We start from the raw sequence: 55265 nt of genomic DNA on the forward strand, positions 1-55265 counted from the left end.
CCGCACTCCGCTAATCTACGCCGCGAGGTGTGCCAAATGTTCTGACGACGGACAGAGTATGCCCAAAGGAGCCCGCAAGTATGCGCAGGACGAAGCCAGTAGCCGCGCCGATGGTGGCGCGGGTCTATCTGCGCGTCAGCACCGACGCGCAGGACTTGGAACGCCAAGAGGCGATCACTACGGCCGCGAAGGCCGCCGGCTACTACGTCGCCGGCATCTACCGTGAGAAGGCATCCGGCGCACGCGCCGACCGGCCTGAGCTGCTGCGCATGATCGGCGACCTACAGCCCGGCGAGGTGGTCATTGCCGAGAAGATCGACCGCATCAGCCGCCTACCTTTGCCCGAGGCCGAGCGCCTGGTGGCCTCGATACAGGCCAAAGGCGCACGCCTGGCCGTCCCTGGCGTGGTCGATCTATCCGACCTGGCGGCCGAGGCCCAGGGCGTCGCCAAGATCGTGCTGGAAGCCGTGCAGATCATGCTTTTTCGCCTGGCCTTGCAGATGGCCCGCGACGACTACGAGGACAGGCGCGAACGCCAGCGCCAAGGCATTGAGTTGGCCCGCCAGGCCGGGCGGTACAAGGGCCGCCGTGCTGATCCGAAGCGCCGCGCCCAAGTTGTCGCGCTGCGCAAGTCCGGCTACAGCATCAACAAGACCGCCGAGCTGGCCGGGTACAGTGCGGCCCAGGTGAAACGGATATGGGCCGAGGTCAGCCAGGCCGAAGCGAAGCAGCACGGCGCGTTCGTGGAGGACGCATTGACGGAAGCCGATGCCCTGGCCGCTGTCGGCCAGGATGAGCGCCAGGAGGAAAGGGCATGAAGAAGCCGAACCAAGACGACGAGCCGTTTTTCATCACCGAGGAGATTGCGGCCGAAATGATCGCCGGCGGCTATGAGTTCGAGCTGCCGCCCATTCCTTGCACCATCCGCCTACGCGACGTGCTGGAGCGCATGACCGATGCTGAGCTAGCATTGCAGCCGGGCGAGATCGCCGACCAGGAGCGTGAACGCTGCCGGCGCAAGCCGTGTTCAACCTCATGATCTGGTCATGGTATTTTTCATGGCACTGAGCCTGATAGTTCTTGCAAATTGTTGTCACTAAAGGGTTTTGTGTGCTTGTTTACAATCGAGTGGGAGTGACGGGCACTGGCTGGCAATGTCTAGCAACGGCAGGCATTTCGGCTGAGGGTAAAAGAACTTTCCGCTAAGCGATAGACTGTATGTAAACACAGTATTGCAAGGACGCGGAACATGCCTCATGTGGCGGCCAGGACGGCCAGCCGGGATCGGGATACTGGTCGTTACCAGAGCCACCGACCCGAGCAAACCCTTCTCTATCAGATCGTTGACGAGTATTACCCGGCATTCGCTGCGCTTATGGCAGAGCAGGGAAAGGAATTGCCGGGCTATGTGCAACGGGAATTTGAAGAATTTCTCCAATGCGGGCGGCTGGAGCATGGCTTTCTACGGGTTCGCTGCGAGTCTTGCCACGCCGAGCACCTGGTCGCTTTCAGCTGTAAGCGTCGCGGTTTCTGCCCGAGCTGTGGGGCGCGGCGGATGGCCGAAAGTGCCGCCTTGCTGGTTGATGAAGTACTGCCTGAACAACCCATGCGTCAGTGGGTGTTGAGCTTCCCGTTTCAGCTGCGTTTCCTGTTTGCCAGCCGGCCCGAGATCATGGGGTGGGTGCTGGGCATCGTTTACCGCGTCATTGCCACGCACCTGGTCAAGAAAGCGGGCCATACCCACCAAGTGGCCAAGACGGGCGCGGTCACCCTGATCCAGCGTTTTGGATCGGCGCTCAATCTGAATGTTCACTTCCACATGCTGTTTCTCGACGGTGTGTATGTCGAGCAATCCCACGGCTCAGCGCGTTTCCGCTGGGTCAAGGCGCCGACCAGCCCAGAGCTCACCCAGCTGACGCACACCATCGCCCACCGGGTGGGTCGCTATCTGGAACGGCAAGGCCTGCTGGAACGGGATGTCGAAAACAGCTATCTGGCCTCGGATGCGGTGGATGACGACCCGATGACACCCCTGCTGGGGCACTCGATCACTTACCGTATCGCTGTCGGTTCACAGGCGGGGCGAAAGGTGTTCACTTTGCAAACTCTGCCGACCAGTGGTGATCCGTTCGGTGACGGGATTGGCAAGGTAGCCGGGTCCAGCCTGCACGCCGGCGTGGCGGCCAGGGCCGATGAACGCAAGAAGCTCGAACGGCTGTGCCGGTACATCAGCCGCCCGGCGGTATCCGAGAAGCGGCTGTCGTTAACACGAGGCGGCAACGTGCGCTACCAGCTCAAGACGCCGTACCGGGACGGCACCACGCACGTCATTTTCGAACCATTGGATTTCATTGCAAGGCTGGCCGCCCTGGTACCGAAGCCCAGAGTCAACCTAACCCGCTTCCACGGGGTGTTCGCACCCAACAGTCGGCACCGGGCGTTGGTCACGCCGGCAAAACGGGGCAGGGGCAACAAGGTCAGGGTGGCTGATGAACCGGCAACACCAGCACAACGGCGAGCGTCGATGACATGGGCGCAACGGCTCAAGCGTGTTTTCAATATCGACATCGAGACCTGCAGCGGCTGCGGCGGCGCCATGAAAGTCATCGCCTGCATTGAAGACCCTATAGTGATCAAGCAGATCCTTGATCACCTGAAGCACAAAGCCGAAACCAGCGGGACCAGGGCGTTACCCGAAAGCCGGGCGCCACCGGCTGAGCTGCTCCTGGGTCTGTTTGACTGACGAGCCTGAAGGCCAACGATACCAATCAAAATGCTGCGTTCACAGCGCCGCGGCAGGGATCCGCCGTGCTGGTTGTCGGAAAAGGAGCCGCTAGTGGGAAAGAGGAGGGTAAATTTTCAGCGTTGCTGGCTCCCCGTCAGCCGGATTGGGTTGCATCGCAGGGGTGTCGAAAGAGTCAACTGCGGTCCAAAGCTGTTGGACTTGGGTGAAAAGGGCGTTTATTCTTCCTATACGTTGTCGGCAGCGGGCCAAAAAGGAATACGTCCATGCCCATCGAGGTGAAACCGGCTGTGAGCGCGGGTTCAAGCATATAGCCCGACAGGCGCGTATCCTTGCCGATCACGACACGATGGCGGTGGTCACCGCGACGAAAGACACGGCCAGCCGCCATGCCGACGCGCAAGGCGGTTTCCGCCGTCATCGCGCCTTCGTTGGCTTTGCCACGAATACCGTCTGTGCCGAAATATTTGCGCACCATAAGGTCGATTATCCTGTCGTCGGGTCGCCCTCAAAGGGGACATGCCTGCTGAACCGCGAATATAGAGAAATATCCCGAATGTGCAGTTAACGAATTCTTGCGGTTTCTTTCAGCGCCGCCAATACCGCCAGCCCGTCGCGCAAGGGGCGCGGCTCGTGTGTGCGGATGAAGTCAGCTCCACCTGCGGCGGCGGCAAGCTCTGCAGCGAGTGTCGCGGCCCCGACATCCCCCGGACCACGGCCTGTGAGCGCGCGCAGAAAGGATTTGCGCGAAACAGACAGAAGCACCGGCAAATCGAAGCGCAGCCGCAATTCATCGAACCGCGCCAGCACCGAGAGCGAGGTTTCGGGAGCAGCCCCCAGAAAAAACCCCATGCCGGGATCAAGGACAAGGCGGTTGCGTTTGATACCGGCACCCGTCAGCGCCGCGATGCGCGCGTCAAAGAACGCCGCAATGTGATCCATGATGTCGCCAGCGGGTGCCTCGCGCCGATCTGCCTGCCCGTCTTGCACCGAATGCATAACGACGAGTTTGGCAGATGATTTCGCCAATTGCGGATAGAACGCAGCGTCTGGAAAACCGCGAATATCATTGAGATAGGCCACACCACGCGACAAGGCATAGGCTTGCGTCGCGGGTTGATAACTGTCGAGCGAGACGGGAATGCCATCTGCCTTGAGCGCGTCCAGCACCGGCGCGATACGCGCGATTTCTGTGTCGGACGAAACAGGCGCGGCGTCGGGATTGCTGGATGCCGGACCGAGGTCGATCACATCTGCCCCCTCGGCCATCAGCTTACGCGCCTGCGCAATGGCTGCGTCTGGCGCCAGATACCGGCCTCCATCGGAGAAACTGTCCGAGGTTATGTTGACGATGCCGAAAATGATGAGCGATTTATTCATGGGGGCTTCTATAATAATAATAATCGAGCATGAGTCTCATACGGATGCTCGGGTCGAAAGGGAATCCCCAGGCGAGTAACCTGTTTGCGGTGATCCATTAGCTGCAGGAGCAGAAGAGCATACATCTGGAAGCAAAGCCAGGAAAGCGGCCTATGGAGCTGTGCGGCAGCGCTCAGTAGGCAATTTTTCAAAATATTGTTAAGCCTTTTCTGAGCATGGTATTTTTCATGGTATTACCAATTAGCAGGAAAATAAGCCATTGAATATAAAAGATAAAAATGTCTTGTTTACAATAGAGTGGGAATGATCCCGCGATAGTTCGCGACGAGAAGCAACTGGCGCCGCGTTCGGGCGCCAGTTTGAGATTAGGCCGCTGAAAAGGCCATCTTTGCGACCGGCGTTTCGGCTTTCAGCCGCTTTCCGCTCTGGGCATCGAACAGATGAAACGCCGTGCTCGGAATATCGAGACTGGCGGTATCACCTTCGACAAGCTCCAATGCCGGCGGCACGACGACGGCGAACTCGTTGGAGCCGGCCGTGCAATAGGCCACACGGCTACCGCCCAGTTCCTCGATCAGCTCGACCTGCGTTTTCAGCCCCTTGCCACCCTTCGAGATCAGGATTTCTTCGGGCCTGAAACCGATCGTGACGCGGGTGTCGGTGCTTTGGATGGAGTGGGGCAGGCGGAAATGCTCGTATGGGGCAAAATCGAGGGCGAGCGTGCTGGCATCCAGCAGCTCGCCGTCAGTAAGGTTCATGGCCGGCGCGCCCATGAACCCGGCGACGAAGGTCGACGCGGGCGTCTTGTAAACGCTGCTGGGTGAACCGATCTGCTCGATATGCCCTTTGTTCATCACCACCAGCTTGTCGGCCAGCGTCATCGCCTCGACCTGATCGTGGGTCACGAAGATTGACGTCGCCCCGAGCCGTTTATGAAGTTTCTTGATTTCGATGCGCATCTGCACGCGGAGCTTGGCGTCGAGATTGGACAGCGGCTCATCGAACAGGAACACCGCCGGCTCGCGGACGATGGCGCGCCCCATGGCCACGCGCTGACGCTGGCCGCCCGAAAGCTGGCCCGGACGGCGGTCGAGATAGTCGGAAAGATCGAGAATGGCCGCGGCCTCGCGGATTCGGCGTTCGCGCTCGGCTTTCTCCAGCCGCGCGATCTTGAGCGGGTAGCCGATGTTCTCGGCCACGGTCATATGAGGGTAGAGCGCGTAGTTCTGGAACACCATGGCGCAGCCGCGATCGGCGGGATCGATATCGTTGACGACTTCACCCGCTATGGAAATTTCGCCGGCCGTGATGGTTTCTAGGCCCGCGATCATGCGCAGAAGCGTCGATTTTCCGCAGCCCGAGGGGCCGACGATCACCACGAACTGCCCCGCTTCGATCTCGACGTCGACGCCATGGAGGACCTGCTTGCCCTCGTACGATTTCTTGACGTCCGAAATGGAAAGTTCAGCCATCATTCTTCTCCCGACAGGCGATTTCTGAGTTTCGCGACAGTTGCCCGGTCCAGACCGATCCCGTCCAGATAGTCCTCGACCGATCCGTGGGCCGTCTCGATATGGGCGATCGTGCGTTCCATGGTGAGCGGTTCGGCAGCCAGCATGGGCCGGAAACTTTCGGTGTCGATGCCGCGCTCGCGTGCTCCGGCCATGAGCTCTTCGACCATGGGTTCGATCATCTTGGCGGTGAGCGCATAATCTTCGAGGATCAGTGTGGTCTCGACACCTGCCAGCGCGAGCAGGAGAGCGGCGATGATCCCGGTGCGGTCCTTGCCGGCCGTGCAGTGGAAAAGCACGGCGCCTTCGTCCGCCTCCGCAATGAGCGTCAGCACCTGGGCGATCACCGCCCCGCGTTCATCGAGAGCCTTGATGTAGAGATCGAGCAGAACATCGCCTGAAGACGGACCGGTCGGCGCAAGGTCGGCGAACAGCGAAACGTTGTGGTAACGCACGCTTTCGTGGCGAGCCAGCGGATTGGGCTGCTCGGCGCATTCGTTGTCGTGCCGCAGGTCGACCACGGTGACGACGCCGGTCTCGACCAGAAGCGCCATGCCCTCCGCATCGATCCTGTGAAGTCCGTCAGCCCGCAGCAGGCGCCGCCAGGCGGTTTCGCCGGTCGGCGTGCGATACCCGCCCAGGTCGCGGATATTGTAGGCGCCCGCCACGGCGATGTGGCGATTGAGGTGAGTGTTCATCAGCGAATTCCGGATTTCATGAAGGATTGAATGACCTGGCGTTGCAGGACGATGTAGATGACGAGGATCGGCAGGCTGGCCATGGTCGATGCAGCCATCAGCGGACCCCATTGGGTGCCCTCCGATGTCATGAACATCTGGATGCCGATCTGGATCACGCTGTTCTCGGCCGAGCGGGTCAGAAGCAATGGCCAGAAATATTCGTTCCAGGTGGAAATGAAGATCAGAATGGCCAGCGAAGCCAGGATGCCGCGCAAATTGGGCGTGAGCACATCCCACAGTATCCGCCAGCTCCGCGCGCCATCCATGCGCGCCGCCTCGATCACCTCACGGGGGAAAGAGCGCATCGTCTGGTAGAGCAGCATGATGGCAAGGGCGGAAGCGAAATTGGGCAGGATCAGCGCGACGATGGAATCGAGCAACCCCAGCCGGGCGACGATCAGGTAATTGGGGATCATCACCACCTGAAATGGCACGAGCCAGGTGAGGGCAACCAGCGCATAGATCACCTTGTCGAACGGAAACCGCCAGCGGGAAAAGGCATAGGCCGCCAGAAGGCCGGTTGCGAGCTGAATTATGGTGACCACCACCGACACCAGCAGCGTGTTCCCCAGCATCTGCGCGATGGGAATCGCGTTGAGCGCGTAGATATAATTCTCGAGCGAACCCGAAGTCGGCAGCAGCGAGGTTTCAAATATCGCATTGGCCGGGCGGAAGGACGTGACGATCATCCAATAGACCGGGAACAGGCAGAAGATCGAAAGAACCGCCATCAGCATATGCCCGACGGCATTGCTGGCTCGATTGTTTCCCAGCCGGCGGACACGACGGCGCGGACGTGCGGCGAGACCTGCGACGGGGGCGGAAAGGGCATCAGTTGTCATAGAAGGAATACCTCTCGATGAGGCGGAACAGCACGAAGGCCAATGCGCCGAAGGCGAGGAACAGGATGACCGCGGCAGCCGAGCTCCAGCCCACCGACATGGACGAAAAGCCGAATTCCCAGAGCACGTAGAAGATATTGGTGGTCGACCCGAGCGGGCCGCCGCCTGTGAGCACGTTGATGTAGGAAAAGCTCCACTGCGCGCCGAGCAGGATGGTCATCATCACCAGAAAGAGCACGGTGTTCATCAGCAGCGGCAGGCGGATATCGCGGATGATTTCCCACTTGCTCGCCCCATCCATACGCGCCGCCTCGACCAGCGACGGGTTGATGTTGGCATTGGCGGCCGAGAGGATAAGCGTCGAAAATCCGATAAGCTTCCAGCCGGTCAGGACGATGATAGTCCAGATGACGATGGAGGGATCGGCAAGGAACCGCACGGGTTCGCCGCCCAGTCCGGTGATCGCCTGATTGACCATCCCATGGCCGGGATCGAGCAGCCACCGCCACACGGCGGCCGCCACCACAGGGGCGATTATCATGGGCACGAAGATGATCGCGCGGTAGATGTTGCGCGCCCGTGACGGCAGGTCATGAGTGTAGATGGCGAGGGCCAGCGGGATGATGACGGCGAGCGGAAGCAATCCCACGACATAGAGGCCCGTGTTGCGCACGGCCTGCCAGAATTTCGGCAGCGAGAAAATGTTGGCGAAGTTCGTCCAGCCCACGAATTTAGGCTCGGTGTTGGGCAGCATGTTCCACTGAAACAGGCTGAGCCGGAAGGCATCGATCAGGGGCCAATAAACCCAGATGGCCAATGCGGCGATGGCCGGCGCGAGATAGAGCCAGGGTGCGATCTGGTAGCGGTCGTCAGCGACCAGACGCCGTTTTTTGCGTGGCTTGGCCAACGGAGTGGAAATGGAAAGGTCGGCCATTTGGGCATCCTCTGGTGAGACGGCGTTGCCGTGGGCAATGCCCACGGCATATTCGGTCAGGGCATCAGCGCTTGAGCATTGGCCTGAGCGTCGGTAAGCGTTGCCTGGACATCGACGCCGCCATAGACAGCCATCTCAGCCGCATCCATCATGATCGAGCCGATCTGCGCGTAGTTGGGGCCGGGCATGGACTCCCACGGCTCGAGAATTTCGAGCTGTTCGAGATTGGGTAGGATCAGGGGATTTTCGACCACCCAGTCGGCCAGATAGCGCGGGTCCTCGACGACGGAGGGACGCAGCGGCAGATAGCCGATCTCCGAGGTGATGACCGTGTAGCCATGCTCGGAGGTCAGGAACTTCATCAGCTCCCAGGCCGCGCGCTGCTTGGCCGGATCTTGGGAGAGAATGACCAGGGCGCTGCCCGAATTGTTGGGCCGTGCGGGCTTCTCGCCGAACGTCGGCATGGTGGTGGCGCGCAGGTCGAAATTACCCTCCGCGCCTGCGATCAGCGATGCCTGGAGGGCGCTGGTCTGCAGATACATGCCGATATTGCCCGCCGCCATGCCCTCGACGGCTCCAGTGATATCGAGCGGTTCGAACGCGCCGGCCTCATACATGTCGCGCATCATCTGCACGGCTTCGACCGCTTCGGGTTCCGCGAAGGTGAGTTGGGTGCGGTCCTCGGACAAAACACTGCCGCCATTGGAGCGGATCACGCCCTGGAACAGCCAGTCCCCGGCGCTGGGGCCGAAGATGCCCGCGGCAAAACCGTTGCTCCCGGTTGCTTCGCGGATGGCGATCGCGGCATCGCGCACTTCGTCCCAGGTCTGGGGCGGATTGTCCGGATCGAGCCCGGCCTCGAGGAAAAGGTCCGCGTTATAGAACAGCACCGGCGTCGAGAACGTATAGGCCAGCCCATAGGTCTCGCCGTCGATGCGCCCGAGTTCGAGCCCGTTCGGCACCATGCCCTCGAAATGAGCATCGAGCTCTTCGGGCGGAATGATATCTTCAAGTGCCACCAGACCATAATTGTTCTGGGCGTAGTCGAGGATCGAAAAGACCATCTGCACCAGGTCGACCGGCTGCTGCGCGGCGAGATCGGCCTGGATACGCGAGGTCGACTCGGACGAGCCATACGGCACGCCCACGACGGTAACGTTGGGGTTGGCCTCCATGAACTCGTCGATCAGCCGCTGGGTGGCCACTGCGCCATTGTTGGCTGCGGCGAGATTGTAATTGTAGAAGGTGATGGTCACCGGCTCGTCGATGGTGGCCGGAATCGTCTGGCCGGAAGCGGGCGCCAGACCCGCTGCAAGCAGGGCAGCCGCCGAAGCGGCAGCAAGAAGCGTTCTGCGGTTCATTTTTCCAGTTCCCTTATTCGGCGGCGGTGGCTTCGTAGGTCTTGAGCATCTCGGCCATGGCCCCGAAGGTGAAGCTGTGAAGCTCACGGCGGTCGGACGGCTGAGGCACGAACGAGATCGTGAGACCCGACGGTCGCACCTGACCGACGGCAAGCGAAGCGCCGGCCAGCATGCGCATGCCCTCGTGGAGATAGGTGACATCGGTCGCCGCGTGCGTGCCGATACCGACCACGACGGGAATGCCGTACCAGTTGGAGACCCGGTCGAAATGGATGTGGCCGGACAGGATGCCGAGGACGTTCTTGCCCTTGAGAAGATCGCGAAGCTTCAGCGAGTCGGCGATCGTGAGGCTTTCCCATTCCATATCGGCCCGGTCTTCATCGAGTGCCGGAGCGTGATGGACGGCGATCAGCTTGGGCGATTCGGGGTGCACGTCCAACTCGGCGGCGAGCCAGTCGAATTGCTCGGGCTCGATGGAGCCGCCGACCTTGCCCGGAGCGCTGGAATCGAGCGCGATGACATGGACGCCATCGATCACCTGCGCGTGGAAATAGGGAGCATCGAGATTTTCGGTCCGGCCCAGCATGCCAGTGTAGAACTCGTCGCGCTTGTCGTGATTGCCAAGCGTGAAGATGACCGGAATGTCGAGGCCGGCTTTGGTCAGGATAGCCTTGAGGTTGCGGTAGCTGCCGGCATCGCCCTGATTGGTCAGATCGCCGGTGGCGACGATGAATTTGGGCTGGGGAACCAGTGCTTTGATATCCGCGATAAGCGCCCGAAGATTTGCGCTCGTATCGGAAAACAGATGATCGTCGACGATATCGGGGTTGCCGATGTGCAAATCGGTGAGGTGAACGAATGTGTAATGTTCGGTCATGACGCTTGTCCTGCTGTTGATGCTGCGCCCTCGGCGCCCTGGACCAGTCGATCGCTTGCATCCCGCCGCGTTCGAGACGGCTTGTGCCCGGTCGAGAAGACAGCTACCTTGGCAACATGACGGATGAATGAAGGTTCATTCACTATGCATATGCCTGTGAATAAACGGGATCGAATCCTCGATGCCGCCGCCCAGTTGATTGTGGAAAACGGATTGCAGTGCTCGATGGCCGCGATCGCGGTGCGCGCGGGCGTGGCCACCGGCTCGCTCTACAATTACTTTCCGTCAAAGAAAGCGCTGGTGCTTGGCGTTTACGCACGCGTGGGCGAAGAAATGGCGGCCACCATGATGGTCGAGCACGCCGAAAACGTCGATCATGGTGCGCGCATCCGCCGATACATTTCCGACTACATCGCCTTCATCCTCGAAGGTCCCGAGCGGGCGCGGATATTCGAATATCTCGACAATTCGCCCGAACTCAGTCGTGCCGATATCGCGGCGACATTCTCCGGCTTCCTCGACTATACCCGGCGGTTGTTCGAGGACGGCCAGAAGTCCGGGCAGGTGCGCGAAGGGCAATCCTTTCTTCTGGCGAGTTTCGTGCGCGGCGCCATCCGCCACGCGATCAAGCGCCGTCGCCTAGATCCCCGACCGATTGCGACCGAAGAGGTCGATCAGATCGCGGACATGTGCTGGCAGGCCATCGCGCGTCGGTAGACTCCTCGGCGGTGGACAAAGCCAACGAGAAATGAGAACATAATAGGAACATTTGATGTGGAGGCGTCAGAATGTTCTCATTGGATTTATTCGCGGACCAACCCGCACCATTCGCAAATCGCTGCTATTTTGCCCTGCGCCCGACCGAAGAGATAGCTGGACCCATCGAGGATTTCGCGCGAGCGATGAAATATCGTCTAGGGCTCGAAGGAAGCGTCTATCGGGCCGACCGGCTCCATGTTTCGCTTTGCCCGGTGGGAGGGCGCGGGGTCCGCAAGGGCGATATCGATGCGGCAATGGATGCCGCGGCCTCTATCAGATGCGGCGCGTTTCCAGCCTGGTTCGATACGGTTTCGCTCTTTGGAGGGCCGGGAAACAGATGCATCGTGCTTCACGGCAATCAGGCCTCGGGCGCTTTGCTCGCATTTCACCGGCAGTTGCAATCGGCTTTGATCAAGTCCGCCCTGCCTCCGGGGAAATGGAACTTCCATCCCCACATCACTCTGCTGCGGCCTACTCCGGCGATAAACGAAATCAGGCTCACCCGGCCGATCGAGTGGACGGTGCGCGAATTCGTGTTGGCTCAGAAAGGCAAGGGCAGGGCGCTCGACATCGGGCGGTGGCCGTTGGGCTAGAGCCCGCCGGCGGCGCGGTCCTCCAGACCGAGCAGATAACGCTTTGCATCCAGTCCCCCGGCAAACCCGGTAAGGCTGCCGTCAGCTCCGATCAGGCGATGGCATGGCACGATGATCGAAAGCGGGTTGCGCCCATTGGCAGCGCCGACAGCGCGAGCGGCTGACGGTTTTCCCAAGTCCACAGCCAAGTCGCCATAGCTGCGCCTCACGCCATAGGGAATATCGAGAAGCGCCGCCCAGACGATTTTCTGAAACGGCGTGCCGGGGAAAGACAGCGGCAATTCGAAACGAGTGCGCTGCCCGGCAAAATACTCGCCCAATTGGCGTTCGGTCAAACCCAGTACGGGATGGCCGGAATCAACCGTAAGAGGACCCAACGGAACTCGGCGCGGATCGTCGTTCTCCCAAAGCACAGCCACCAATGCGTCTGGGGCGGCCACCAGCGTCAGTGTGCCCACGGGCGAGGGTATCGTCTTGCCAAAAAGGGTCAGGGCAAAGGCTCCTTGCAATAGGGGCCATTGTGACGCTGCAAGGAAAATCCGCCACCCGAATTTGACTGGAGTTTTGAGTGCGTCCGTTAGCGGCAAAAACAGGCCCCGCCACCAAGGGCAGGGCCTGCCAAAATATCACCGAGCGGTGGTGGAACCGTCATTGTCGCGCGCCTGCGCGACCCGAAGGTTGTTCTGGACATGACTCACGCCGGAGACGTCGTCGACGATATCTTCAGCGCGGCGCTTGTCCTGCCTGTTGGTGACATTGCCGCTCAGGGTCACCTCACCGCCCGAAACCGACACTTCGATATTGGAAGCATCGAGCATCCAGTCATCGGTCAGCCGATCATGGACGTCCTCGCTGATCCTGTCGTCAGAGCGGGTATATCCGCGCGGCCCACGGCCACGATGGTGATTTTCGCGATCCATGCGCCGCCGCCGCTCGGCATCGTCGTCGCCCATCCACGATTGAACCTCGTCGCTGGCCTTGTCCCAAAACCCGCGCTCCTCGTCCCGATAACGGTCGCTGCGGAAGCGGTCGGCATATCCCCTGTTGCCGCGATAGTTGGGGTCGGTTCCCTGCCTGCCGCGCGAACCGAAAAACCCCCCGCCGGTATAGTATCGTCCACCCATGCCCAAAGCGCCGGGAACCCCGATATTGGGCAGATGGTCGGGATAGGCCGCACCGGGATAACGGCCGGGATAGCCGCCTTCCCGATACTCGTCGTCGGCATAGGGATCATAACCCTGGCTTTCGAAATCCGGATCGTTTCGCTCACGCCAATCGCGCCGTTCCGCACGTTGGCGACGCTCGTATTCGCGTTCGGGATTCCAGCGATCCTGTGCCATTTTCTCTCTCCGTTTTGAGTTGCGACTCGACCGGTGAGCCGTTGAGAGAAGAACCGGCGGGACAGGTGCCCGTTCCGTGATTTTGCCTAAGGTTAAATCAACGATAGTTTAGTGCCCGGCCCGCTCCGCCTGCCACTGGACATACCAGTCGTCGGCGAGCGCCGCGCGGCGGCGGCCATACCGGATTTCGGTGATTTCCGCCGACGCGATCCGCTCGGTGCGAAAATGCCGGAACGCCTCGCGCAGTGTGCACCAGGCGGCGATGATCTGCTTGTTTTCGTAAAACGCGATCTGCACGGGCCAGATGTCGCGCTCGGTGCAATTTCCTTTTTCATCCTCATAGGCGATGCGAAGGGCGCGTTCGGCGCGCATGGCCCGGCGCACCAGAGCAAGAAGGGGCAGGGGTTCGCTGTCGCTCTGCACGCGAACCGGCCAGAGCCCGGTGTCCGATATCTTGTCGCGCAGATCCTCGGGCGAGGCGGTGGCGATCTTGGCGAGCGCATTGCGCGCCGCGCTCGAAAGCTCGACATCGGGCTGCACCTCGACCCAGCGCGCGCCGAGAACCAGCGCTTCGAGCTCGTCCGCTGAAAACATAAGCGGCGGCAGAAAGAATCCCGGGCGCAACATATAGCCGATACCGGCCTCTCCGTCGATGGGGGCACCGAGCCCCACAAGGGTCTGAATATCGCGATAAAGCGTCCGCACGGAGACGTTCTGTTCTTCGGCCAATTGCGCCGCGGTTATGGGGCGGCGATGGCGCCGAAGTGCATCCATGATGGCGAATAGGCGCTCGGTCTTGTCCATAGTCTCAAATCACTCGCGAATCCCAGTCTGCGTGCGATTGCATTATAGGGAAGGGACCACTATTGTCCGGCCACTTTTTAAGACAGTCCGGATGCCGTAATGAGCGAAGATTCCTTCCTGCGCGAAGTCGAAGAAGAACTGCGCAGCGACAAGCTGAAAGCCTTCTGGAGGCGTTTTGCGCCCTTCATTATCGGCGTGGCGGTGCTGATCGTGCTGCTGGTGGCGGCAAATGAAATCTGGAAATGGTGGAGTTCGAACGCCGCCGCGACCGCGTCCGACCAATATTATGCCGCCGCTTCGCTGGCCGAAAACGGCGATGTCGATGGCGCCCGCGCCGCTTTCGCCGAACTCGAATCGAGCGGGCCGTCGGGTTACGCGACGCTGGCCCGCTTCCAGGAAGCCGCGCTTCTGACCGGCCAGGGCGATATCGACGGCGCAATCGCGGCCTATGACGAACTGGCGGCCAGCCTCGATCAGCGCCGGCTGCGCGAACTCGCCTATGTCTTTGCCGGATATCTTGCCGTCGATCACCTCGACACCGCCGCCGTCGAACAGCGAGTCGGCGGGCTGACGGGTGAAGATAACCCGATGCGCAACAACGCGCGCGAAGCGCTGGGCCTAGCCTACTACAAGGCCGGCAACATCGAGCAGGCGCGCGCCAATTTCGAGGCCATCGCCGCCGATCCCGCCGCCGGGCAGGATATGCAATTGCGCGCTTTCGTGTACCTCGAGCAGCTTGCCTCGACGGGTGTCGCGGTCAGCGAGGGGCTTGTCGACTCGACAGCCCCCGAAGATGCCGGGGAGATCGTCCTGCCCAGCGAGGTTCCAAGCCTTGAAACGCTCGGCCAGCCTCTCGAAGCCGAGCCCGAGCAGACAGACGCAGGGCAGGCCGAAACGGAATGACCGTAACCGTCGCCATCGTCGGCCGGCCGAATGTGGGAAAATCCACGCTGTTCAACCGGCTGGTGGGCAAAAAGCTTGCTATCGTCGACGATACGCCGGGCGTAACGCGCGACCGGCGTGAAGGGGTAGGCCGTATCGGCGACCTCACCTTCACGCTCGTCGATACCGCCGGCTATGAAGATGCCAATGACGACAGTCTCGAAGCCCGCATGCGGCGCCAGACCGAGATGGCCATCGCCGAGGCCGATGTCATCCTGTTCATGATCGACGCGCGCGCGGGACTCACCCCGACCGACGAGCATTTTGCCCGTTTGCTGCGCAAGGCGGACAAGGAAATCCACGTCATCGGCAACAAGGCCGAAGGCCGGGCAGCCGAGCCGGGGTTGATGGAAGCCTTCTCGCTCGGCTTCGGCGAGCCAGTGCCGCTCTCGGCCGAGCACGGTCTCGGACTGGCCGATCTCTATTCCATCGTCTCCCAGGCCGTGGATCGTGCCGAAGAGGCCAAGACCGTAGCCGCGCAGGACGAATTCGACTTCGAGATGGTCCGCAGGCCCGAAGTCGATGTCGACGTCGATGAGGACGAGGGCGAGGATCAGGCGGGCGATACGGCGCCCATGCGCTGGGACCCCAATCGATATCTCAACATCGCGATCGTTGGTCGTCCCAATGCCGGCAAATCGACGCTCATCAACCGTATGGTGGGCGAAGAGCGCTTGCTGACCGGGCCGGAAGCGGGGATCACCCGCGATTCCATCATGGTGCCCTGGGAGTGGGAAGGGCGCGTCATCAACCTCGTCGATACCGCCGGCATCCGGCGCAAGGCCAGGGTGCAGGCCAAGCTCGAAAAGCTTTCGGTGGCCGATAGCCTGCGCTCGATCCAGTATGCCGAAGTCGTGGTCCTGCTGCTCGATGCGACGATCCCCTTTGAAAAGCAGGATCTGGCGCTGGCCGACCTCGTGGAGCGCGAGGGACGGGCGATGTTGATTGCCGTCAACAAATGGGATTTGATCGAGGACAAGAACGCCAAGATCCTCGAATTGCGCGAACAGTGCGAGCGATTGCTGCCGCAGCTACGCGGTATCCCGCTGGTCACCCTTTCGGGCCTGCAGGGACGCAATATCGACAAGCTGATGAAGGCGATCTTCGATATCGAGCGCGTCTGGAACGTCAAGATCCGCACCGCCAAGCTCAACCGCTGGCTGTCGGCCATGACCGAACACCATCCACCCCCGGCGGTTTCCGGGCGGCGGCTGAAGCTGCGCTACATGACCCAGGCCAAGACGCGTCCGCCAAGCTTCATCATCTTCGCCTCGCGCCCCGACGCGTTGCCCAAAGCCTATCAGCGCTATGTCGTCAACGGACTGCGGCAGGACTTCAACCTGCCGGGCACGCCGATCCGGTTGTGGGTGCGCGGGGGCAAAAATCCCTATGTGGATGAGGATAAGAAATAAGCCGTTCGGGCTCTCTCAGCCAACGCTTCAGCTTTTGCCGACACGCTGCCACGAACTACCCTTCTCCCCTTGAGGGAGAAGGTGTGCTTTCGCTTGCAAAGCGAAAGGTCGGATGAGGGGTGCGCTGAGCTTGCGGCTACGCACAAGCTGGTAGTTGACAGCTAAAGCGGCTCTTCCCCGCTGAGCACGTCCACCCGCATCCCGGTCTTGCCATAGGTGGGCGAAACCAGATCGACGATTTTCGGCGCAACTTCGTCGGGAGACGGCAGGGTCATGGGGTCTTCGCCGGGCATGGCTTTCGCCCGCATCGCAGTGCGGACCTGGCCGGGATAGAAGACGTTGGCCTTGACCTCGGTTATGGCCATCTCGCCGGCATAGGATTTGACCATCGCGTCGAGCGCTGCCTTGGAGGCGGCATAGAGCCCCCAATAAGGCTTGGCCGAAAGCGCTGCGCCCGAGGAAATGAACACCGCGCGTCCCGCATCGGACTGGCGCAGCAGGAGATCGAGCGAGCGGATCAGCCGGTAGTTGGCGCCGACGTTGACGGCGAAGACGTTGGCGAAATCCTTGGGCTGGATGTGGGGCAGGGGGCTGAGCACGCCCAATGCGCCCGCATTGCCGATCAAGCCGTCAAGCTGCCCCCAGCGCTCGAAAATCGCGGCGCCCAGCCGGTCGATGGCTTCTCCATCCGTAAGGTCCATGGGCACGAGGGTCGTCGCCGAACCCAGCGACTGGATCTCGTCGTCCAGATCCTCCAGCCCGCCCACCGTCCGCGCCACGGCAACGATATGCGCTCCACGGGCGGCCGCGTTCTTGGCGGCGGCATAGCCAAGCCCGCGCGAGGCACCGGTCACCAGCACGACGCGGCCGGTAAGGTCCTTGTTGTCCATCATTTAAACGGCTTCCCTCAGCATCGAGACCTGCTTTGGGTCGTTCTTGTCGCGACCCTCCAGATCGGTGAGCGGCGTGGGGTAGTCCCCCGTGAAGTAATGGTCGGTAAATTGAGGCGCATGGGCGTTGCGCTTTTCCCCGCCAACGGCAAGATAAAGCCCGTCGATGGACAGGAACTCAAGCGAATCCGCGCCGATATAGCGGCACATATCTTCCAGCGAGGCATATTGATTGGCCAGAAGCTTCTCGGGATCCGGAGTGTCTATGCCGTAATAATCCGAGTGATAGATCATCGGGCTCGCGACGCGAATATGGACTTCTTTGGCGCCGGCATCGCGGATCATCTGCACGATCTTGAGCGAGGTCGTGCCGCGCACGATGGAATCGTCGACCAGCACCACCCGCTTACCTTCGATCACCGCCCGGTTGGCCGAATGCTTGAGCTTGACGCCCAGCGCCCGGATTGACTGGGTCGGTTCGATGAAGGTGCGGCCCACATAATGGTTGCGGATGATGCCATATTCGAACGGAATGCCCGATTGCTGGGCGTAACCCAGTGCGGCAGGGGTGCCGCCATCGGGGACGGGCACGATGACATCGGCCTCGACCGGGGCTTCCTTGGCGAGATTGACGCCCATCGCCTTGCGCGCCGCATAGACCGAGCGGCCCGAAACCACGGAGTCGGGGCGGGCGAAATAGACATACTCGAAAAGGCAGACCCGTTCGTGACGCGGCTTGAAGGGCTTGAAGCTGTCGATGGTGATCGAGCCGTCCTTCTGGATTTCACAAACGATCACTTCGCCGTTCTCGACGTCGCGCACGAATTTCGCGCCGATGATATCGAGAGCGCAGGTCTCGGACGCAAAGATCGGCTTGCCGTCGAGTTCGCCGAGCACCAGGGGCCGGATGCCGTTGGGGTCGCGCGCGCCTATCAGTTTGGTGCGCGTCATCGCGACCATGGCGTAAGCGCCTTCGATGGCGCCCAGCGCGTCGATGAAACGGTCGGCCGAGCCGGAGCGCTGCGAACGGGCGATCAGATGCAGCACGACTTCTGTGTCGGAGGTCGACTGACAGATGGCGCCCTGGGCGATCAGCCGCTTGCGCAGCGACAGCCCATTGGTGAGATTGCCATTGTGTGCAATCGCGATGCCGCCGACCTCGAGTTCGGCAAACAGCGGCTGCACGTTACGCAGCACGGTTTCGCCGGTCGTCGAATAGCGCACATGGCCCATGGCGATGTTGCCGGGGAGGCGCCCGAGCGTGGCGGCGTCGGTGAAGTGATCGCCGACAAGGCCCAGATGGCGCTCGGAGTTGAAGCGCGTGCCGTCGAAGGTGACGATGCCGGCGGCTTCCTGCCCGCGATGCTGGAGCGCATGCAGGCCCAGCGCGGTCAGCGCGGCTGAATCGTCATGGCCCAAAATGCCGAACACGCCGCACTCTTCGCGCAGCGTGTCCCCATCCATTTCGAGCGCCAAACCGGAAAGATGATCGCCTGTCGTCGCGTGAAGCGTGCTCAAATTATCCACCATGATTGCGGGGACATAAAAGGAGCGGCTCGAAACTGCGGATCGGTCCGGTTCGGAAAAACCGCTCGCTCACCGGGGGCTTACGCTCCCGGCCTGATCAAGTCAACACGGCGGCTGGCCGCGTGCGGCGATATCACACTCCGTTGATCGCCGAAGGAGGTGCGGGCGTCGCCTCGGGCGCCGGCTGCGGCTCGGTAGTTCCCTGTTCGTCGATGACCGGATCTTCGATGGGACCACCACCCTGGAGCAGGTCGTTGACCTGTTCCTCGAGATTTTCCGGCAGCAGGGAGATAAGGCCGTCGCCCAGCGAGCGCAAGGTCGGCAGCGACTGGGCCTCGCCATACCACGGCAGATTGGGCGGGTTGGTCCCGATCAGCCAATCGGCGAAGATCACAACGACCACCGCGATCAGAACGCCGCGCAGGGCGCCGAAGACGAAACCCAGCGTGCGATCGAGCGGGCCGAGCTTGCTGTCGGTGATCCAGTCCCCGATTTTCATCGTCAGCAGGTGCAGCAGGATCAGCGCGACGATGAAGCTGACGACCACCGTGGCGATATTGGCCCAGAGCGGATCGGCGACGAATTCCTGCGCGATCTGCGGCTGGTAGAAGAACATATAGGCGGCAAAGGCGGCCGCACCGGCCCATGTGACGAGGGAAAGCACTTCCCGGGTCAACCCGCGCGCCGTCGCCAGCAGTGCGGAAATCAGAACGAGAATTCCGACGGCGATGTCGAAAGCGGTCAGCATGAGGACGGTTCTCCAGCAAGCCCTGTTAGAGTGCGGTCGGGAAAAGCTGCGTACTTTTCCGGTTCGACCGCACGACCAAACAACTACTTAGAGCCCCAGGTCAATTCAATCGGGCTCTAGGCTCGTTTAGCGGCTAAATGTGGCAAAGCCAAGCGATTGCTTGGGATTACGCCGTTTCGCCCACAGGTTGCGCAGTGCCGCCCGCAGCGATCCGTCCCACCAGTTCGGCGAGTCCCGCGAACTCATTGAGTGCCACGCCATCGGTCCGGTCTGCTGCATTGAGCTTGGCCGTGTGGATCGAACCGAACCCCAGCTTGGCCGCCTCGCGCACGCGCAGATTGGCATGCACGACCGGCCTCACGCTGCCCGAAAGGCTGACCTCGCCGAAATAAACGGCGTCGGCGGGCAGGGGGGAGTTGGTGAGCGAGGAGATGAGCGCGGCGGCCACGGCCAGATCGGCGGCGGGCTCATTGACCTTGAGGCCGCCGGCGACGTTGAGATAGATGTCGTTGGCCCCGATCCGAACCCCGCACCGGGTTTCGAGCACCGCAAGCACCATCGACAAACGCGAGGAGTCCCAGCCCACGACGGCTCTGCGCGGTGTTCCCAGCGGAGAGGGCGCGACGAGAGCCTGGATTTCCACCAGCACCGGCCTCGTACCCTCGACGCCCGCGAACACTGCCGACCCCGCCGCACCGGAATCGCGCTGGTCGAGGAAGAGGGCTGAGGGGTTGGGCACTTCGCGCAGCCCCGAGCCGACCATCTCGAACACTCCGATTTCGTCGGTGGCCCCATAGCGATTCTTGACGCCACGCAGGATGCGATAGGTCAGCGAGGTATCGCCCTCGAAATAGAGCACGGCGTCGACCATGTGCTCGACAACACGGGGCCCGGCGATCTGCCCGTCCTTGGTGACGTGCCCGACCAGCACGACGGCGGCGCCGGACTTCTTGGCAAAACGCGTTAGGGCCTGCGCGCTGGTGCGCACCTGCGTCACCGTGCCGGGCGCGCTGTCGATGCGTTCGGTCCAGCAGGTCTGGATGGAATCGATGATCACCAGATCGGGCGCCTTGCCCTTTTCGATGGTGGCGAGAATGGTTTCCACATGGGTTTCGCTCGCCAGCTCCACCGGCGCATCCGCGACGCCGAGCCGGGTGGCGCGCAGCCGAACCTGGGCGATGGCCTCTTCGCCCGAGATATAGACCACCCGCTTGCCTTGCCGCGCCAGCGCGGCCGCCGCCTGCAGCAGCAGGGTGGATTTACCGATCCCCGGATCGCCACCCACCAGAATCGCCGAACCCATGACGAAACCGCCGCCCAGAACGCGGTCGAGTTCGCTGTTCTTCGTCACGATGCGGATGGCGTCTTCGCTTTCGCCGGACAAAGGCACGAGCTCAACAGGACGGCCCGACGAAACGGCTGCCTTGGGGCCGGCGCCCACCCCGGAGGATGAGACCTCCTCGACGATCGAATTCCATTCCCCGCAGGCTTCGCAGCGGCCCGCCCAGCGCGGAGTAACATTGCCGCACGATTGGCAGATGAAGGTGGATTTGAGTTTGGCCAAGCCCCGTTATTCCCTGCTTTTGCGCTCGCGCTCGGTGGCGCGCTGCGCCAGCCCCTTGAGCGTGTTCCAGTTGCGCGCGGTGGCCGCGCCCGAGCGCTTTTCGATGAGGCCGGACAGCCGCAACGACTGACCTTCCGCATCGCCATAATCGACGATCACATGATTGCCCTCGATGTGGATCGGCTCCTCGCCCGAATAACCCTTCATCCATCCAAAATCCGGCCGAGCCGCCGCCATGAAATGGATGCCGATCTGGCTTGGCCGTTGCACTGCCGCATCGGGAAAGGGGTTGGCCTTGACCAGCCGTCGCAACGCAGCAGGCTTGCGCACGAAGGCCTTGTTGCCCACCCCAAGTCCGCAGCGTTGAACCACGCCATCCATGCGTTTTGCGACCTCCGATACCGTGCCCGTCGCCTCGACGATCATATTGCCCGTTGCAAGATAGGTCTCGGGCCCTTCAAAGCCCTCGGCCTCCGCCGCCGCGCGCCAATCGGCCATGCCCATGATTTTATGGGTGGCCGGCCCGATCGCGCGCAACAGGAAGACAAATACCGCCAAGGCTTCTTTCCCACCGATTCATTAAGGAACGAATAGAGAACAAAAACTGTTCTCCGTCAATGGCCATCCCAATGTTCGATAATGGCATCGACCGTCTCTTGAGCGCTCATATGTGATGTATCGAGCTTGAGACCGAGATCGTCCGGCGTTGCATCGATGGCAGTCGCCAGCACCTCGGGCGAAAAGCCGGGGCCATATCCCTGCTTGTGTCGCGCGGCGTCGCGCTCGGCGAGGATCGCGGGCGAGGGGGCCAGCATCACGACACGCGGCGCCAACTCCCGCAGGGAAGCGGCCACACGCTCGAGGTCGTCACCGACAAGGATGTCCTGATAAACGACGGTAAATCCGGCTTGCGCGTAGAGGCGTACGGCGGCAACCGCGATATCCTGACGAAGACTGAGCTGCGCTCTGGCATCCGCGTCAAGGTCGGGACCCATTTGCGCAGCCCCGTGAACGATCATCTTGCGAAAGATATCGCCCCGCAAATGGACCGACCGCTCGAACCGTTCGGACAGCGCTTGCGCTACCGTCGATTTTCCCGATGCCATCGCGCCGGTGACGATATAGACCGCACTCATGTTTCCACCCCATCGGGCACGTTGGCGTATGTTCGCGCAAAGCGGCCGTTGAGGGTCGTGAGGACTTCATATCCTATGGTGCGCGACGCATCGGCCACATCGTCGATGCTGATATTGGGCCCGAGGATTTCAACAAGGTCGCCCGGCTGCACCAGTCCTTGAACATCGGTGATGTCGATGGCGGTCATGTCCATCGAAACGCGGCCGAGGATCGGCACGATGGTCCCGTTTACGGCAACCCGCCCGCCGACTTGTCCGCCGATCCCGGAAAGGGAACGGAAATACCCATCTGCATAGCCCAGCGCCATCACGGCGATGCGGGTATCGCGGCGCAGGCGATAGGCCGCGCCATAGCCCACGGTTTCCCCGATGCGGGCGTCCTTGATCTGGAGGATTGGCACGTTCATTGAAATCACCGGCGCCATCGGGTTGGGACGGCCGTTTATGGCGCGTCCGCCATACATGGCGATACCGGGGCGAACCAGGTGATAATGATAGTCCTTGGAGGTCATAACGGCCGCCGAATTGGCGATCGAAGCCGGAATGTCGGGAAACATGTTGATCAGGCCCTGAAACAGGCCGTTCTGCTTGCGGGTCATCTCATGGCTGGGCTGGTCGGCGCAGGCGAAGTGACTCATGATCATCTGCGGCTCGAAGCCCGATTGATCGAGCTCGCGCTTGACCAACTCGGCCTCCTTCATGCGAAAGCCGACCCGATTAAAACCCGTATCGAAATGGAGGGCCGCCGGCGCGGCCTTGCTGCGGTTCAGGCAGAAATCGAGCCATTCGGTCAACTGGCTCATCGAAGCGAGCACCGGCATCAGGCCGTGGGCGGCGTAGTCCGCCGCCGCGCGGGGCACGAGGCCGTCGAGCACGAAGATGAAGGCATCGGGCACGGCTTTGCGCAGGATGACGCCCTCGTCGGGCGTCGCGACAAAAAAGAAGCGGGCCCCTGCCTTATAGAGTGCGCGGCCGACCGCCGGCGCACCGGTGCCATAGGCATCGGCCTTGAGAACCGCGCCGGTCAACGATTTGCCTGAAACTGTATCGAGCGCCTTCCAATTGCGGACGATCGCTTCGAGGTCGATGGTGATCCCGCCACCGAGGATGGTCGTTGAGCTGGTCATGTCCGTCCGCCGATTCCCCTTCGCACCCTTGCGCTAGAGTGCGGTCGGGAAAAGCTGCGTACTTTTCCGGTTCGACCGCGCGACAAAACAAGGACTTAGAGCGACCGTCCCGATTGAATCGGAACGGATCAAGCTCTAGCGCAAATCCGTGCGCCGCCGCAAGCGCAGGACTTTTCTACTCCGAACGTGTCGGCAGATAATCCTCGCGGGCGAGATCGGAGAACCGGGTTAGGTTGGCCTGGAACTGGAGCTGCACTGTGCCCGTGGGGCCGTGACGCTGCTTGGCGATGATCACTTCGGCCCGCCCATGCACCTTTTCCATCTCGGCCTGCCATTCGAGGTGTTCCTGCGTGCCTTCCTTGGGCTCCTTGTTGCCCAGGTAATATTCCTCGCGATAGACGAACAGCACCACGTCGGCATCCTGCTCGATGGAGCCCGATTCGCGAAGGTCGGCGAGTTGGGGGTGCTTGTCTTCGCGGTTTTCCACCTGACGCGAGAGCTGGGACAAGGCGATGATGGGAACTTCGAGTTCCTTGGCCAGCGCCTTGAGCCCGGTGGTGATTTCCGTGAGCTCCTGCACACGGTTTTCGCCGGCTTTTTTCGAGCCGGAAAGAAGCTGGAGATAGTCCACGATCAGCAGATCGAGTCCCTTCTGTCGCTTCAATCGCCGCGCGCGAGCCGAAAGCTGGGCGATGGAAATGCCACCCGTATCGTCGATATAGAGCGGCACCTGCGCCATCAGATTCGATGTGTCCACCAGCTTGGTGTACTGGCTTTCGTGGATGTTGCCGCGCCGGATGTCGGACGATGAGATTTCCGATTGCTCGGCGAGAACGCGGGTGGCGAGCTGTTCGGCGCTCATTTCCAGCGAGAAGAAGCCGACCACCCCGCCATTGACGGTCTTCATATGCCCGTCCGGCGTCGGTTCGGCCTTGTATGCCTTGGCGACCGAAAACGCGACGTTTGTCGCCAGCGAGGTCTTGCCCATGGCAGGGCGGGCGGCGAGGATGATCAGGTCCGAGCGCTGCAAGCCGCCCATCAACCGGTCGAGATCGGACAATCCGGTGGCGGTGCCCGACAGCGATCCGTCGCGGCTATAGGCTTCGCCCGCCATGTTGATGGCTTCGGCCAGCGCCTGGTTGAACCCCTGGAAGCCGCCGTCGTAACGGCCCTTCTCGGCAAGATCGAACAGCGATTTCTCAGCTTCCTCGATCTGGATTTGTGATGATGTGTCCACGTCCGAATTGTAGGCGCGTTCGTTCATCTCCTCGGAGATGAGGATGATGTTGCGCCTTATCGCCAGGTCGTAGACCGCCTGGCCGTAATCGCCGGCGTTGAGCACCGTGGTTGCTTCGGCGGCGAGCCGGGCCAGGTACTGGGCCATCGTGACGCCTTCGAGCAGGTCGTCGGGCAGATATGTCTTTGCGGTGACCGGGGTCGCCGTCTTGCCGGCGCGGATGATCTTGCCGCAGACTTCGTAGATCTCGCGGTGGATCGGCTCGTAGAAATGGATGGGCTCGAGAAAATCCGAGACGCGATAGAACGCTTCGTTGTTGACCAGAATCGCGCCCAGCAGAGCCTGTTCGGCCTCGATATTGTGCGGGGCCGTTTTGTATTGGGATTCGGTTTCTGACGTGACGGGCGTCAGCCGTCTCACAGCTTCCATGACGATCTCGTGATGTTTCCTAACATGGTCTTAATAGACTCGGTCCGCAACGCAAGGCGTGAGCATGAAATTCGCTGATTCGAAGGGATTTATGTGCGATCAGCCGGGCAATTTGGTGGCTGTGAAAAGCCATGGACAACTCTGGGGAAAACCGGGCGAAGAAAAGGGCCGGATGCGGACATCCGGCCCTCTCGAAAATACCAGTGAGGAGAAAGCCGATTAGGCGTTCTGCTCTTCGGTTTCGCCTTCGGCAGCTTCGGCGGCTTCGCCTTGCTCGGCCTCGGCGTATTCCTCATCGTCCATGTCGGCGAGGGAGACGAACTCTTCTTCCTCGTCGTTGTAGTCCTTGCGCGCAAGGTCTTCGCCATTAGCCTGGCGCTCGGCTTCGTCCGCCGAACGGGCCACATTGACGGTGATGGTCACCGCAACTTCGGCGTGCAGGTTGAGGGGGATGGCGTGCAGGCCGACGGTCTTGATCGGCGCCCCCAGATCGACCTGGCTGCGCTCGACCTTCTCGCCATCGGCAACCAGCGCATCGGCGATATCGCGGGCCGAGACCGAACCGTAAAGCTGACCGGTTTCACCAGCCTGACGGACCATGACGATGGTCTTGCCGTCGAGATCGGAAGCGATCTTTTCAGCGTCCGAGCGGCGCTCGGCGTTGCGGGCTTCGATCACCTGACGCTCGGATTCGAACTTGGCGCGGTTGGCGTCCGACGCACGGAGCGCCTTGCCCTGCGGCAGCAGGAAGTTACGGCCGAACCCGTCCTTGACGTTGACTTCGTCGCCGATGGTGCCCAGACGGCCCACGCGCTCGAGAAGAATGACTTTCATTGATTTTCTCCAATGCTGTCCCACTCAGGGGAGTGGTTAGAGCGCCCGACCATTCGGGCGCCCAGCCAAAGCCCGAAAGGGCTCTTATTTCACCGCGTAGGGCAGCAGGCCCAGGAAGCGGGAGCGCTTGATGGCGCGAGCGAGTTCGCGCTGCTTCTTGGCCGAAACGGCCGTGATGCGCGAGGGAACGATCTTGCCGCGTTCGGAAACGTAACGCTGCAGCAGGCGGACATCCTTGTAGTCGATGACCGGTGCGTTGGCGCCCGAGAACGGGCAGGTCTTGCGGCGACGCTGGAAGGGGCGACGAGCCTGCGAAGTGGTAAGGTCACGAATTGCCATTATCCATCACTCCTTAAAAACGGCGCGGGCCACGGGGACGGTCGCCACCGGGGCGGTCGTCGCGGTCGCGCTTCTGCATCATCACCGACGGGCCTTCTTCATGCTTGTCCACGCGAATGGTCATGAAGCGCAGCACGTCTTCGTTGATGCGCATCTGGCGCTCCATCTCGGCCACGGCGTTGGCCGGAGCGTCGATGTTGAGGAGCGTGTAGTGCGCCTTGCGGTTCTTGTTGATGCGATAGGAGAGCGACTTGACGCCCCAATATTCGCTGTTGGCAACCTTGCCGCCGTTTTCGGCAAGCAGGTCGGTATAGGTCTTGGTCAGGTCTTCGACCTGCTGCGCGGAGACGTCCTGCCGCGACAGAAAGATATGTTCGTAAAGGGGCATAGAGTGCCTTTCTTGAGAACTTGCTTCAATAAACATCGCCGGCGCGGAGCCTCTTTGCAGCCGATGGAAAGGCGACAAAGGTTCTACTAAAGAGCGGGAACACGGGAGGCCGGACCGGTTTGAACCATCGATCCATTGTCCCTTGCGTTTGTGACACAACGAACAACCCTCCGTTCAGCCCCCGGCCAAACGAATGCTGCGCGTCTCTATAGCGGATGGGGAAGGATTGCAAGGTTTATCCTTGTAGGAGAGTCCAAGGCGCGCTACCTTGCATCGCAAATGCAACGCAAGGATTGCCGCCATGAAAACCGCGACCCTTCCCTCGCTCCGTGTCGAGCCCGAACTGCGCCAAGCCGCCGAGGAGGTGCTCAGGGAAGGCGAGTCCCTTTCCGCTTTCGTAGAAGACGCAGTGCGGCGTGATATCCGTCGGCGCAAGATCAACCAGGAGTTTCTGGCAAGGGCGCTTGCGGCCGAGGCCGAAGCGGAAGAAACCGGTGTGTACTATTCAGCCGAAGAAGTCTTGCAGGAAATCGATGAGATCATTGCGAACGCCGAAGCGAAATCCGCTTCGTGAGCTATCGGATCAAGCTCACACCGCAGGCTCGCCACGACATTCGGCGACTTTATGACTTTCTGGCCGAAAAGGACGTCAAAAGTGCCACGCGTAGCCGGGCGATACTTCAATCAGCCTTCGAAACCTTGAAGCTTTTTCCCTATAGCTGCCGCAAGGTCGATTATAGCGACCCTACCTTGCGCGAACTGCTCATTCCGTTCGGGAGAGGCGGCTACGCCGCGATTTTCCGTATTCGCGATCGCGAAATTCGTATCCTCGCCATCCGCCACCAACTCGAAGACGACTATCTGTAACGATCGTAGCCCCCGCTTCGCACAGAATAACAGGCCCCGCACGGCGCTTCGCCTTGACTTGGCCCGGTTTTGGGGGCACCTCGCCGGCCAATTACCTGGATGTGTACGAGACGATTCATGACCAAACCGGCATTCACCTTCCCCGGACAAGGCAGCCAGGCCGTCGGCATGGGGCGCGATCTCGCCGAGGCCTATCCCGAAGCCCGCGCGGTCTTTGAGGAGGTCGACGATGCTCTGGGCGTCGCGCTTTCGACAATCATGTTCGAAGGCCCGGACGATACGCTTCGCCTCACGGAAAACGCCCAGCCCGCGCTGATGGCGGCGTCCCTCGCCGTGGTCCGCGTGCTCGAAGCCAGGGGCATTTCCGTCGCCGAAAATGCCAGTTTCGTCGCCGGCCACTCGCTGGGCGAATATTCGGCGCTTTGCGCTGCAGGAACCTTCTCGCTGGCCGATACGGCACGCCTTCTCCAGATTCGCGGCCGTGCCATGCAGCAGGCTGTGCCGGTGGGGCAGGGCGCCATGGCGGCCATTCTCGGCCTCGATATGGATACCGTGCGTGAAATCGCCGCCGCCGCTGCCCAGGGCGCGGTCTGCGACGTGGCCAATGACAATTCCCCCGGACAGGTGGTGATCTCGGGCGATGCCGCCGCTATCGAGCGGGCCATGGACATGGCCAAGGAACGCGGCGCCAAGCGCGCTCTGCCGCTTCCCGTCAGCGCCCCGTTCCACTGCGCGCTGATGGCCCCAGCAGCCGAGGCGATGCAGGCCGCGCTGGCCGAAGTCGATATGAAGGCACCCGTGGTTCCGGTTGTTTCCAACGTTCTCGCCACCCCGATCACCGATGTCGCCGAGATTCGCCGCCGGCTCGTCGAGCAGGTGACCGGCATGGTCCGCTGGACGGAATCGGTCGGCTGGCTCGCTTCCACCGGCGGGGTGACCGAACTCTATGAACTGGGAACCGGCAAGGTTCTCACCGGGCTTGCCAAGCGCATTTCCGGCGATGTTTCCGCCCGCGCCATAGGAACGCAGGCCGACATTGAAGCATTCATCGCTGAACGCGCATAAGCGGCGCCAGGAACGATAAAGAGAGGCAAATCGCTATGTTCGATCTTTCGGGTAAACGCGCACTGGTCACCGGCGCCAGTGGGGGCATCGGCTCCGCCATTGCCAAGGCTCTGGCCTCGCAGGGCGCCGAAGTGGCCTTGAGCGGAACGCGCGTGGGCGCGCTCGAGGACGTGGCCAAGGACATCATCGGCAAGAATCACATCCTGCCGTGCAACCTCTCGGACCCCGACTCGGTCGAACGCCTCGTGCCGCAGGCCGAAGAGGCGATGGGCGGCATCGATATCCTGGTCAACAATGCCGGCATGACCCGGGACAATCTCTTCATGCGTATGAAGGACGAGGAGTGGGACGATGTTCTCGCCATCAACCTGTCAGCGCCATTTCGTCTCACCCGTGCCGCCATCAAGGGCATGATGAAGCGCCGTTTCGGCCGCATCATCTCGATTTCCTCGGTCGTGGGGGTCGTGGGCAACCCCGGCCAGGGCAATTACGCCGCCTCCAAGGCCGGGCTGGCGGGCATGTCCAAGGCGCTGGCCTATGAGGTCGCCAGCCGCGGCATCACGGTGAACATGATCGCTCCCGGCTTCATCGCTTCGGCAATGACCGACGAGCTCAACGAAAAGCAGCAGGAAGCCATTCTCGGCAAGGTTCCCGCCAGCCGGCTGGGCACTGCCGACGAAGTGGCGGCCTGCGCGGTATTCCTCGCCAGCGAGGGGGCTGCCTATATCACTGGTCATACGCTGAACGTCAACGGCGGAATGGTGATGATCTGACCGTCAAGGGGGCTTGCGTCCGATTGCTTTGACGATATGGTCATCCTCCAGAAAGTGTGATAGTTGCGCCGGCACGTTGTGGCCGGGAGGTCGACACTAAAGGCGATTGAAGCCCCGGAAAGTCCCGCCGCTGCGCAATAAGGGAGCCATTAGGCAATCCATCCTGCCCAGGGGCAGAGCGTTAAACAACGAACTCTTAGTCTGCAAAAAAGGAAGACACTATGAGCGACATCGAAGATCGCGTCCGTAAGATCGTCGTGGAGCACCTGAACGTCGAAGCCGACAAGGTCACCGAAAAGGCCAGCTTCATGGATGATCTGGGAGCGGATTCGCTCGATCAGGTCGAACTCGTGATGGCCTTCGAAGAAGAATTCGGCGTGGAAATCCCCGACGACGCAGCCGAGTCGATCCAGACCTTCGGTGATGCCGTCGCCTTCCTCACCAAGGCAACCGCGTAACCATCGATCCGGTTCGCAAAGTCATGGAAATGCGTCGCGTCGTCGTTACCGGTCTCGGGATCGTCAGCCCTCTGGGTGTCGGTCACGAAACCGTCTGGTCCAATATTCTTGCGTCCAAAAGCGGCGCGCAACGCGTTACCGACTTTGAAGTCGGCGATCTGGCGTGTCAGATCGCCTGCCGCATCCCGCTGGGCGATACCGCCGAGGGCAAGTTCAATCCCGACGATTGGATGGAGCCCAAGGAACAGCGCAAGGTAGATCCGTTCATCGTCTTTGCGATGGCGGCTTCCACGCAAGCCCTTCAGGATGCCGGCTACAAGGCCGAAACGCTCGAACAGCAGGAGCGCACTGGCGTTCTCATCGGTTCGGGCATCGGCGGCATCGGCGGCATCTACGATGCCTCGATCACGCTGGCCGAAAAAGGCCCGCGCCGGATCAGCCCCTTCTTCATTCCCGGGCGCCTCATCAATCTGGCATCGGGCTATGTTTCGATCGAGCACGGGCTCAAGGGCCCCAACCACTCGGTCGTAACGGCCTGCTCCACCGGGGCGCACGCCATCGGCGACGCAGCGCGGCTCATCATGCTCGGCGATGCCGACGTGATGGTGGCGGGCGGCGCCGAATCGCCGGTCAATCGTCTGTCCCTGGCAGGCTTTGCCGCCTGCCGGGCGCTTTCGACCGGGTTCAACGATACCCCGGAAAAGGGCTCTCGCCCGTATGACAAGGACCGTGATGGTTTCGTCATGGGCGAGGGCGCGGGCATCGTCGTTCTGGAAGAATACGAACACGCCAAGGCCCGTGGCGCCAAAATCTATGGCGAAGTCATCGGCTACGGCCTCTCCGGCGACGCCCATCACATCACGGCGCCCGCCGAAGATGGCAATGGCGGTTTCCGCTCCATGTCCGCCGCCATCAAGCGGGCCGGCATCCAGCCCTCCGATATCGATTATATCAACGCCCACGGCACATCGACCCCGCTTGGCGACGAAATCGAACTGGGCGCCGTCACCCGGCTTCTGGGCGATTCTGCCGCCAATGTGGTGATGAGCTCCACGAAATCGGCGGTCGGCCACCTTCTCGGTGCCGCCGGCGCGGTGGAAGCGATCTTTTCGCTGCTCGCCATGCGTGACAGCGTCGCCCCGCCGACCATCAATCTCGACAATCCGTCGGTGGAAACGGCGATCAACCTTGCACCCCACAAGCCGGTGCAAAAGGAGATCAACGTGGCGTTGTCCAATTCCTTCGGCTTTGGCGGCACGAACGCGTCGCTTATCTTCCGCAAGGCGTCATAGGGCCGGGTTTGGCCCTTTTGGCACTTGTTTTTGCCGGATTTCTTGCTCCATATGGCCGTGTGACACATCAGGGATTCCCTGAAAAATCCACAAGATGACGGGCGCCTGAGCCCGCGACCTACGGGACGGAAATCGACCGCATGGCCGACCGCAAGAAAAAGACACGCCGCCGTTCACAGAATGGGTTCTTCGACGCCCTGAATGGCCTGCTCACCCTTGTTCTTCTCGCGCTGCTCGGCGTCGGTGGCCTGTTCGTCTACGGCGTCACCGTGTTCAACGCCGATGGCCCGGTTGCCGAGGACCGCAGCTTCGTGGTCGAGCCCGGCAATGTGCTGTCCACGGTTTCCCGGCGCCTCGAAGAGCAGGGCTTCATTTCCAACGCCGATGTCTTCAATTACGGCTCGCGCCTGCTGCGCCGTGGCGACAATCTGCGGGCCGGCGAATTCAATATCGCCGCCAATTCCTCGATGTTCGATATCATTCGCGAACTCAGCGAGGGCACCCCGATCCAGCATCAGGTGGTGGTCCCCGAAGGGTTCACGTCCTGGCAGGTTGTCGAGCGCGTCAATGCCGATGCCGACCTGACGGGCAATATCGAAATCCTGCCTGCCGAAGGCAGCCTGTTGCCGGGCGCCTATTCCTACCAGCGCGGCGACACCCGCCAGTCGATCATCGATACCATGACCACGGCCATGGACGCGGCGCTGGAGGAGATCTGGGACGCCCGCGATCCGGAGCTGCCGCTCGAAACGCCCGCCCAGCTCGTCACCCTCGCCTCCATCGTGGAGCGGGAAACCGGGCTTGCGGAAGAGCGGCCGCGTGTCGCCGGCGTGTTCGTCAACCGGCTCAATGTCGGCATGCGCCTGCAATCGGACCCGACGATCATCTACGGCATTACGCTCGGACAGGGTTCGCTGGGCCGCGGCCTGCGCCGCTCCGAGATCGAACAGGTAACGCCCTACAATACCTATCAGATCGACGGCCTTCCTCCCGGACCGATCGCCAATCCGGGTATCGATTCCCTGCGGGCGGTCGCCAATCCCGAGGGGCACGAATACTATTACTTCGTTGCCGCCGGCGCCGTGCCGACCGACGGACACGTCTTCGCCGAGAACTATTCCGATCATCAGGCCAACGTCGCTGCCTACCGGCAGATCGAACGCGCTGCCGCCGAGGCGGCGGCCGAAGCCGAGGCTCAGGCCGCAATGGACGAGATTGCAGCCGAAGAGGCCGCCGAAGCCGGTGACGAAACCGCCGAGAACGAACCGGCCCCCGATGCGGACGGTGAAGCTCCAGCCGAGGAGCAGTAGCGGTTATGGGTGAGCCGTTGGCCAGCATGACCGGTTTTGGGCGCGCCAGCGCCCAGATCGATAACTACGCCATTCTCGTCGAAATCAAATCGGTCAACGGGCGTGGCCTCGATATCCGCTCCCGTCTCTCGGCGGGCTTCGATGTGCTCGAAGCAGACATCAGGCGGATGATTTCCGGCCATCTCGCGCGTGGCTCGCTTTCCGTTTTTCTCAACGTCCAGCGCCGCGCCGCCGAGGATGAGCTGGTGGTCAACCAGCAAGCGCTCGATCGCGTCCTCGCGATAGTCGAGACCGTCGGCAAGCGCCTTGATGCGCGCAAACCGTCGATCGAGGCCATTCTGGCGCTCAAGGGCGTCATGGAGGCCAAGGAGCCCGAGCTCGGTCCCGATGAAGAGAAGCGGCTGCATGCGGCCATTTTCGATTGCGTGAAGGTCGCCCTTGGCGCGCTCGTTGAAACCCGTCGAGCCGAGGGCGAGCGCATCGGCGCCATCCTTGCCCAGCGCGTCGAGGAAATCGCCTTCCTCGCCGACACCGCCCGCGCCCACCCGGCGCGCTCGCGCGATGCCATTCTCGCGCGGTTGCGCGAGCAGGTCTCGGCCTTGACTGAGGCCGACAACAGCTTGAGCGAGGACCGGCTGCATCAGGAGGCCGCCTTGCTCGCGACCAAGGCCGATATCGCCGAAGAACTCGATCGGTTTTCCGCCCATGTCACCGCTGCGCGCGACCTTTTGGGCAAGGGCGGTCCGGTCGGACGCAAGCTCGATTTTTTGAGTCAGGAATTCAACCGCGAAGCCAACACCCTTTGCTCCAAGAGCAATGATGTGAGCCTGACCGCCATCGGCCTTGACCTAAAGGCGACGATCGATCAGTTACGTGAGCAGGTTCAGAATCTAGAGTAATTTTCGGCGGGGCAGGGGACACGACCATGATGAATTTCGCACGCCGTGGCGTCATGCTGGTCATCGCTTCGCCTTCGGGCGCCGGCAAGTCTTCGATCTCTCGCCAGCTTTTCTCGCAGGACCCCAATATCGCGCTTTCGGTGTCCATCACCACGCGAGCCCGCCGCACTGACGAGATCGACGGCACGCACTACCACTTCATTGACGTCCCCAAATTCGAGCAGATGCGCGACCGGGGAGAATTGCTCGAATGGGCCGAGGTCCACGGCAATTTCTACGCGACCCCGCGCGAAAAGGTGGAGGAGCGTCTTTCCGCCGGCAAGGACATCCTGTTCGACATCGACTATCAGGGCACGCTGCAACTCTACGAGAATTGCCGCGACGACATGGTCACCGTCTTCATCCTGCCCCCCTCCATCGCCGAACTGCGCGCCCGCCTCGAACGTCGCGCGCAGGACAGCAACGACACAATCGAAAAGCGCCTGCGCAACGCGCGCAAGGAAATGGAACACTATTCGGAATATGACTATGTTCTGGTCAACGAGGACCTGGAACAATCCGTCCAAATGGTCCGCTCCATCCTCGCCAGCGCCCGGCTCCAGCGCCCCCGCCAGACAAAGCTCGATGGCTTTGTGGAAGATCTGAAGGGCCAGATCGACGCGCTGGGATAGGCGTCGGAAGCGCTCTAACCCCGCAGCTTTGCCACTTCCCGCGCCAGTTCCACATAGGTCGCGACGGACAACGTTTCCGCCCGCTCGTCTCCCGCCAGCCCAGTGGCTGCAAACAGCGGCTCCAGCGGCACGCCAAGCCCCTTGAGGCTCTGGCGGATCATCTTGCGGCGCTGCCCGAACGCATGTCGCGTCACCTCCTCGAGCGCCCGAACGGGCACATCCGCCTCCACCGGCCTGGCCACGAGATGCACCACCGATGACGTCACCTTGGGCGGCGGCGTAAACGCGTTGCGATCGAGGTTCATGGCGATCCTGGCATCGGTGCGCCAGCCCGAAAGAACCCCAAGCCGTCCATAGGCCTTGTCCTCGGGCCGCGCCACGATGCGTTCGGCCACCTCCCGCTGGAACATCAGCGTCAGGCTCTCGAACCATGCCGGCCACGGCTCTTCCGACAGCCACCCCGTCAGCAGCGGCGTGGCGATATTGTAGGGCAAATTGGCGACGATCTTGGTCCGGCCATCCGCGAGGCCGCGATAATCGACCTCCAGAGCGTCCGCCGGAATCACGTCCAACCGGCCGGGATAGGCGTCCGCTATCTGCGCCAATGCGGGCAATGTCCGCTCGTCACGCTCGATGGCGATCACCCGTTTGGCACCAGCCGCCAATAAGGCGCGCGTCAGCCCGCCCGGTCCGGGCCCCACTTCGATGACAGTGACGTTGGAAAGCTCGCCCGCGCTGCGCGCAATCCGCGCGGTGAGGTTGAGGTCGAGCAGAAAATTCTGCCCCAGTTCCTTTTTCGCGCGCAGGCCATGCTCGGCGATCACCTCGCGCAGCGGGGGCAACTCGTCGATCTGGCTCATGAAATGGCGTCCGCCAGCCGGATCGCCGCCAGCATCGAGTTGGGCGAAGCGCGCCCCGTGCCCGCAAGCGAAAACGCAGTGCCATGATCGGGCGAAGTCCGCACAATGGGCAGCCCGAGCGTGACATTGACGCCGGCATCGAAGGCGATGGTCTTGATCGGGATCAGCGCCTGGTCATGATACATGGCCACCACACAATCGTAATTGCGCCAATGGGGCGGGTAGAAAAGCGTATCTGCCGAAAGCGGGCCGAACACGTCGATGCCATCCGCCCGCAGCGCGGCGAGGGCAGGGACGATGATATCGACCTCCTCGCTTCCGATCATGCCATCCTCGCCCGCATGCGGGTTCAGCCCCGCCACCCCGATCCGCGGATTGGCGATTCCGAAGCGGCCGGACAGATCGCGCGCGATGACGCGGATCGTCCTGTCGATCAGCTCGGCGGTGATCCGTTGGGGAACTTCGGCCAGCGGAATGTGGATGGTCAGCGGCACGGTGCGCAAATCGTCATGGGCCAGCATCATGACCGGCAACGGCACCTCGTCATCGTCCGCGCACAGCGCCGCGAGAAATTCCGTATGGCCGGGATATTCGAAGCCGGCACCGTAAAGGGCGGCCTTGTGGATGGGGGCCGTGACCAGCCCCCGAAACGCACCCGCCTGCACCGCTTCCACCGCCTGCGCGATGGCACCCACCACCACCGGTGCGGTGTTGGGATCAGGAACTGCCGGCGTATCGGCGACATCGCCCGCCACGGCAATCACGGGGAGCGCCCGGCCGAAGGTTTCGCTCACCGCATCGGGGGATACGGCCTCGATAGCGATGTCGAGGCCCAGCCGCGCGGCCCGGGCCGCGAGAAAATCCGCATGCCCATAAACCGCGAAAACCGGCAGTCCAAGGGACTGCCGGTCGGCATAAAGCTGGAGGATGAGGTCGGGGCCGATGCCAGCCGGCTCGCCCATGGTCAATGCAAGCGGACGCAAGGCCCCGTCACCTCTAGCGGCGGATAATGGTTGCCGAAGACCGCAACTGAGCGAGATATTCCTCGGCCTGCGACTGAAGAGCGTCGGCGCCCGCTTCCTGACGGAGATCGTCGGTGAGGAAGGCGAGATCCTCGGCCTGGGCCTTTTCGCAGACCGCCAGCATCGAGACGCCACCGGCGACGACGCGAGGCGAGGTGATCTGGCCCACGGTCAAGCCGGCCAGCTCATTGGCAACGGCTTCCGGCAACTGCGTGGCATGGCGTCGGCCGAGGTCGCGCACCGCCGCGTCGGTGAACTGGATGGCAACGTCCACCGCCATGTCGCAACCGGTAAAGCGGCTGCGATACTGGTTGGCTTCGGCGGTGCGGCGCGACGCGGAAATCCCCGATCCTTCGGGAATGACGAACAGGACTTCCTTGAGGATATAGTCAAAGCTCAGCGCCGGCGTCACACGCTCGGAAGCCTGCATCTCGAGTTCGAGTTCGGAGATCTGCACGCGCGAGCGCAGCACCTGCGAGACAACCTGCTGCCAGGCGAGCGTGGCCTGAAGCCGGTCGCGCAGCGTTTCGGGATTGACGCCGTTCTGGTTCAGAAGATTGGTGAGGTTCGAAACGCTCGAGCGCATATTGCTCGCCACGTTGGAAAATGCCGAATCCACCTGCGCGTCAGAGATCGTAACGCCGATGCGCTGGGCTTCGCTCAGCCTGATCTGATCGTCGATCAACTGTTCGGTGGCAAGCTGGATGCGGGCGGAATTGCTCGAACCCTGGCCCTCGATGCGCAACAGATTGGCACGGTCGTTGATCTGCTGATCGGTGATCGGGGTGCCGTTGACGGTCACCCTCACGGCCTGCGCCTGGACGGCGAATGCCATCAGCGCCAGCCCCATGGCAAGGCAGATACCGGCGGTTCTCAAAACGAGCCATTCTCTCATGATATTCCGCTCCCTAAAGCGCTTTCGCCTCGTCCTCTAGCACAAATGCGGCCAAATTCGGCAGAGTGGGCGGGGTTTGCGACAGTGCCTATCACGTTTCACGCGCCTTGGCACGGCTTTAGAACTCGGAGAACTCGTATCCCAGGTCGATCATGTTCCGGTCTTGCGGTCCGCTCAGGCTGAAATTGACGCCGATGCGGAATTCGTTCTCGGAATCATGGGTCGGTCCCGTGGCCCGCGCCTGAATGCCATAGGCAAGAAAACGGTCGTCATACCGGATGCCGGCCGTCGTCTCCAGCCATTGGCTGGTCGCCAGATCCCACGCGATGCCGGCATTCGCCGTCCAGTAATCGGCAAATGGCACCGTTGTGCGCACAGCAACTTCCTGACGGTCCTCGGTCGTGCCCAGAACCGGATTTTCCGCGATATACACATAATTGGCCGAAAGCCCGACACCGTTCTCGAACTGACCGGAAGCGGAAAGCTGGCCGCGCGGGATATCCCCCGTCACAGGGTCGATTTGCGCCTTCGCACCGGCGCGCAAGGTGCCGTATCCCCCCTGCAGACCGGCCACGATATAGGACGAGTCGGTATCGATGCCCGATCCGATGCCCGCCGTGCTGCCGTCGGTCACCTCGAACCCGTTGGTGCCCGCCAGATGGAACGATTGCCCCACCAGCCCGCCGATCCAGGCGCCATTGTCGAAGCTCGTCTGGAACTGGCCGCCGACATTGGCCCTCAATCCGGTTTCCTGACGATCGGCGCCCGAAAAACGGTTGAAGCTGAAAAGATTGGTGTCTTCAAAAACAAAGCCCTGGGAATCGTCATTGGCGATGCCCGGAACCGCAGGACCTTCGCGATAGACGAACTGGGCGATGGGCTCGATCACATGCGTAGCCCCGGTGGTACGCGCCAGAAGCGGATAACGAATATCGACCGCCGCAATCGGCGTGGCCGAGAAGAGGGATTCGTTCGATGGAAACTCGCGGCAGAAGTCGGTCGCCAACTCTCTCGGTGTGTCGCAAAACGCACCGGCATCATCGGCAGAGACATTGGCGGCGTCCAACCGTCCGCCGATGTAGGGTGAAACGACCAAGCCGCCGGGCATGACATACTGATTGGTCCACGCGGCCTGCGTCATTGCGTGAACCGATTGGCTTTCGTAGCCAAAGGCATATCGTTTGTCGCTGTAAAAGCCTGATGCGTGATTGGCTTGCCGCGTCAGCCCCAGAAGCCGGCCCGAAAGCTCGATCCGCCCAGCCTCGTCGGCAAGTTCCACGATGCGTTCATAAACCGCGTTCGGGTGCGTAAGCGCCTGACGGTCGAGCCTTGGTTGATAGGCATCCCAATCCGCTGGGGCTGGGGTAACATCGAGCGGCACGAACTGCTGCACGCGAATATCGCCATAGCTGTCGTTGTCGAGGTAGGTCGCGTAAACCTCTTGCGTCGCCCGCGATTGGTCGAAGTAATCGTGGAGATATGTCGGGTCCGTGAACGCGGTATAAGACCAACCAAGCGTCCACTCGTCCGTTGGGGTAAATTGCCCGGTGGTCTGAATGGCGCCACGGAAATTGCGATTGGCCAGCCCCTCATAAACCCCGGGGTTGCCCTGATAAACGCCCGATGCCGTTATCGAATAGCTCACGTCGCCCACCCTCTGGCGCCAATCGAGCTCCACGCCGGCACCCTGATTGGTGTAGATGGTCGGCGTCACGGCCAGCGTGCCGCCGGCAACTGGGTAGCGGAAGAAGCGCAGGGAAATGCCCACCCCATATTGCTCGTCAAACGAGAGCACGGGAAATTCGATTTCTTCGTCGGCGGGCATGCTCAGCCACGGCAGCCAAAGCACAGACATTCCGAGCAATTGCAGGGTGGGTTCTTCGAAATAGATCACCCGCTCGGCTTCGTCGGTGATGATGCGCGCCGCCTTGACCGACCAGCCGATGGTGTTGCCCTTGTCGTCGATACAGGTGCCGCAGGGGCGATAGGTTCCATCCACATAAACGCGCTCGACACCCTCGTCGAACGTGGTTTCGGCGGCGGTGAACTGGCTGCCGTCCGGAAAAGCCGCCGTCAGCGCGCGCAAAAAGCCTTCGCGGAAACCGTCTTCGAGGTCGATGCGGTCGGCGATATATTCAACCCCATCGGGATCGACCACGGCGACATTGCCCACCAGCTCGACCCGGCCGGTCGTCTGGTAATAGATCGCCCGGTCGGCGGTGGCGCGGAAGTCCTCGAAGCTGATGCCGACATTGCCCTGGGCAATGACGGTGTCGTTGCGCGAATCGAACACCATGGTGTCCGCCGCCACGGCCATATCGCCGCCGGCCCCTGAAGGGATGCGGGAAAAGAAATCGGCCGGAATGATTTCCTGGGCCTGGCTTGCCGGCGCAAACGTCAGCGCGGCAGCCAGAGCACATGCAAAAAGTGCGCTGTGCCGCACGATATTTTTCCCCTTGGGTGGTTTGGTCATCAAACTCGCCCGTCTTCTCTACGCAAGATCACGGTCAATCCGATGACAATGGCGGTAAGGGCAGGCCCCCACGCCGCTGCTATCGGGTTGAGAACGCCCGCCGAGCCCGCTCGGTCGGCCATCTCCGTGATTACAAACACCACCAGCCCGAGGACAATGCCGTAGACGATGGTCCACCCATAATGCCCCGCTCTTCGATAACCGGCGGTAAAGGCGAAGGCAATCAGCAAAGAACCCACCAGCACGAAAGGAATGGCATTGAGTTTCTGGAATCGTGTTTCCGCCGCCGCCCGCGCGAAGGGATCGGCAATGCCGTTCCGGAGCGCTTGTCGGAGGTCGAACCAACTCATGTCTTCAGCCGTCCCCAGCTTGAGACTGAGTTCGGAAGGCGTGGCGATCGTCGCCAGGGACATTTCCGAGAAGGGGCGGGGAGGGCTGTCGACGTTGAGAACAACCCCGTCGTGGATTTGCCACGCCCCCGGCTCCAGCACCGCCCTGTCGGCGTGAATACGCGTGCCCGTTCCGCCTTCGGGTTGATAGCGCAGGATCGTTATGTCCCTTAGCTCGGTGCCGCCCTGCAGCACGCTGCGCGCATAGAGCATATAGTCGCCATCCGCGCCGGTCTGGTTGAACCACGTCTCCCGGTTCTGCACGCCATAAGCCCGCCCCCAGCCGATCTGGGCGGCATCGAGCTCCTGATAGATGCGGATCGCGAAGCTGTCGACAATGGTCGTTGCCGCGATGCCGGAGACGAGAATCATCAGTATCGGCCATCGCATCGCCGACCAGATGGATCGCCCCGAAGCGCTGATGATCACCATCTCGCGGTGCGAGTGCAGATCGATCAATCCCACGATTGCCCCGATGAGCACGGTCACCGGAAGCCCCAAAAGGCTCCAGCGCAGGGCGCTCAGGAACGCCAGGCCGGTCGATGTCCACGGCCCGGCGATTTCCGCCGTCTGGTTGAAGCGCCCCGTATCGAGAAATTCGACCAGCAGGATGATCCCGAAGAATATCCCGACCACCAGTCCGATACGGCTCGCAAGCCGCACACACATGACGCGTCCGACCCGGCTCATCGCGCAAACCTCCACCGGGGCAGGATGAAGGCGCGTCGGCTCCGCACCCAAAGCAGCAGCAACGCCCCGCCAAGGATGATCGAGGGCGCTATGTAATGCCGCGCTCCGCCGCCGGAAAAAGCCCCGATGGCCTGTTCGGCGAAGGCGACGAGCAGGATGACCAGTTCGACGGGTATGCGTCGCCGGCCACGCCCACCGTCCGGATAGGCGCAAAGCGCGGCGGCGAGGGCGCAGATAGCCAGCGCCCGCAGGGTATCGGCCAGACGCTCGTTGACGAGGCGGACCGCCCGGTCCCCCTGTTCGCCGACCGCGACAGCCGCGAGCAGCGAAATGCTGTCGGCCTGATCCAGCCCGCGCGCCGCCGACGCGGCGTCCAGCAGGCTGGCGAGGCTGATGTGATATTGCGCGAAGTGAATCTGGCTCAGCCCCGATTGGCCGGCGCTTTCATACTGTATGGCGCCATTGTTGAGGATGAGCTGATAGCCGGTCTCGTCCTGGAACACCGAAGCCGTTTCGGCGAAATAGGTGCGGCGCGTTTCATTGGTCGTGTCGTCGAAGAAAAAATCGACCAGCGTGCCGTCGCGCTCACGCGCGGCGATGGAAAAGACCAGCCCGTCCTCGACTTCGGTGAAGCGCCCCGGCACCAGCGCGCGGCCAACAATATCGGCGGCAATCTGCGCGGACCAATCAGCCGAAACCCGCCGCGCATTGGGTTCGATCCAGTTGGCGACCAGCGTCACCGCGGCGGCGCCGACCAGCGTAAACGAAATGATGGCCCGCCAGAGCGAGCCGGTACGCTGCGCCGCGTGGATCGTATGGAGTTCGCGCGAGGCCTGCAGCGCCCGCAGCCCGCGCACCAGGCCGATTGCAAAGCAGACATAAAGAATTGAACGCGCGAAGGTCGGCGTCGTCAGCGCGCTCTGGCCCATCAGCGTCAGGAAATTCTGCCCCTGCGCCGAGACCAGATCGAACAGGCGCAAAAGCTGCATGAGCCAGATCAACGCGCCGCCCGCCGCGAAAATGGTGAGCGCCTGCGCGAAAAACTGTCCCTGCAGGTAGCGCGAAAGTCTGTCCATGGAATCCCTTGCCGGTCCGGTGCGCCGATGTTCTAGCCTGTTCGCCCGGTCGGAAAAAGCGCTGCCTGGCAACAGGTGACGTGCAAACACGCCTCCCCATGCATTGACGTGACCCGGACTGGAGATAATGCTCGGCACTACCGCCTCCGGCGAATCTCTCCTGGCCCAAGGTATTTCCCCAAGATGCCCGACTTCCTTTCGATCGACCTTTCCGAACAGACGCCCAAATCGGCGCAGGCCCTCGTTTTCTACGCCAATGAAAAGGGCTCATTGGGGCCGGTCGGCGGCGCAATCTGGGCGCGGACCGGACTCGATTTCGAACGGATCGCTCAAGCCACGGGCTTTTCGGCGCGTCCGGGCCACATGATCGATATCCCCGCTCCGGCCGGCCTCGATTGCGAACGCCTCATCATATTGGGACGCGGCGAGGACGGAGAGGGCGAAAGCGATGCCGCATGGGCCGATCGCGGCGGATCGCTGTTTGCCAAGCTCGATGCCGCCCGCGTTCACGACGCGGCGGTCATCCTCGACGAACCGGGCGCCACGCCCCGCCAGATCGCCGCGCTGGCAGCAGGCGCCACATTGCGCTCCTACCGTTTCGACAAGTACATCAAGCGCCGCAATGGCCGGAACGACCACAAGCTCGCGCTCACCCTCGTCGTCGGCAAGCCCAAGGATTTGCGGTCCGAAATGGACGCCGCCCTCGCCGTGGCCGCCGGCACCGTGCTGGCCCGCGATCTGGTCAACGAACCCGCCAATCTGCTCGGCCCCGACGATTTCGCCGGCGTCGCCCGTGGGCTTACGGAAATCGGCGTCGCCGTCGAAATCCTGACCGAAAAGGAAATGGAAAAACTCGGCATGGGCGCCTTGCTCGCCGTGGGGCAGGGCTCCGTCCGCCCCCCACGCCTCGTCGTCATGCAGTGGAACGGAGGCAAAAAGCAGCAGGACCCGGTTGTCTTCGTCGGTAAGGGCATCGTTTTCGATACGGGTGGCATTTCCATAAAGGGCGCCGCCTCGATGGAGAACATGAAGGGCGACATGGCCGGCGCGGCGGCGGTGGTCGGTCTCATGCACGCCCTCGCCAGCCGCAAGGCCAAGGTCAACGCCATCGGCATCCTCGCGCTCGCCGAAAACATGCCCGACGGCAATGCCTTCCGCCCCGGCGACATCATCACCGCCATGTCGGGCGAAACCATCGAGATCATCTCCACCGATGCCGAGGGACGGCTGGTTCTGGCAGATGCGCTCTGGTACTGCCGCGAGCGGTTCAAGCCCCAGGCGATGGTCGATATCGCAACCCTCACCGGCGCCGTCCTCGTCGCGCTCGGGAACGATTATGCGGGTCTCTTCACCAACACCGATTCCCTTTCCGCCAGCCTTCAGCAGGCCGGCCTCGCCACCGGCGAAAAGGTCTGGCACCTGCCCATGGGGCCGGCCTACGACAAGCTCATCGAAAGCCGTTTCGCCGATATCAAGAACCAGGGCGGCCGCAACGGCGGCGCCTCCATCGCCGCCCAGTTCCTCTCCCACTTCGCAGGCGATACGGCCTGGGCCCATCTGGATATCGCCGGCACCGGTTTCGGCGGCCCATCGTCGGAAACCAATACCTCATGGGGCACCGGCTTCGGCGTCGCCCTCTTCGACAGGTTCATCAGGGATAGTTACGAAGGATGACCGACCTGCTGTTCTACCATCTCGAAACCCGCCCGCTCGAATCGGTGCTGCCCGCGCTTCTCGAGAAAACCCTCGAACGGGGCTGGCGCGCGGTGGTCGAAGCAGGAAGCGGCGAACGTCTCGAAGCGCTGGACGCCGCGCTCTGGACCTATAGCGATGACAGCTTTCTTCCCCACGGCATCGCCCGCGGAAGTGATGAAGACGCGGCTCAGCCCGTATTGCTGACAGGCGGAAGCGAAAACCCCAACGACGCCACCGTCCGCTTCTTCGTCGACCGCGCCACGCCGCGAGAAATCGAAGGCTATGAGCGCTTCGTCTATATCTTCAACGGCCACGATCCCGACGCCGTAACCGAGGCGCGGGAGGTGTGGCGCAATCTCAGGTCGACCTACGACCTGACCTATTGGCAGCAGGATGCCGGCGGGCGCTGGAGCAAAAAGGCCTGATCGGCTATTCCGCCCGCCCCAGCTTTTCGAGCTTGAGTTTCCGCAACAGCGCGAAGTGCTCGCGCACCGGCATGACCTCGGCGACGAACAGGTCGTAGAAAAAATCCACCCACTCGTAACACAGGATCACTTCGCGGGTTTCGAGGTCGTAGAAGGCGTTCACCTCGCCGCAATTCTCCGCCGTCATCCGCACGGGATTGGGCAGAACGAAGCTCTTGGCCACCCAGTCGGCATATTGCTCGAGCACCCGTTCCTGCTTGAGCAGGGCCTCGACCTCCGGATATTCCCCCCGGCTGTTCCGATATTGAACCTCGATCTCAGCTCCGACCGCCCCCAACCGCCGATGTGGATCGAGCACGGTATTCCAGCCCTGCTCGGCGATGCGATAATCCTCGGCGCAACTGTTCTGCCGGTCGATCGGCAGCGAAATGCGCGTCGCATACTGGGTGTGGTTGTCGTAATCGCTGCCCACCATCAGGCACGCAATGGCATAGGAGCGCTGGATATCGAGGCTGTGGGCCCCATAGAAATCGGCGTTCACATAGCCGCGCGTCGGCCGGGTGGTTTCCGAATACAGCCAGCCATCCACGGTGTCCTGCAAGCCGACGATATCGGCCCGCGCGCCGGTCTCCAGCATCATGACTGTCGCCATCGTGTCGACGGCATCCTCCTCGCGGCCCAGCACCGGAAGGTCGAGCTGATCGACGAGAAGGTGGCCGATTTCATGCAGCATCGTATGACGGACATTGCCCATCACGAACTGCACCGCCGCCTCATGCTGGCTGTTCGTCAACTCCTGCGCGGTGGCAGGCACCGCGCTCGCCAGCATCGTCATCAAGGCGGCAATCAAGCGTTTTGCCATCGGTCCCTCGTTTCCTGCCTCGGGGTTTTCCGCACTTTAGCCCGCGCAAAACCGGGAGACCAGACGGGTGTGGCCGGTTCGGTAAAGAACCGGTCTATGCCTCGGCCTGCGCTGCTTCCAGTTCGGAACTCTTTTCCAGCCAGACGTCTTCGAGCGCGGCGATTTCTTCCTCGAAACGAGATTTTTCGATGCCCAGCTTGATGGCCTTGTCAGGATCGCCCGTATAAAGCGCCGGATCGTCGAGTTGCTTGTCGACCTTGGCCAGATCCTTGCGCTTCCATTCGAGCTTCTGTTCGACGGATTTGATTTCCTTGCGAAGCGGTGCCAGTTCGGCCCGCCGTGCCGCCGCTTCCTGCCGCTCGCGCTTCCTGTCCGAAGCGGACCCGCCGCCATTGCCCCCGCCCGAATTGCCCGAGGTGAGGCTTCTCTGATAGCCGTCCAGATCGTCCTCGAAGATCGAGATGGTCCCGTTCTCGGCGATCCAGAGCGTATCGCAGGTCGCTTCGATCAGGTGCCGGTCGTGCGAAATGATCAGCACGGCGCCCTTGTAGTCGTTGAGCGCGTGGACCAGTGCGTCGCGGCTGTCGATATCGAGATGGTTGGTCGGTTCGTCCAGCACCAGCATGCCCGGCCCGTTGAAGGTGATCAGCCCCATCAGCAGCCGCGCACGCTCGCCGCCGGACAAATTTTTGGCCTTGGTGTCCATGCGCGTCGTCGACAGCCCCATCTGCGCCACCCGCGCGCGGCGCTTGGCCTCGCTCTCCATGGGCATCAGGTCGATGACGTGCTCGTAGGGCGTCAACTCGGGTTTCAGATGGTCGAGCTGATGCTGGGCGAAATACGCCACCTCCAGCGTCTTGGCCTTGAGCATCTGCCCGCCCATGGCCTTGAGCTCGCCCGAAAGCAGCTTGGCAAAGGTCGATTTGCCGTTGCCATTGGGCCCGATCAGCGCAATCCGGTCATCGGGATCGATCCGGTTGGTGATGCGCGAAAGAATAACCTTGTCGTCATAGCCCACCGACACATTGTCGAAGGTGATCATCGGCGTCGCAGGCGCCTTCTTGGGCTGCTGGAAGCTGAACGGCGCGGCATATTCGTCAAACAGCGCTTCGGGCGGCCGCAATCTCTGGATCGCCTTCAAGCGGCTCTGGGCCTGCTTGGCCTTGGTGGCCTTGGCGCGGAACCGGTCGACGAATTTCTGCATATGCTCGATCTGGGCGAGCGTCTTTTCCCGCGCCTTGTTCTGCAGTTCCATCTGCATCCGGCGCGTTTCTTCGAACGTATCGTAATTGCCCTTGTAAAAGGTCAATTTGCCGCGTTCGAGATGGATGATCGAACTGACCGCCTTGTTGAGCAGGTCGCGATCGTGGGAGATCATGAACACCGTATAGGGATAGGTCGCCAGATAGCGCTCCAGCCACAGGGTGCCCTCGAGATCGAGATAGTTGGTCGGCTCGTCGAGCAGCAGCAGGTCGGGTTGCGAGAACAGAACCCCGGCAAGCGCCACACGCATACGCCAGCCGCCCGACAGCTCGCTGCATGGCCCACTTTGCCGCTCAAGTGAAAACCCGAGACCTTTCAAAATCGCGCTCGCCCGCGCCTCGGCGGTGTGGGCGTCGATATCGGCCAGCCGCGTATGAATCTCGGCAATCCGGTGCGGGTCCTCGGCGGTCTCCGCCTCTTCGAGCAATGCCGTGCGCTCCTTGTCGGCGCTCAGCACCATGTCGAGCACGCTCATCCCGCTCGCCGGCGCTTCCTGTGCCACGGCCCCGATCCGCGCGCGCCGGACAAGCTCGATCGATCCCTGCTCAGGCGCGAGAAAGCCCTGGACAAGCTGGAACAGCGTCGTCTTGCCGGACCCGTTCTTTCCCACGAACCCTGTCTTGGACCCGGTCGGCAACGTCACCGAAGCCCCCTCGAACAGCGGCCGGCCTGCGATTTTGTAATGGAGATCGGTAATGGTGAGCATGATGGCGCGGTGAGTATCGTCCGAGAGGGCAGGGCGCAAGTCTTGTCATTGGCCCTTTCATTTTCCATGTGTTACAATGTCATTATCTCGTAATTCGGAGGAAACACATGGCCGAATCCACCTTCACCTTTCGGGTCGACGAAGACCTGAAAAAGCAATTCGCCGAGATCGCCAAATCCAAGGACCGGACCGGCGCTCAACTTATCCGTGACTTCATGCGCGAGGCAATCGCCAAGCAACAGGAAGAGGCAGAGTATGACGCGTGGTTCCGGGCAAAGGTCCAGCAAGGGCTTGATGACGCGGCAGCAGGTCGCGTCTATACCAGTGAAGAGGTCGAGGAATATTTCGCCAAACTCAGGGCGGAGCTCCTTGAGCACGAGGAAACCGAGGCGTGAAGCTGGTGTGGACCGCGACCGCCCGCACCGACCGCGTAAGAATTGCCCGCAAGATCGCGCAGAATAATCGCTCCGCCGCTCGCAAGCTCGATATCAAATTGGCAACATCGGCCGGTGGTCTTCTCGATTACCCGCAACGCGGGCGGCCAGGGCGCCTCGAAAATACGAGGGAACTGGTCGTCCATCCCAATTACATATTGGTCTATGAGATCGATGCGGACACCGTTCGCATCCTCACCATCCTCCACGCCGCCCAACTCTGGCCGTAACCATCCGCCATCCCGTCTTGCCACTGCCAAACAGGAACGCTAAAAGGCGCCACCTTTTCCGATCCCATTCCAGCAAGGACCAGACCAAATGGCCATCCAGCGCACTTTCTCGATCATCAAGCCGGACGCGACGGCTCGCAACCTGACCGGCAAGATCATCACCAAGTTCGAGGACGCCGGTCTTCGCGTTGTCGCCTCCAAGCGTATCCGCATGACCCGCGAACAGGCCGAAGGCTTCTACGCGGTCCACAAGGAACGCCCCTTCTTTGGCGAACTCGTCGACTCCATGACCTCCGGCCCGGTCGTCGTCCAGGTCCTCGAAGGTGAAAACGCCATCGCCAAGAACCGCGAAGTGATGGGCGCCACCAATCCCGAAAACGCCGACGCAGGCACCATCCGCAAGGAATTCGCCGTCTCGGTCGGCGAAAATTCGGTCCACGGTTCGGACGCCCCGGAAACCGCTGCCGAAGAAATCAAGTTCTTCTTCACGGACGACGAAATCGTTGGGTAAGGCATTAATGCCTGGTTCCCGAAATTAAAGAAAAGGCCGCTCCTTGGAGGCGGCCTTTTTTCAATGCGGTTGCGTCTGTTCCACAAGATCGCGACCGAGCCCATTGCGCCTGAGCGCATGCTCCACATCGGCTCTCGTCAAGCCGATATCGCGCAATTGCCATTCTTCCATATCCGCGAGCCGGATCAGCGATTTCCGCTTGGCCACGTTCGCGCGTTGCGCCCCCCACCATCCGGTTGCGACCATCGCGAAATAGCCCCAGATTGTGGTCCGGCGACCGGCTTGCGCGGCGAGGTCTTCGCATTCGAACAAGAGATGCATGGTTCCGTCCTCTTTGTTGACGAAGCCATCCTGCGCCTATTGGTTATATTGATCTAACGAATGTTTTTGGCTATAAAGATCGAGATAATCGATCTAAGGCCAAAACTCATGTTTTCGCTCGATCCCGATTTCCTGCGCACCTTCCTCGCCATTTCCGAAACCGGCAGTTTCGGCGCGGCAGGCGAGAAGGTGAACAAGACCCAGTCCACCGTCTCGGCCCAGATGAAGCGGCTTGAGGAAATCGTCGGCGTCCCGCTGTTCGAAAAAGAGGGGCGGCGAAACGTTCTGACCGCCGACGGCCTCAAGCTTCTCGAATATGCCGCCTCCATGGTGCGGCTTAATGACGAGGCGCTGCGCTCCTTCCGTCCGCCCGAAATCAGCGGACGCGTTCGTCTGGGCGCCATCGATGAATATGCGCAGGCATTCCTCCCCGCAATTCTGCGCGCCTTCAATCTCGCCCATCCTTCCGTGCAGGTGGAAGTGGCGACGGGAAATACCGGCTATCTCCTCAGCCTTCTGTCCGACGACGAACTCGACGCGGCAATCCTCTCGTGCCGGGCCGGAGATACCGATATCGAAGTCCTGCGTTCGGATCGGCTGCATTGGTTCGGTGGGGAAGGGACCTCGCCCCATTTCGAAGATCCGCTGCCGTTCTGCGCGTGGTCTTCGGGCTGTTCCTGGCGCGAAATGGCCTCGGCGGCGTTGATCCGCGATGGCCGCAATTCGCGTCTGGTGGTCACCACCTCCAACGCGGCACTGATCACGCTCACGGTCCGGGACGGTCTCGGCGTAGCCGTAGCGCCGGCCTGGTTCATCAGTCCCGGCTTGCGGATTCTCGATGAAATGGATGCACGCTATCCGCTCGGCAATTCAGAGATCGGTATCAAGCGCGCGGCGGGAGCTGAAAATCCCGTCCTCGAACTTTTCCTCTCCTATGCCAAGGCCCAGCTGAGTTCAGCCACTCTTGCTGCTTGAAGCCAGTTCCTTTTTGGCCGTCGCAATAGCCTGGGAAAATTGCGCAATCTCATCGGGGAATTTCTCCTCGACCTTCTCGCTCGAGCGCATCCAGTTCGAATAACGTTCGAGCAGGGGCACGAACACCGCGATATCGTCCTTGGACCATCCGCTGAAGAATTCGCCGAGCAACAGCCATTTGAATTTGTGAACAGCATCGACGATGGCCTGTCCGGCCGGCGTCAGCTCCAGAATCGTTCGGCGCGCGTCGCGCTGCGACACGGCCCTTCGGGCATAACCTTCGTTGACCATTTCCGCGACGAGCCGGCTGGCCCGCGATGGATCGATCATCAACCGCTCAGCGACCGTTGAAACCATAGTCTCGTTTTCGTCGTTGGTTTCCGAAGACGAGGCGACGGCGAAAAGCACATCGACATGAGCAAGGTCGATATCAAGCTCCAGTGCGCGCAACGCCCGATGGCCGAGTTCGCGCTTATGCATCTGCCGCCGCCAGTTTTGGGACACGGTGTCGATCCGCAATAGCGCTTCGGCAAGGTCGGGGTCCTTGCTGCGTCCGGCGAGAACCTCGCGTATCGCTTCCTGTCGCGTTGACATGGATGATGCTCCTTAAATGCATGCCTTATGCAATTGCATGCTATTGACATGTAAATGCCGTAAGCAGATATATCAAGCACCTTGTTATCGGAGTTTAAAATGTCGCAATCCATTCCAGCCGCGCCGGAGGAGAAGCCGACCAACGTCAAGTTGGTGATCGGCGCGGTGATCGCGACCCTGCTCGTTGCCTCGCTGGGCCAGACGATCATCACGACCGCGCTGCCGATCATCGTGGGCGAACTGGGTGGGATCGAACACATTTCCTGGGCCATCACGGCCTATCTTCTGGCCGCCACTGTCGCCGCGCCGGTTTTCGGCAAGCTTGGCGACATGTATGGCCGCAAGCTGATGCTCCAGGTGGGCATCGGCATTTTCCTCTTGGGCTCGGTCATCGCCGCACTGTCGGTCGATCTGACCATGCTGGTCGTTTGCCGCTTCCTGCAGGGTCTGGGCGGCGGCGGGCTCATCGTCACCGCCATGGCCGCGGTGGGCGATGTCCTGCCGGCGCGCGAAAGAGGCAAGGCGCAGGGCTTCATCGGCGCCGCCTTCGGCCTTTCCACGGTTATCGGCCCGCTGATCGGCGGCGTTATCGTCGAGGCGCTGTCCTGGCGCTGGCTGTTTTTGGTCAACGTCCCGATCGGAATTGCGGCCTTCGTCGTCATCGCCATCGCGTTCCAGACCCAAACCAAGGGCATCAAGCGCAAGATCGACTACGCCGGCGCAATCCTGCTGGCCACCTCGCTGTCCGCGCTGGTGATCTACACCAGCATCGGCGGAACGGTGCTGCCCTGGCTGGCGCCCCAGGCCCTCATCCTCCCTGTCATCGGCATCCTCGCGCTCATCGCCTTCATCATGGTCGAACGCAAGGCGGAAGAACCGATCCTGCCGCTGTTCCTGTTCCGCAACAACGCGTTCCTCGTCTCGAACGCCGTGGGCTTCATCATCGGCACGGTCATGTTCGGCACCATCACCTACATGCCCTCCTACCTGCTCATCGTGCAGGGCTTCGCCCCCACCGAAGCCGGCATGGCGCTGCTGCCCATGATGATCGGCCTGATCGGCTCGTCGACGCTTTCGGGCATCTTCATGTCGCGAACCGGCCGCTACAAGATGCTGCCGATTTTCTCGACCGCCCTGCTCGCCGTGGGCGCGCTGCTGCTCGGCACGCTGGGCACCGATACGCCCTTCGCACTGATCGTCCTCTATATGCTGATGGTCGGCCTCGGCCTCGGCCCGGTCATGAGCGTTGGCGTCGCCGCCATCCAGAACGCGGTGCCCCACACGGTGATGGGCGTCGCGACCGCCAGCGCGCAGATGTTCCGCCAGATCGGCGGCTCGCTCGGCGTGGCCGTCCTCGGCGCGATCTTCGCCAACCGGCTCGCCTATGAGGCAACCGCCATCGGCCATCCCGAGGGCACGGCGGGCTTCAACGCCGATGTGCTCGCCACCATGCCGGCTCCCGAACAGGCGGCGATGCTGGAGGCGTATGTCTCGGCAATGCACCCGATCTACTGGATCGCCGCCATCGCCGCCGTCGTCGCGTTCGTCGTGGGCTGGTTCCTCATCGAAATCCCGCTTTCCGACCGCCACCCCCAGCGGGTCGAAGTGGAACCCGAGCCGCAAGCTGCGGAATAACGAAAAGCCAACACCCCCGGACTTATCCGGGGGTGTTTTTCTAAAAGCTGGCCCTCAGCGAAAGCCCGATATCGTGGCTTTCGTAATCGTAGAACACATTGTCCGACCAGCTCTTGGTGTATTCGTAATAGACCGAGGGCATCAGCGGCCCGAACGTAATGTCGCGATGGCTCGCGTCCACGCGCCCGGTGACGAACCGATCCACCTGATCGGTTTCGATCTGGAACGGGGCAGGGCGCCAATGCCAGCGCTGCCCCACGGTCCCTTCCAGCCCCAGCAGCAATCCCCCCTCGAACAGCGTATCGAGCCGCGCCGTCAGCTTTGCCTCAAGCGTCCGAAAGCTCTCATCGTCGGTATGGTTGTAAATGGCGCGCGCCGTCGTCGTGAGGTTCATGTTCGGCGACAGCGAATTGGAAAGCGCCACGGCCCCATCGGCCAGAAACCCGCTGCGCTCGGGAAAATGCGGACGTTCGATCGCCGCCAGCTTGAGATTGACGGCCAACCGCTGCTGCGCCGTGATCGGCAGGGTGAATGTGCCCCGAGCGCCCGTCTCGATCCGCGATAGCCGATCCTCATCGAGCGCCAGCGTCACATAGGGCGCGACCACCGCCCGCGCGGTATCGGTCACGCTGAACGAAACGGGCACCTCCACGGTAAAGCTCGGCTCGAACCGCTCGTCGGCTGTCGTAAACCGCACGTCCGAACGCAGCACCCCCGAAACGGTAAGCGCCTCGGTCCGAGCCAGTTCAACCGCCACCGATCCACCGAACTCGAACAGCACACCGCGCTGCTCCCGCGCATCGTCGGGTATCGTGCCCGGCCCCCAGATGCCGCCGTCGATAGTGCGTTCGGAGGTTGCCCGATTGACGTTGGTCGAAGGCGCGGCGGTAAAATAGCCGCCGAAGACCGGCCGTCCGCGCGATTGCTCGTTCTGCAGCAATTGCGCCACCAGATCGCGCTCGGGCCCCTCCGGCAAAATCGCCTGCAGCGAATTGAGCCGCGCCGCCGCAACATCGTATCGCCCCAGTTGGCTGTGGCAGCGATAGGCGACGAGATAAGGCGGCACGAAAAAGGGAATGGCCTCGATAACCAGATCGGCGAGGATCACGGCATCCGCACATTGCCCGCTCTCGGCATGCCTGACCGAAGCGGCATAGGCCGCCATGATATCGCCTTGCCCCACCTGTGCATCGAGTTGCGCGGCGATAGCGTCGGCCTGCACCCAATCGCCCGCACTCAGCGCCCGGTCGAGTGAGGGCAGGGATATTTCCTGCGCCTGTGCCGGCAGAACCGCCAGCATGCCAAGCGCCAATCCCCAAAAACGCCGTTTGATAAAATTGGCCAAACCCAGCCCCTGATCCAAAGCCGGTTCCGGAGTGTGTCTCCGGAACCGAGCTAAATCGCTATCGTCCCGCAATAAGAAGCGGGCCGAAAACCACTAACGAGCTCCGACAAACACCCCTGTGGTTTCCCCACCGGAAGTGCTGTTGCCGGCAATGTTTCCGCCGACTTCGTTGTAGTCAGGGCCGAAAAACGCGCCATAAACATCGTTCGTTGATACAAAAGAGCCCGTGGTTTCCAGATCGCCTTCGAAGGTATTATTGCTTCGGTTGACGTTACCAGAACCTTGACCTGCACGGGTGCCATTCGCGTCGACTAGACCCATCGCATATGTATTGGTGCTGAAATCGAAATCGGCCGCGAAACGTCCGTTAGCTCCGCCTCCGTTATTGGCTGCGATGTTCCAGAAGCCGTCATACTGCGCCTGCTGGTTGGGAATGGCACTGGTGGGTGTCCGTTCGCCCTGAAACAATCCCGCAGCCTGATTGTAGCGGGCTTCGTCCGCCAGGATTGCTGCGGCTGTATATTCCCCGAGATAAAGAGCTGCCCCGTTGCTGGATGTGCCGTACGAATAGGAATCAATGCCCGCATAGCTCGCACCGCGACTTCCGTTGCCGAAACGGTATGTATCGCCGGCCACTTGGACCACCGCATCCTGGCTGTCACCGGTAATGCGTCCGGTCTCCCGCGTTCCGCCACCGGTTCCGGAAATGACGACAGCATTGTATCCCAGGCTCGGACCGCTGGGCTGAGGTATCGATTGTCCTCCTCCCCCGCCACCTCCACCGGTGCTTGAGCAACCACTCACGGCAAGCGCTGCGGCAAGAGCGGAAAAGGCAAATAGCTTTGCTGGCATAAGAATTCTCCTTATTGATGCGGCGATTAGGCCCCCACACCCTGGGCGACAATGCGGCTCCAATGTGGAAGTTCCATGCCTTCCACACCTGCGCGCGCAAGTGTTGCAAGAGGCTGACACAACTGCCCGAACACCCTAGTATGGGCCTCAATCAGCATGAACCTCACCTGAATGAACAAGCCACTCGTCGTCCGCACCGCCCGCACCGTCTGCCCTCACGACTGCCCGTCCACCTGCGCGCTCGACGTCGAAGTGCTCGATACGGGGGCGATCGGTCGTGTACGCGGCGCCAAGGACGATCCCTACACAGCCGGCGTAATCTGCGAGAAGGTTGCCCGCTACGCCGAGCGAACCCACCACCCCGATCGGCTGCTCTATCCCATGCGCCGCACCGGCCCCAAGGGCTCGGGACAATTCGAACGCATCTCGTGGAACGAGGCGCTGGACGAAATCGGCTGGCGCTTCCTCGATATCGAAGCCCGGTTCGGCGCCGATTCCATCTGGCCCTATTACTATGCCGGCACCATGGGCCATGTGCAGCGCGACGGCATCAATCGCCTGCGCCACGCCAAGGGCTATGCCGGCCAGTACGATACCATCTGCGTCATGATTTCATGGACCGGCTATATCGCCGGTACGGGCCTGCTCGCCGGCCCCAATCCCGAGCAAATGGCCGAAAGCGATTGCGTCGTCATCTGGGGCACCAATCCGGTCAACACCCAGATCAACGTCATGACGCACGCCATCCGCGCCCGCCGAGAGCGGGGCGCCAAACTCGTGGTCGTCGATATCTACCGCACGGCGACCATGGAGCAGGCCGACATGCCGCTCCTTATCCGTCCCGGCTCCGACGGTGCGCTGGCCCTCGCCGTCATGCACGTGCTGCTGCGCGATGGCCTGGCGGATCGTGAATTCCTCTTGAGCCACACGGATTTCGACGCCGAACTTGAATCACATCTTGCGGATAAAACCCCGCAATGGGCCGCCTCCATCACCGGCCTGACGGTGGAGCAAATCGAAGCCTTCGCCCGTCTGCTGGGCGAAAATCCCCGCGCCTATTTCCGCCTGGGCTATGGCTTCGCGCGTCAGCGCAATGGCGCCACCAACATGCACGCCGCGCTTTGCATCCCCACCATGCTGGGCGCATGGAAACATCGCGGCGGTGGCGCCTTCCATTCCAATTCCGGCACCTGGGCGCTCGACAAATCCCAGATCACCGGCGCCTCGCTCAAAAAGCCCGATGTGCGCGAGCTCGATATGTGCCGCATCGGCCCCATCCTCACCGGCGATGCCGACGCCCTCAAGGGCGGCGGCCCCGTCAAGGCGCTGCTGATCCAGAACACCAATCCCATGGTGGTCACCCCCGATCACACCCTCACCCGTCAGGGGTTCGAGCGTGAGGACCTGTTCACCGTCGTCCACGAGCAATTCATGACCGAGACGGCCCAGATGGCCGATATCGTCCTGCCGGCCACCACCTTCGTGGAGCACAATGATTATTACACGCGCGGCGGCCACACCCGCGTGCTCTACGGCCCCAAGCTCATCGATGCGCCCGGCGAGGCTATGCCCAATCACTTCGTCATCAACGAGATCGCCAAGCGCGTCGGCGCCACGGCCGCCGTCGCCGACAGGACCGACCGCGAAATGGTCGCCGAAACCTTCGCGAAATCGGGCTATGGCGATCTCGAAGAGATCGAGAAATCCGGCTTCGTGGATCGCGCCTTGCCCGACGACCGGGCGCGCTACGCGGCGGGCTTCGCCTGGCCGGACGGCAAATTCCGCTTCAAACCCGATTGGGAGGCCACGCGGATCAAGCGCGGCGTCGAATGGGTTTGCAACCCCGATGATATGCCAAAGCTGGTGGACTATATGGATTGGAACGAACCGACATCGGAGGCCGTGCCGTTTCGGCTCACCACATCGCCGGCCCGCACCTTCCTCAACTCGACCTTCAACGAAACCCCCGGCAGCCAGAAGCGCGAAGGGGCACCCTCGCTCCTCATGCATCCCGAGGATGCCGCCCGCCTCGGGCTCGATAACGGTGCCCCCGTCGCCATCGGCAACCATCGCGGCTCCGTCGAATTGACCCTGCGGATTTTCGACGGCCTGCAACAAGGCGTCGTCGTCGCCGAGGGCCTGCATCCCAACAAGGCGCACCGCAAGGGCAGGGGGATCAACACGCTGATCGGCTCCGATCCGGTCAAACCGTTCGGCGGC

57 protein-coding genes and 1 pseudogene (1 of these 58 running past the window's edge) are annotated in these 55265 nt (G+C 61.8%); 24 read left to right on the forward strand and 34 right to left on the reverse strand.

Annotation, left to right across the window (positions count from 1 at the left end; translation table 11 throughout):
• Positions 1 to 80: 80 nt before the first annotated feature.
• From V4T21_RS17555 to V4T21_RS17565, 3 genes are all read left to right on the forward strand, one after another.
• On the forward strand, positions 81 to 818 hold the full coding sequence (locus tag V4T21_RS17555) for a recombinase family protein (RefSeq protein WP_001366550.1): 738 nt from the start codon (positions 81 to 83) through the stop codon (positions 816 to 818).
• A complete protein-coding gene (locus tag V4T21_RS17560; protein WP_000743213.1) occupies positions 815 to 1039 on the forward strand; it encodes a hypothetical protein in 225 nt (74 codons plus the stop codon). Before V4T21_RS17555 ends, V4T21_RS17560 begins: the two co-directional genes overlap by 4 nt.
• A 210-nt stretch (positions 1040 to 1249) precedes the next feature.
• Complete coding sequence (locus V4T21_RS17565; protein WP_001120888.1) at positions 1250 to 2743, forward strand: IS91-like element ISCR2 family transposase; 1494 nt, start codon at positions 1250 to 1252, stop codon at positions 2741 to 2743.
• Between the two features lie 235 nt (positions 2744 to 2978).
• Here the strand turns inward: V4T21_RS17565 and V4T21_RS17570 are convergent.
• From V4T21_RS17570 to V4T21_RS17605, 8 genes and pseudogenes are all read right to left on the reverse strand, one after another.
• Positions 2979 to 3221, reverse strand: a pseudogene (locus tag V4T21_RS17570) (phosphoglucosamine mutase); the annotation flags it as partial.
• 86 nt (positions 3222 to 3307) lie between these two features.
• Entirely contained in the window at positions 3308 to 4123 is an 816-nt protein-coding gene (gene sul2, locus V4T21_RS17575; RefSeq protein ID WP_001043260.1) for a sulfonamide-resistant dihydropteroate synthase Sul2, read from the reverse strand.
• 365 nt (positions 4124 to 4488) lie between these two features.
• Positions 4489 to 5595 (reverse strand): sn-glycerol-3-phosphate ABC transporter ATP-binding protein UgpC, encoded by a 1107-nt coding sequence (ugpC, locus tag V4T21_RS17580; RefSeq protein WP_332719301.1) that lies wholly within the window; start codon positions 5593 to 5595, stop codon positions 4489 to 4491.
• The gene (locus V4T21_RS17585) at positions 5595 to 6332 is read right to left on the reverse strand and encodes a tyrosine-protein phosphatase (RefSeq protein WP_332719303.1); all 738 of its coding nucleotides are present in this window, start codon (positions 6330 to 6332) and stop codon (positions 5595 to 5597) included. The genes ugpC and V4T21_RS17585 overlap by 1 nt, the downstream gene beginning before the upstream one ends.
• A complete protein-coding gene (locus V4T21_RS17590) occupies positions 6332 to 7216 on the reverse strand; it encodes a carbohydrate ABC transporter permease (RefSeq protein ID WP_332719305.1) in 885 nt (294 codons plus the stop codon). The genes V4T21_RS17585 and V4T21_RS17590 overlap by 1 nt, the downstream gene beginning before the upstream one ends.
• Complete coding sequence (locus V4T21_RS17595) at positions 7206 to 8150, reverse strand: carbohydrate ABC transporter permease (protein ID WP_332719307.1); 945 nt, start codon at positions 8148 to 8150, stop codon at positions 7206 to 7208. Before V4T21_RS17595 ends, V4T21_RS17590 begins: the two co-directional genes overlap by 11 nt.
• Positions 8151 to 8206: 56 nt before the next feature.
• On the reverse strand, positions 8207 to 9511 hold the full coding sequence (locus V4T21_RS17600; RefSeq protein WP_332719310.1) for an ABC transporter substrate-binding protein: 1305 nt from the start codon (positions 9509 to 9511) through the stop codon (positions 8207 to 8209).
• Between the two features lie 13 nt (positions 9512 to 9524).
• Entirely contained in the window at positions 9525 to 10388 is an 864-nt protein-coding gene (locus tag V4T21_RS17605) for a metallophosphoesterase (RefSeq protein WP_332719312.1), read from the reverse strand.
• A 156-nt stretch (positions 10389 to 10544) separates the two neighbouring features.
• Between V4T21_RS17605 and V4T21_RS17610 the strand changes: the two genes are divergently transcribed.
• Together V4T21_RS17610 and V4T21_RS17615 are read left to right on the forward strand one after the other, a co-directional pair.
• A complete protein-coding gene (locus V4T21_RS17610) occupies positions 10545 to 11105 on the forward strand; it encodes a TetR/AcrR family transcriptional regulator (protein ID WP_332719314.1) in 561 nt (186 codons plus the stop codon).
• Positions 11106 to 11290: 185 nt separating this feature from the next.
• On the forward strand, positions 11291 to 11740 hold the full coding sequence (locus V4T21_RS17615) for a 2'-5' RNA ligase family protein (protein WP_332719316.1): 450 nt from the start codon (positions 11291 to 11293) through the stop codon (positions 11738 to 11740).
• Here the strand turns inward: V4T21_RS17615 and V4T21_RS17620 are convergent.
• From V4T21_RS17620 to V4T21_RS17630, 3 genes are all read right to left on the reverse strand, one after another.
• Positions 11737 to 12249, reverse strand: coding sequence for a methylated-DNA--[protein]-cysteine S-methyltransferase (locus V4T21_RS17620; RefSeq protein WP_440589674.1), 513 nt, complete (start codon positions 12247 to 12249; stop codon positions 11737 to 11739). The two genes, V4T21_RS17615 and V4T21_RS17620, sit on opposite strands and share 4 nt — an antisense overlap.
• Before the next feature lie 117 nt (positions 12250 to 12366).
• Entirely contained in the window at positions 12367 to 13080 is a 714-nt protein-coding gene (locus tag V4T21_RS17625) for a BON domain-containing protein (RefSeq protein ID WP_332719318.1), read from the reverse strand.
• Positions 13081 to 13188: 108 nt separating this feature from the next.
• A complete protein-coding gene (locus V4T21_RS17630) occupies positions 13189 to 13884 on the reverse strand; it encodes a helix-turn-helix transcriptional regulator (protein ID WP_332719320.1) in 696 nt (231 codons plus the stop codon).
• A gap of 99 nt (positions 13885 to 13983) precedes the next feature.
• Between V4T21_RS17630 and V4T21_RS17635 the strand changes: the two genes are divergently transcribed.
• On the forward strand, positions 13984 to 14787 hold the full coding sequence (locus tag V4T21_RS17635) for a tetratricopeptide repeat protein (protein WP_332719322.1): 804 nt from the start codon (positions 13984 to 13986) through the stop codon (positions 14785 to 14787).
• Entirely contained in the window at positions 14784 to 16238 is a 1455-nt protein-coding gene (der, locus tag V4T21_RS17640; RefSeq protein WP_332719324.1) for a ribosome biogenesis GTPase Der, read from the forward strand. Before V4T21_RS17635 ends, der begins: the two co-directional genes overlap by 4 nt.
• A 161-nt stretch (positions 16239 to 16399) precedes the next feature.
• On the opposite strand, the gene V4T21_RS17645 is transcribed toward der, so the two are convergent.
• The 11 genes from V4T21_RS17645 to rpsF all read right to left on the reverse strand — a co-directional run bounded on the left by V4T21_RS17645 (position 16400) and on the right by rpsF (position 26457).
• On the reverse strand, positions 16400 to 17131 hold the full coding sequence (locus V4T21_RS17645) for an SDR family NAD(P)-dependent oxidoreductase (protein WP_332719326.1): 732 nt from the start codon (positions 17129 to 17131) through the stop codon (positions 16400 to 16402).
• Complete coding sequence (gene purF, locus V4T21_RS17650; RefSeq protein ID WP_440589676.1) at positions 17132 to 18592, reverse strand: amidophosphoribosyltransferase; 1461 nt, start codon at positions 18590 to 18592, stop codon at positions 17132 to 17134.
• Between the two features lie 196 nt (positions 18593 to 18788).
• Positions 18789 to 19403 (reverse strand): CvpA family protein, encoded by a 615-nt coding sequence (locus V4T21_RS17655; protein WP_332719330.1) that lies wholly within the window; start codon positions 19401 to 19403, stop codon positions 18789 to 18791.
• Between the two features lie 166 nt (positions 19404 to 19569).
• On the reverse strand, positions 19570 to 20967 hold the full coding sequence (radA, locus tag V4T21_RS17660; RefSeq protein ID WP_332719332.1) for a DNA repair protein RadA: 1398 nt from the start codon (positions 20965 to 20967) through the stop codon (positions 19570 to 19572).
• Positions 20968 to 20973: 6 nt separating this feature from the next.
• Positions 20974 to 21525 (reverse strand): DUF1697 domain-containing protein, encoded by a 552-nt coding sequence (locus V4T21_RS17665; RefSeq protein WP_332719334.1) that lies wholly within the window; start codon positions 21523 to 21525, stop codon positions 20974 to 20976.
• A gap of 56 nt (positions 21526 to 21581) precedes the next feature.
• The gene (locus V4T21_RS17670) at positions 21582 to 22103 is read right to left on the reverse strand and encodes an AAA family ATPase (protein WP_332719336.1); all 522 of its coding nucleotides are present in this window, start codon (positions 22101 to 22103) and stop codon (positions 21582 to 21584) included.
• The gene (alr, locus tag V4T21_RS17675; RefSeq protein ID WP_332719338.1) at positions 22100 to 23230 is read right to left on the reverse strand and encodes an alanine racemase; all 1131 of its coding nucleotides are present in this window, start codon (positions 23228 to 23230) and stop codon (positions 22100 to 22102) included. The genes V4T21_RS17670 and alr overlap by 4 nt, the downstream gene beginning before the upstream one ends.
• A gap of 175 nt (positions 23231 to 23405) precedes the next feature.
• Positions 23406 to 24896, reverse strand: coding sequence for a replicative DNA helicase (locus V4T21_RS17680; RefSeq protein ID WP_332719340.1), 1491 nt, complete (start codon positions 24894 to 24896; stop codon positions 23406 to 23408).
• 219 nt (positions 24897 to 25115) lie between these two features.
• Positions 25116 to 25730, reverse strand: a complete 615-nt coding sequence (gene rplI / locus V4T21_RS17685; protein ID WP_332719342.1) for a 50S ribosomal protein L9 — start codon at positions 25728 to 25730, stop codon at positions 25116 to 25118.
• Positions 25731 to 25814: 84 nt separating this feature from the next.
• Positions 25815 to 26069 carry a 30S ribosomal protein S18 gene (gene rpsR, locus V4T21_RS17690; RefSeq protein WP_116653663.1) on the reverse strand — a complete coding sequence of 85 codons (255 nt, stop codon included), beginning with the start codon at positions 26067 to 26069 and terminating at the stop codon, positions 25815 to 25817.
• Between the two features lie 13 nt (positions 26070 to 26082).
• Positions 26083 to 26457 (reverse strand): 30S ribosomal protein S6, encoded by a 375-nt coding sequence (rpsF, locus tag V4T21_RS17695; RefSeq protein ID WP_332719344.1) that lies wholly within the window; start codon positions 26455 to 26457, stop codon positions 26083 to 26085.
• A 301-nt stretch (positions 26458 to 26758) separates the two neighbouring features.
• Here rpsF and V4T21_RS17700 point away from each other — a divergent pair, with 301 nt between their 5' ends.
• From V4T21_RS17700 to gmk, 9 genes are all read left to right on the forward strand, one after another.
• Positions 26759 to 27031, forward strand: coding sequence for a YlcI/YnfO family protein (locus V4T21_RS17700; RefSeq protein WP_332719346.1), 273 nt, complete (start codon positions 26759 to 26761; stop codon positions 27029 to 27031).
• Positions 27028 to 27324: a type II toxin-antitoxin system RelE/ParE family toxin gene (locus tag V4T21_RS17705; RefSeq protein WP_332719348.1), complete on the forward strand. Its 297-nt coding sequence runs from the start codon at positions 27028 to 27030 to the stop codon at positions 27322 to 27324. Before V4T21_RS17700 ends, V4T21_RS17705 begins: the two co-directional genes overlap by 4 nt.
• 117 nt (positions 27325 to 27441) lie before the next feature.
• Complete coding sequence (fabD, locus tag V4T21_RS17710) at positions 27442 to 28389, forward strand: ACP S-malonyltransferase (protein ID WP_332719350.1); 948 nt, start codon at positions 27442 to 27444, stop codon at positions 28387 to 28389.
• 35 nt (positions 28390 to 28424) lie between these two features.
• The gene (gene fabG / locus V4T21_RS17715; RefSeq protein ID WP_332719352.1) at positions 28425 to 29162 is read left to right on the forward strand and encodes a 3-oxoacyl-[acyl-carrier-protein] reductase; all 738 of its coding nucleotides are present in this window, start codon (positions 28425 to 28427) and stop codon (positions 29160 to 29162) included.
• Between the two features lie 221 nt (positions 29163 to 29383).
• Entirely contained in the window at positions 29384 to 29620 is a 237-nt protein-coding gene (locus V4T21_RS17720) for an acyl carrier protein (protein ID WP_090595791.1), read from the forward strand.
• Positions 29621 to 29649: 29 nt separating this feature from the next.
• Positions 29650 to 30912 carry a beta-ketoacyl-ACP synthase II gene (gene fabF / locus V4T21_RS17725; RefSeq protein WP_332719494.1) on the forward strand — a complete coding sequence of 421 codons (1263 nt, stop codon included), beginning with the start codon at positions 29650 to 29652 and terminating at the stop codon, positions 30910 to 30912.
• A gap of 140 nt (positions 30913 to 31052) precedes the next feature.
• Positions 31053 to 32222: an endolytic transglycosylase MltG gene (mltG, locus tag V4T21_RS17730; RefSeq protein ID WP_332719360.1), complete on the forward strand. Its 1170-nt coding sequence runs from the start codon at positions 31053 to 31055 to the stop codon at positions 32220 to 32222.
• Positions 32223 to 32227: 5 nt separating this feature from the next.
• A complete protein-coding gene (locus V4T21_RS17735) occupies positions 32228 to 33121 on the forward strand; it encodes a YicC/YloC family endoribonuclease (RefSeq protein WP_332719362.1) in 894 nt (297 codons plus the stop codon).
• A 26-nt stretch (positions 33122 to 33147) separates the two neighbouring features.
• Positions 33148 to 33792: a guanylate kinase gene (gmk, locus tag V4T21_RS17740; RefSeq protein ID WP_332719364.1), complete on the forward strand. Its 645-nt coding sequence runs from the start codon at positions 33148 to 33150 to the stop codon at positions 33790 to 33792.
• A 14-nt stretch (positions 33793 to 33806) separates the two neighbouring features.
• On the opposite strand, the gene rsmA is transcribed toward gmk, so the two are convergent.
• From rsmA to V4T21_RS17770, 6 genes are all read right to left on the reverse strand, one after another.
• Positions 33807 to 34652, reverse strand: a complete 846-nt coding sequence (gene rsmA, locus V4T21_RS17745; RefSeq protein WP_332719366.1) for a 16S rRNA (adenine(1518)-N(6)/adenine(1519)-N(6))-dimethyltransferase RsmA — start codon at positions 34650 to 34652, stop codon at positions 33807 to 33809.
• Positions 34649 to 35635, reverse strand: coding sequence for a 4-hydroxythreonine-4-phosphate dehydrogenase PdxA (gene pdxA, locus V4T21_RS17750; RefSeq protein ID WP_332719368.1), 987 nt, complete (start codon positions 35633 to 35635; stop codon positions 34649 to 34651). Before pdxA ends, rsmA begins: the two co-directional genes overlap by 4 nt.
• Before the next feature lie 13 nt (positions 35636 to 35648).
• A complete protein-coding gene (locus V4T21_RS17755; RefSeq protein ID WP_332719370.1) occupies positions 35649 to 36569 on the reverse strand; it encodes a SurA N-terminal domain-containing protein in 921 nt (306 codons plus the stop codon).
• A gap of 118 nt (positions 36570 to 36687) precedes the next feature.
• Complete coding sequence (locus V4T21_RS17760) at positions 36688 to 39042, reverse strand: LPS-assembly protein LptD (RefSeq protein ID WP_332719372.1); 2355 nt, start codon at positions 39040 to 39042, stop codon at positions 36688 to 36690.
• Entirely contained in the window at positions 39042 to 40121 is a 1080-nt protein-coding gene (locus tag V4T21_RS17765; protein WP_332719374.1) for an LptF/LptG family permease, read from the reverse strand. The genes V4T21_RS17760 and V4T21_RS17765 overlap by 1 nt, the downstream gene beginning before the upstream one ends.
• Positions 40118 to 41197 carry an LptF/LptG family permease gene (locus V4T21_RS17770; protein WP_332719376.1) on the reverse strand — a complete coding sequence of 360 codons (1080 nt, stop codon included), beginning with the start codon at positions 41195 to 41197 and terminating at the stop codon, positions 40118 to 40120. Before V4T21_RS17770 ends, V4T21_RS17765 begins: the two co-directional genes overlap by 4 nt.
• A gap of 183 nt (positions 41198 to 41380) precedes the next feature.
• Here V4T21_RS17770 and V4T21_RS17775 point away from each other — a divergent pair, with 183 nt between their 5' ends.
• Together V4T21_RS17775 and V4T21_RS17780 are read left to right on the forward strand one after the other, a co-directional pair.
• Positions 41381 to 42871, forward strand: a complete 1491-nt coding sequence (locus V4T21_RS17775; protein WP_332719378.1) for a leucyl aminopeptidase — start codon at positions 41381 to 41383, stop codon at positions 42869 to 42871.
• Positions 42868 to 43317: a DNA polymerase III subunit chi gene (locus V4T21_RS17780; RefSeq protein ID WP_332719381.1), complete on the forward strand. Its 450-nt coding sequence runs from the start codon at positions 42868 to 42870 to the stop codon at positions 43315 to 43317. The genes V4T21_RS17775 and V4T21_RS17780 overlap by 4 nt, the downstream gene beginning before the upstream one ends.
• 4 nt (positions 43318 to 43321) lie before the next feature.
• Here V4T21_RS17780 and V4T21_RS17785 read toward each other — a convergent pair whose 3' ends face one another.
• Entirely contained in the window at positions 43322 to 44179 is an 858-nt protein-coding gene (locus V4T21_RS17785; RefSeq protein ID WP_332719383.1) for a DUF4344 domain-containing metallopeptidase, read from the reverse strand.
• 94 nt (positions 44180 to 44273) lie between these two features.
• On the reverse strand, positions 44274 to 46148 hold the full coding sequence (locus tag V4T21_RS17790; protein ID WP_332719496.1) for an ABC-F family ATP-binding cassette domain-containing protein: 1875 nt from the start codon (positions 46146 to 46148) through the stop codon (positions 44274 to 44276).
• Between the two features lie 107 nt (positions 46149 to 46255).
• Here V4T21_RS17790 and V4T21_RS17795 point away from each other — a divergent pair, with 107 nt between their 5' ends.
• The 3 genes from V4T21_RS17795 to ndk all read left to right on the forward strand — a co-directional run bounded on the left by V4T21_RS17795 (position 46256) and on the right by ndk (position 47323).
• Positions 46256 to 46543: a CopG family ribbon-helix-helix protein gene (locus V4T21_RS17795; protein WP_332719385.1), complete on the forward strand. Its 288-nt coding sequence runs from the start codon at positions 46256 to 46258 to the stop codon at positions 46541 to 46543.
• Positions 46540 to 46812: a type II toxin-antitoxin system RelE/ParE family toxin gene (locus V4T21_RS17800; protein ID WP_332719387.1), complete on the forward strand. Its 273-nt coding sequence runs from the start codon at positions 46540 to 46542 to the stop codon at positions 46810 to 46812. Before V4T21_RS17795 ends, V4T21_RS17800 begins: the two co-directional genes overlap by 4 nt.
• Positions 46813 to 46900: 88 nt before the next feature.
• Complete coding sequence (gene ndk / locus V4T21_RS17805) at positions 46901 to 47323, forward strand: nucleoside-diphosphate kinase (protein ID WP_332719389.1); 423 nt, start codon at positions 46901 to 46903, stop codon at positions 47321 to 47323.
• Between the two features lie 60 nt (positions 47324 to 47383).
• On the opposite strand, the gene V4T21_RS19230 is transcribed toward ndk, so the two are convergent.
• Positions 47384 to 47644 (reverse strand): YjiS-like domain-containing protein, encoded by a 261-nt coding sequence (locus tag V4T21_RS19230; protein WP_440589675.1) that lies wholly within the window; start codon positions 47642 to 47644, stop codon positions 47384 to 47386.
• A 108-nt stretch (positions 47645 to 47752) separates the two neighbouring features.
• On the opposite strand from V4T21_RS19230, the gene V4T21_RS17815 reads away from it, so the two are divergent.
• A complete protein-coding gene (locus tag V4T21_RS17815) occupies positions 47753 to 48619 on the forward strand; it encodes a LysR substrate-binding domain-containing protein (protein WP_332719395.1) in 867 nt (288 codons plus the stop codon).
• Here V4T21_RS17815 and V4T21_RS17820 read toward each other — a convergent pair.
• Positions 48599 to 49213: a MarR family winged helix-turn-helix transcriptional regulator gene (locus V4T21_RS17820; RefSeq protein ID WP_332719397.1), complete on the reverse strand. Its 615-nt coding sequence runs from the start codon at positions 49211 to 49213 to the stop codon at positions 48599 to 48601. The two genes, V4T21_RS17815 and V4T21_RS17820, sit on opposite strands and share 21 nt — an antisense overlap.
• A 99-nt stretch (positions 49214 to 49312) precedes the next feature.
• Here V4T21_RS17820 and V4T21_RS17825 point away from each other — a divergent pair, with 99 nt between their 5' ends.
• Entirely contained in the window at positions 49313 to 50848 is a 1536-nt protein-coding gene (locus V4T21_RS17825; protein ID WP_332719399.1) for an MDR family MFS transporter, read from the forward strand.
• A 40-nt stretch (positions 50849 to 50888) separates the two neighbouring features.
• Here V4T21_RS17825 and V4T21_RS17830 read toward each other — a convergent pair whose 3' ends face one another.
• Together V4T21_RS17830 and V4T21_RS17835 are read right to left on the reverse strand one after the other, a co-directional pair.
• Positions 50889 to 52148 carry a surface lipoprotein assembly modifier gene (locus tag V4T21_RS17830; RefSeq protein ID WP_332719401.1) on the reverse strand — a complete coding sequence of 420 codons (1260 nt, stop codon included), beginning with the start codon at positions 52146 to 52148 and terminating at the stop codon, positions 50889 to 50891.
• 138 nt (positions 52149 to 52286) lie between these two features.
• Entirely contained in the window at positions 52287 to 53045 is a 759-nt protein-coding gene (locus V4T21_RS17835) for a hypothetical protein (protein WP_332719403.1), read from the reverse strand.
• Positions 53046 to 53216: 171 nt separating this feature from the next.
• On the opposite strand from V4T21_RS17835, the gene V4T21_RS17840 reads away from it, so the two are divergent.
• Positions 53217 to 55265 carry the 5' portion of a molybdopterin-containing oxidoreductase family protein gene (locus tag V4T21_RS17840; protein ID WP_332719405.1) on the forward strand. The gene runs 48 nt beyond the window's last position, so only the first 2049 of its 2097 coding nucleotides appear in the window; it begins with the start codon at positions 53217 to 53219; the stop codon falls past the right edge of the window.

It is taken from the genome of Pelagibacterium mangrovi, assembly GCF_036662815.1.
In the GTDB taxonomy this organism is placed as follows: domain Bacteria; phylum Pseudomonadota; class Alphaproteobacteria; order Rhizobiales; family Devosiaceae; genus Pelagibacterium; species Pelagibacterium mangrovi.

What these genes read in the sequence shown, in the direction of transcription:
- V4T21_RS17555 (WP_001366550.1), top strand. Translation starts at nt 81, where the DNA reads ATGCGCAGGACGAAGCCAGTAGCCGCGCCGATGGTGGCGCGGGTCTAT.
- fabG (WP_332719352.1), top strand. Translation starts at nt 28,425, where the DNA reads ATGTTCGATCTTTCGGGTAAACGCGCACTGGTCACCGGCGCCAGTGGG.
- V4T21_RS17630 (WP_332719320.1), bottom strand. Translation starts at nt 13,884, where the DNA reads ATGGACAAGACCGAGCGCCTATTCGCCATCATGGATGCACTTCGGCGC.
- V4T21_RS17680 (WP_332719340.1), bottom strand. Translation starts at nt 24,896, where the DNA reads ATGGAAGCTGTGAGACGGCTGACGCCCGTCACGTCAGAAACCGAATCC.
- V4T21_RS17835 (WP_332719403.1), bottom strand. Translation starts at nt 53,045, where the DNA reads ATGCCAGCAAAGCTATTTGCCTTTTCCGCTCTTGCCGCAGCGCTTGCC.
- rpsR (WP_116653663.1), bottom strand. Translation starts at nt 26,069, where the DNA reads ATGGCAATTCGTGACCTTACCACTTCGCAGGCTCGTCGCCCCTTCCAG.
- der (WP_332719324.1), top strand. Translation starts at nt 14,784, where the DNA reads ATGACCGTAACCGTCGCCATCGTCGGCCGGCCGAATGTGGGAAAATCC.
- V4T21_RS17565 (WP_001120888.1), top strand. Translation starts at nt 1,250, where the DNA reads ATGCCTCATGTGGCGGCCAGGACGGCCAGCCGGGATCGGGATACTGGT.
- rsmA (WP_332719366.1), bottom strand. Translation starts at nt 34,652, where the DNA reads ATGAGCCAGATCGACGAGTTGCCCCCGCTGCGCGAGGTGATCGCCGAG.
- fabF (WP_332719494.1), top strand. Translation starts at nt 29,650, where the DNA reads ATGCGTCGCGTCGTCGTTACCGGTCTCGGGATCGTCAGCCCTCTGGGT.
- V4T21_RS17825 (WP_332719399.1), top strand. Translation starts at nt 49,313, where the DNA reads ATGTCGCAATCCATTCCAGCCGCGCCGGAGGAGAAGCCGACCAACGTC.
- V4T21_RS17560 (WP_000743213.1), top strand. Translation starts at nt 815, where the DNA reads ATGAAGAAGCCGAACCAAGACGACGAGCCGTTTTTCATCACCGAGGAG.
- V4T21_RS17625 (WP_332719318.1), bottom strand. Translation starts at nt 13,080, where the DNA reads ATGGCACAGGATCGCTGGAATCCCGAACGCGAATACGAGCGTCGCCAA.
- alr (WP_332719338.1), bottom strand. Translation starts at nt 23,230, where the DNA reads ATGACCAGCTCAACGACCATCCTCGGTGGCGGGATCACCATCGACCTC.
- V4T21_RS17700 (WP_332719346.1), top strand. Translation starts at nt 26,759, where the DNA reads ATGAAAACCGCGACCCTTCCCTCGCTCCGTGTCGAGCCCGAACTGCGC.
- V4T21_RS17585 (WP_332719303.1), bottom strand. Translation starts at nt 6,332, where the DNA reads ATGAACACTCACCTCAATCGCCACATCGCCGTGGCGGGCGCCTACAAT.
- V4T21_RS17720 (WP_090595791.1), top strand. Translation starts at nt 29,384, where the DNA reads ATGAGCGACATCGAAGATCGCGTCCGTAAGATCGTCGTGGAGCACCTG.
- V4T21_RS19230 (WP_440589675.1), bottom strand. Translation starts at nt 47,644, where the DNA reads ATGCATCTCTTGTTCGAATGCGAAGACCTCGCCGCGCAAGCCGGTCGC.
- V4T21_RS17830 (WP_332719401.1), bottom strand. Translation starts at nt 52,148, where the DNA reads ATGCTGGCGGTTCTGCCGGCACAGGCGCAGGAAATATCCCTGCCCTCA.
- rpsF (WP_332719344.1), bottom strand. Translation starts at nt 26,457, where the DNA reads ATGCCCCTTTACGAACATATCTTTCTGTCGCGGCAGGACGTCTCCGCG.
- V4T21_RS17785 (WP_332719383.1), bottom strand. Translation starts at nt 44,179, where the DNA reads ATGGCAAAACGCTTGATTGCCGCCTTGATGACGATGCTGGCGAGCGCG.
- V4T21_RS17765 (WP_332719374.1), bottom strand. Translation starts at nt 40,121, where the DNA reads ATGAGCCGGGTCGGACGCGTCATGTGTGTGCGGCTTGCGAGCCGTATC.
- mltG (WP_332719360.1), top strand. Translation starts at nt 31,053, where the DNA reads ATGGCCGACCGCAAGAAAAAGACACGCCGCCGTTCACAGAATGGGTTC.
- V4T21_RS17655 (WP_332719330.1), bottom strand. Translation starts at nt 19,403, where the DNA reads ATGCTGACCGCTTTCGACATCGCCGTCGGAATTCTCGTTCTGATTTCC.
- V4T21_RS17755 (WP_332719370.1), bottom strand. Translation starts at nt 36,569, where the DNA reads ATGAGAGAATGGCTCGTTTTGAGAACCGCCGGTATCTGCCTTGCCATG.
- ugpC (WP_332719301.1), bottom strand. Translation starts at nt 5,595, where the DNA reads ATGGCTGAACTTTCCATTTCGGACGTCAAGAAATCGTACGAGGGCAAG.
- V4T21_RS17590 (WP_332719305.1), bottom strand. Translation starts at nt 7,216, where the DNA reads ATGACAACTGATGCCCTTTCCGCCCCCGTCGCAGGTCTCGCCGCACGT.
- purF (WP_440589676.1), bottom strand. Translation starts at nt 18,592, where the DNA reads ATGGATGGGGACACGCTGCGCGAAGAGTGCGGCGTGTTCGGCATTTTG.
- V4T21_RS17780 (WP_332719381.1), top strand. Translation starts at nt 42,868, where the DNA reads ATGACCGACCTGCTGTTCTACCATCTCGAAACCCGCCCGCTCGAATCG.
- rplI (WP_332719342.1), bottom strand. Translation starts at nt 25,730, where the DNA reads ATGAAAGTCATTCTTCTCGAGCGCGTGGGCCGTCTGGGCACCATCGGC.
- V4T21_RS17635 (WP_332719322.1), top strand. Translation starts at nt 13,984, where the DNA reads ATGAGCGAAGATTCCTTCCTGCGCGAAGTCGAAGAAGAACTGCGCAGC.
- V4T21_RS17615 (WP_332719316.1), top strand. Translation starts at nt 11,291, where the DNA reads ATGAAATATCGTCTAGGGCTCGAAGGAAGCGTCTATCGGGCCGACCGG.
- V4T21_RS17605 (WP_332719312.1), bottom strand. Translation starts at nt 10,388, where the DNA reads ATGACCGAACATTACACATTCGTTCACCTCACCGATTTGCACATCGGC.
- sul2 (WP_001043260.1), bottom strand. Translation starts at nt 4,123, where the DNA reads ATGAATAAATCGCTCATCATTTTCGGCATCGTCAACATAACCTCGGAC.
- V4T21_RS17790 (WP_332719496.1), bottom strand. Translation starts at nt 46,148, where the DNA reads ATGCTCACCATTACCGATCTCCATTACAAAATCGCAGGCCGGCCGCTG.
- V4T21_RS17760 (WP_332719372.1), bottom strand. Translation starts at nt 39,042, where the DNA reads ATGACCAAACCACCCAAGGGGAAAAATATCGTGCGGCACAGCGCACTT.
- ndk (WP_332719389.1), top strand. Translation starts at nt 46,901, where the DNA reads ATGGCCATCCAGCGCACTTTCTCGATCATCAAGCCGGACGCGACGGCT.
- V4T21_RS17775 (WP_332719378.1), top strand. Translation starts at nt 41,381, where the DNA reads ATGCCCGACTTCCTTTCGATCGACCTTTCCGAACAGACGCCCAAATCG.
- V4T21_RS17670 (WP_332719336.1), bottom strand. Translation starts at nt 22,103, where the DNA reads ATGAGTGCGGTCTATATCGTCACCGGCGCGATGGCATCGGGAAAATCG.
- V4T21_RS17815 (WP_332719395.1), top strand. Translation starts at nt 47,753, where the DNA reads ATGTTTTCGCTCGATCCCGATTTCCTGCGCACCTTCCTCGCCATTTCC.
- gmk (WP_332719364.1), top strand. Translation starts at nt 33,148, where the DNA reads ATGATGAATTTCGCACGCCGTGGCGTCATGCTGGTCATCGCTTCGCCT.
- V4T21_RS17595 (WP_332719307.1), bottom strand. Translation starts at nt 8,150, where the DNA reads ATGGCCGACCTTTCCATTTCCACTCCGTTGGCCAAGCCACGCAAAAAA.
- fabD (WP_332719350.1), top strand. Translation starts at nt 27,442, where the DNA reads ATGACCAAACCGGCATTCACCTTCCCCGGACAAGGCAGCCAGGCCGTC.
- V4T21_RS17735 (WP_332719362.1), top strand. Translation starts at nt 32,228, where the DNA reads ATGGGTGAGCCGTTGGCCAGCATGACCGGTTTTGGGCGCGCCAGCGCC.
- V4T21_RS17600 (WP_332719310.1), bottom strand. Translation starts at nt 9,511, where the DNA reads ATGAACCGCAGAACGCTTCTTGCTGCCGCTTCGGCGGCTGCCCTGCTT.
- V4T21_RS17645 (WP_332719326.1), bottom strand. Translation starts at nt 17,131, where the DNA reads ATGATGGACAACAAGGACCTTACCGGCCGCGTCGTGCTGGTGACCGGT.
- V4T21_RS17795 (WP_332719385.1), top strand. Translation starts at nt 46,256, where the DNA reads ATGGCCGAATCCACCTTCACCTTTCGGGTCGACGAAGACCTGAAAAAG.
- V4T21_RS17770 (WP_332719376.1), bottom strand. Translation starts at nt 41,197, where the DNA reads ATGGACAGACTTTCGCGCTACCTGCAGGGACAGTTTTTCGCGCAGGCG.
- V4T21_RS17820 (WP_332719397.1), bottom strand. Translation starts at nt 49,213, where the DNA reads ATGTCAACGCGACAGGAAGCGATACGCGAGGTTCTCGCCGGACGCAGC.